Annotated in this window: 53 protein-coding genes (2 of these 53 running past the window's edge); 24 read left to right on the top strand and 29 right to left on the bottom strand. The window is 54.2% G+C overall.

Going from position 1 to position 56868, the window contains the following annotated elements:
* Together rnhA and dnaQ are read left to right on the top strand one after the other, a co-directional pair.
* On the top strand, positions 1–413 hold the 3' portion of the coding sequence (gene rnhA / locus OUO13_RS09510; protein ID WP_428982330.1) for a ribonuclease HI. The gene continues 22 nt to the left of window position 1, outside the view; only the last 413 of its 435 coding nucleotides appear in the window; the start codon falls outside the window, past its left edge; its stop codon occupies positions 411–413.
* Positions 410–1132, top strand: coding sequence for a DNA polymerase III subunit epsilon (dnaQ, locus tag OUO13_RS09515; RefSeq protein ID WP_283173642.1), 723 nt, complete (start codon positions 410–412; stop codon positions 1130–1132). The genes rnhA and dnaQ overlap by 4 nt, the downstream gene beginning before the upstream one ends.
* A gap of 32 nt (positions 1133–1164) precedes the next feature.
* Here dnaQ and nhaB read toward each other — a convergent pair whose 3' ends face one another.
* Positions 1165–2676, bottom strand: a complete 1512-nt coding sequence (gene nhaB / locus OUO13_RS09520) for a sodium/proton antiporter NhaB (RefSeq protein ID WP_283173643.1) — start codon at positions 2674–2676, stop codon at positions 1165–1167.
* Between the two features lie 249 nt (positions 2677–2925).
* On the opposite strand from nhaB, the gene OUO13_RS09525 reads away from it, so the two are divergent.
* Together OUO13_RS09525 and OUO13_RS09530 are read left to right on the top strand one after the other, a co-directional pair.
* The gene (locus tag OUO13_RS09525) at positions 2926–4569 is read left to right on the top strand and encodes a FimL-related protein (RefSeq protein WP_283173644.1); all 1644 of its coding nucleotides are present in this window, start codon (positions 2926–2928) and stop codon (positions 4567–4569) included.
* 3 nt (positions 4570–4572) lie between these two features.
* Positions 4573–5217 (top strand): hypothetical protein, encoded by a 645-nt coding sequence (locus tag OUO13_RS09530; RefSeq protein WP_283173645.1) that lies wholly within the window; start codon positions 4573–4575, stop codon positions 5215–5217.
* Between the two features lie 71 nt (positions 5218–5288).
* On the opposite strand, the gene OUO13_RS09535 is transcribed toward OUO13_RS09530, so the two are convergent.
* Positions 5289–5603: an SCP2 sterol-binding domain-containing protein gene (locus tag OUO13_RS09535; RefSeq protein WP_283173646.1), complete on the bottom strand. Its 315-nt coding sequence runs from the start codon at positions 5601–5603 to the stop codon at positions 5289–5291.
* Between the two features lie 222 nt (positions 5604–5825).
* Here OUO13_RS09535 and sohB point away from each other — a divergent pair, with 222 nt between their 5' ends.
* The gene (gene sohB / locus OUO13_RS09540; RefSeq protein ID WP_283173647.1) at positions 5826–6893 is read left to right on the top strand and encodes a protease SohB; all 1068 of its coding nucleotides are present in this window, start codon (positions 5826–5828) and stop codon (positions 6891–6893) included.
* Positions 6894–6971: 78 nt separating this feature from the next.
* Here the strand turns inward: sohB and OUO13_RS09545 are convergent, their stop codons facing one another.
* From OUO13_RS09545 to metH, 6 genes are all read right to left on the bottom strand, one after another.
* A complete protein-coding gene (locus OUO13_RS09545) occupies positions 6972–8132 on the bottom strand; it encodes a cation:proton antiporter (RefSeq protein ID WP_283173648.1) in 1161 nt (386 codons plus the stop codon).
* A gap of 186 nt (positions 8133–8318) precedes the next feature.
* Complete coding sequence (locus OUO13_RS09550) at positions 8319–8816, bottom strand: DUF934 domain-containing protein (RefSeq protein ID WP_283173649.1); 498 nt, start codon at positions 8814–8816, stop codon at positions 8319–8321.
* Positions 8800–10461 carry a nitrite/sulfite reductase gene (locus tag OUO13_RS09555; RefSeq protein ID WP_283173650.1) on the bottom strand — a complete coding sequence of 554 codons (1662 nt, stop codon included), beginning with the start codon at positions 10459–10461 and terminating at the stop codon, positions 8800–8802. Before OUO13_RS09555 ends, OUO13_RS09550 begins: the two co-directional genes overlap by 17 nt.
* 140 nt (positions 10462–10601) lie before the next feature.
* On the bottom strand, positions 10602–11381 hold the full coding sequence (locus OUO13_RS09560) for a glycerophosphoryl diester phosphodiesterase (RefSeq protein ID WP_283173651.1): 780 nt from the start codon (positions 11379–11381) through the stop codon (positions 10602–10604).
* Positions 11382–11427: 46 nt separating this feature from the next.
* Positions 11428–12783 (bottom strand): MATE family efflux transporter, encoded by a 1356-nt coding sequence (locus tag OUO13_RS09565; RefSeq protein ID WP_283173652.1) that lies wholly within the window; start codon positions 12781–12783, stop codon positions 11428–11430.
* 3 nt (positions 12784–12786) lie between these two features.
* Complete coding sequence (gene metH / locus OUO13_RS09570; protein WP_283173653.1) at positions 12787–16512, bottom strand: methionine synthase; 3726 nt, start codon at positions 16510–16512, stop codon at positions 12787–12789.
* 144 nt (positions 16513–16656) lie between these two features.
* Here metH and nfuA point away from each other — a divergent pair, with 144 nt between their 5' ends.
* Complete coding sequence (nfuA, locus tag OUO13_RS09575) at positions 16657–17250, top strand: Fe-S biogenesis protein NfuA (protein ID WP_283173654.1); 594 nt, start codon at positions 16657–16659, stop codon at positions 17248–17250.
* Positions 17251–17297: 47 nt separating this feature from the next.
* On the opposite strand, the gene OUO13_RS09580 is transcribed toward nfuA, so the two are convergent.
* Positions 17298–17597, bottom strand: coding sequence for a PilZ domain-containing protein (locus OUO13_RS09580; protein WP_283173655.1), 300 nt, complete (start codon positions 17595–17597; stop codon positions 17298–17300).
* 193 nt (positions 17598–17790) lie between these two features.
* Between OUO13_RS09580 and OUO13_RS09585 the strand changes: the two genes are divergently transcribed.
* The 7 genes from OUO13_RS09585 (at position 17791) to OUO13_RS09615 (ending at position 22931) form a co-directional block, all read left to right on the top strand.
* Positions 17791–18963 (top strand): PP2C family protein-serine/threonine phosphatase, encoded by a 1173-nt coding sequence (locus tag OUO13_RS09585; RefSeq protein WP_283173656.1) that lies wholly within the window; start codon positions 17791–17793, stop codon positions 18961–18963.
* Positions 18963–19448 carry an STAS domain-containing protein gene (locus OUO13_RS09590; protein WP_283173657.1) on the top strand — a complete coding sequence of 162 codons (486 nt, stop codon included), beginning with the start codon at positions 18963–18965 and terminating at the stop codon, positions 19446–19448. Before OUO13_RS09585 ends, OUO13_RS09590 begins: the two co-directional genes overlap by 1 nt.
* Positions 19449–19484: 36 nt before the next feature.
* Positions 19485–20510, top strand: coding sequence for an NAD(P)H-dependent glycerol-3-phosphate dehydrogenase (locus OUO13_RS09595; RefSeq protein WP_283173658.1), 1026 nt, complete (start codon positions 19485–19487; stop codon positions 20508–20510).
* A gap of 9 nt (positions 20511–20519) precedes the next feature.
* Positions 20520–20831, top strand: coding sequence for a DUF4389 domain-containing protein (locus OUO13_RS09600; protein ID WP_283173659.1), 312 nt, complete (start codon positions 20520–20522; stop codon positions 20829–20831).
* A complete protein-coding gene (sixA, locus tag OUO13_RS09605; RefSeq protein WP_283173660.1) occupies positions 20828–21292 on the top strand; it encodes a phosphohistidine phosphatase SixA in 465 nt (154 codons plus the stop codon). The genes OUO13_RS09600 and sixA overlap by 4 nt, the downstream gene beginning before the upstream one ends.
* 75 nt (positions 21293–21367) lie before the next feature.
* Positions 21368–22228, top strand: coding sequence for an alpha/beta fold hydrolase (locus OUO13_RS09610; protein ID WP_283173661.1), 861 nt, complete (start codon positions 21368–21370; stop codon positions 22226–22228).
* A 40-nt stretch (positions 22229–22268) separates the two neighbouring features.
* Positions 22269–22931 (top strand): lipoprotein intramolecular transacylase Lit, encoded by a 663-nt coding sequence (locus OUO13_RS09615; protein ID WP_283173662.1) that lies wholly within the window; start codon positions 22269–22271, stop codon positions 22929–22931.
* Positions 22932–22942: 11 nt separating this feature from the next.
* Here OUO13_RS09615 and OUO13_RS09620 read toward each other — a convergent pair whose 3' ends face one another.
* The 5 genes from OUO13_RS09620 to OUO13_RS09640 form a co-directional block, all read right to left on the bottom strand.
* Positions 22943–23563 carry an RluA family pseudouridine synthase gene (locus OUO13_RS09620; RefSeq protein WP_283173663.1) on the bottom strand — a complete coding sequence of 207 codons (621 nt, stop codon included), beginning with the start codon at positions 23561–23563 and terminating at the stop codon, positions 22943–22945.
* A 52-nt stretch (positions 23564–23615) separates the two neighbouring features.
* On the bottom strand, positions 23616–24977 hold the full coding sequence (trhP, locus tag OUO13_RS09625; RefSeq protein ID WP_283173664.1) for a prephenate-dependent tRNA uridine(34) hydroxylase TrhP: 1362 nt from the start codon (positions 24975–24977) through the stop codon (positions 23616–23618).
* Positions 24978–25100: 123 nt separating this feature from the next.
* Positions 25101–25622: a hypothetical protein gene (locus OUO13_RS09630; RefSeq protein WP_283173665.1), complete on the bottom strand. Its 522-nt coding sequence runs from the start codon at positions 25620–25622 to the stop codon at positions 25101–25103.
* A 17-nt stretch (positions 25623–25639) separates the two neighbouring features.
* Positions 25640–26752, bottom strand: coding sequence for a class I SAM-dependent methyltransferase (locus OUO13_RS09635; protein WP_283173666.1), 1113 nt, complete (start codon positions 26750–26752; stop codon positions 25640–25642).
* Entirely contained in the window at positions 26752–27087 is a 336-nt protein-coding gene (locus OUO13_RS09640) for a hypothetical protein (protein WP_283173667.1), read from the bottom strand. The genes OUO13_RS09635 and OUO13_RS09640 overlap by 1 nt, the downstream gene beginning before the upstream one ends.
* A gap of 117 nt (positions 27088–27204) precedes the next feature.
* On the opposite strand from OUO13_RS09640, the gene OUO13_RS09645 reads away from it, so the two are divergent.
* Positions 27205–28143 (top strand): AEC family transporter, encoded by a 939-nt coding sequence (locus tag OUO13_RS09645; RefSeq protein ID WP_283173668.1) that lies wholly within the window; start codon positions 27205–27207, stop codon positions 28141–28143.
* A 46-nt stretch (positions 28144–28189) separates the two neighbouring features.
* A complete protein-coding gene (locus OUO13_RS09650) occupies positions 28190–29215 on the top strand; it encodes a DUF4062 domain-containing protein (protein WP_283173669.1) in 1026 nt (341 codons plus the stop codon).
* A 77-nt stretch (positions 29216–29292) separates the two neighbouring features.
* Here the strand turns inward: OUO13_RS09650 and OUO13_RS09655 are convergent, their stop codons facing one another.
* Positions 29293–29619, bottom strand: coding sequence for an ArsR/SmtB family transcription factor (locus OUO13_RS09655; protein WP_283173670.1), 327 nt, complete (start codon positions 29617–29619; stop codon positions 29293–29295).
* A 322-nt stretch (positions 29620–29941) separates the two neighbouring features.
* On the opposite strand from OUO13_RS09655, the gene OUO13_RS09660 reads away from it, so the two are divergent.
* The 3 genes from OUO13_RS09660 to sthA all read left to right on the top strand — a co-directional run bounded on the left by OUO13_RS09660 (position 29942) and on the right by sthA (position 32763).
* Positions 29942–31018, top strand: coding sequence for an FAD:protein FMN transferase (locus OUO13_RS09660; RefSeq protein WP_283173671.1), 1077 nt, complete (start codon positions 29942–29944; stop codon positions 31016–31018).
* Positions 31019–31033: 15 nt separating this feature from the next.
* Complete coding sequence (nqrM, locus tag OUO13_RS09665) at positions 31034–31273, top strand: (Na+)-NQR maturation NqrM (RefSeq protein ID WP_283173672.1); 240 nt, start codon at positions 31034–31036, stop codon at positions 31271–31273.
* Positions 31274–31371: 98 nt separating this feature from the next.
* Entirely contained in the window at positions 31372–32763 is a 1392-nt protein-coding gene (gene sthA / locus OUO13_RS09670; protein WP_283173673.1) for a Si-specific NAD(P)(+) transhydrogenase, read from the top strand.
* 103 nt (positions 32764–32866) lie between these two features.
* Here sthA and thiI read toward each other — a convergent pair whose 3' ends face one another.
* Positions 32867–34414, bottom strand: a complete 1548-nt coding sequence (gene thiI, locus OUO13_RS09675; protein ID WP_283173674.1) for a tRNA uracil 4-sulfurtransferase ThiI — start codon at positions 34412–34414, stop codon at positions 32867–32869.
* Between the two features lie 229 nt (positions 34415–34643).
* On the opposite strand from thiI, the gene phbB reads away from it, so the two are divergent.
* Complete coding sequence (gene phbB / locus OUO13_RS09680; protein WP_283173675.1) at positions 34644–35390, top strand: acetoacetyl-CoA reductase; 747 nt, start codon at positions 34644–34646, stop codon at positions 35388–35390.
* 16 nt (positions 35391–35406) lie between these two features.
* Here the strand turns inward: phbB and OUO13_RS09685 are convergent, their stop codons facing one another.
* The 8 genes from OUO13_RS09685 to OUO13_RS09720 all read right to left on the bottom strand — a co-directional run bounded on the left by OUO13_RS09685 (position 35407) and on the right by OUO13_RS09720 (position 42998).
* Positions 35407–36639, bottom strand: a complete 1233-nt coding sequence (locus OUO13_RS09685) for a tyrosine-type recombinase/integrase (protein WP_283173676.1) — start codon at positions 36637–36639, stop codon at positions 35407–35409.
* Positions 36640–36871: 232 nt separating this feature from the next.
* On the bottom strand, positions 36872–38134 hold the full coding sequence (locus tag OUO13_RS09690) for an MSMEG_0569 family flavin-dependent oxidoreductase (RefSeq protein WP_283173677.1): 1263 nt from the start codon (positions 38132–38134) through the stop codon (positions 36872–36874).
* 62 nt (positions 38135–38196) lie between these two features.
* The gene (locus tag OUO13_RS09695; protein ID WP_283173678.1) at positions 38197–38490 is read right to left on the bottom strand and encodes an MSMEG_0570 family nitrogen starvation response protein; all 294 of its coding nucleotides are present in this window, start codon (positions 38488–38490) and stop codon (positions 38197–38199) included.
* A gap of 69 nt (positions 38491–38559) precedes the next feature.
* On the bottom strand, positions 38560–39570 hold the full coding sequence (locus OUO13_RS09700) for a sll0787 family AIR synthase-like protein (protein WP_283173679.1): 1011 nt from the start codon (positions 39568–39570) through the stop codon (positions 38560–38562).
* Positions 39571–39626: 56 nt separating this feature from the next.
* Positions 39627–40274 carry an MSMEG_0567/Sll0786 family nitrogen starvation N-acetyltransferase gene (locus OUO13_RS09705; protein ID WP_283173680.1) on the bottom strand — a complete coding sequence of 216 codons (648 nt, stop codon included), beginning with the start codon at positions 40272–40274 and terminating at the stop codon, positions 39627–39629.
* A 51-nt stretch (positions 40275–40325) separates the two neighbouring features.
* Positions 40326–41510: an MSMEG_0568 family radical SAM protein gene (locus OUO13_RS09710; protein ID WP_283173681.1), complete on the bottom strand. Its 1185-nt coding sequence runs from the start codon at positions 41508–41510 to the stop codon at positions 40326–40328.
* Entirely contained in the window at positions 41470–42501 is a 1032-nt protein-coding gene (locus OUO13_RS09715; RefSeq protein ID WP_283173682.1) for a Nit6803 family nitrilase, read from the bottom strand. The genes OUO13_RS09710 and OUO13_RS09715 overlap by 41 nt, the downstream gene beginning before the upstream one ends.
* Positions 42502–42515: 14 nt before the next feature.
* Positions 42516–42998 carry an MSMEG_0572/Sll0783 family nitrogen starvation response protein gene (locus OUO13_RS09720; RefSeq protein ID WP_283173683.1) on the bottom strand — a complete coding sequence of 161 codons (483 nt, stop codon included), beginning with the start codon at positions 42996–42998 and terminating at the stop codon, positions 42516–42518.
* Between the two features lie 425 nt (positions 42999–43423).
* Here OUO13_RS09720 and OUO13_RS09725 point away from each other — a divergent pair, with 425 nt between their 5' ends.
* Positions 43424–44824 (top strand): aminotransferase-like domain-containing protein, encoded by a 1401-nt coding sequence (locus tag OUO13_RS09725; RefSeq protein WP_283173684.1) that lies wholly within the window; start codon positions 43424–43426, stop codon positions 44822–44824.
* Between the two features lie 278 nt (positions 44825–45102).
* On the opposite strand, the gene OUO13_RS09730 is transcribed toward OUO13_RS09725, so the two are convergent.
* From OUO13_RS09730 to OUO13_RS09745, 4 genes are all read right to left on the bottom strand, one after another.
* Complete coding sequence (locus OUO13_RS09730; protein WP_283173685.1) at positions 45103–45795, bottom strand: hypothetical protein; 693 nt, start codon at positions 45793–45795, stop codon at positions 45103–45105.
* Entirely contained in the window at positions 45795–46361 is a 567-nt protein-coding gene (locus tag OUO13_RS09735) for a hypothetical protein (RefSeq protein ID WP_283173686.1), read from the bottom strand. The genes OUO13_RS09730 and OUO13_RS09735 overlap by 1 nt, the downstream gene beginning before the upstream one ends.
* Before the next feature lie 354 nt (positions 46362–46715).
* On the bottom strand, positions 46716–47933 hold the full coding sequence (locus OUO13_RS09740; protein ID WP_283173687.1) for a multidrug effflux MFS transporter: 1218 nt from the start codon (positions 47931–47933) through the stop codon (positions 46716–46718).
* A 743-nt stretch (positions 47934–48676) separates the two neighbouring features.
* Positions 48677–49594 (bottom strand): homocysteine S-methyltransferase family protein, encoded by a 918-nt coding sequence (locus tag OUO13_RS09745; protein ID WP_283173688.1) that lies wholly within the window; start codon positions 49592–49594, stop codon positions 48677–48679.
* A 292-nt stretch (positions 49595–49886) separates the two neighbouring features.
* On the opposite strand from OUO13_RS09745, the gene OUO13_RS09750 reads away from it, so the two are divergent.
* From OUO13_RS09750 to OUO13_RS09765, 4 genes are all read left to right on the top strand, one after another.
* Positions 49887–50702 (top strand): transporter substrate-binding domain-containing protein, encoded by an 816-nt coding sequence (locus OUO13_RS09750; RefSeq protein WP_283173689.1) that lies wholly within the window; start codon positions 49887–49889, stop codon positions 50700–50702.
* Positions 50703–50792: 90 nt separating this feature from the next.
* Positions 50793–51764: an amino acid ABC transporter permease gene (locus OUO13_RS09755; RefSeq protein WP_283173690.1), complete on the top strand. Its 972-nt coding sequence runs from the start codon at positions 50793–50795 to the stop codon at positions 51762–51764.
* Positions 51757–52578: an amino acid ABC transporter ATP-binding protein gene (locus tag OUO13_RS09760; RefSeq protein WP_283173691.1), complete on the top strand. Its 822-nt coding sequence runs from the start codon at positions 51757–51759 to the stop codon at positions 52576–52578. The genes OUO13_RS09755 and OUO13_RS09760 overlap by 8 nt, the downstream gene beginning before the upstream one ends.
* Before the next feature lie 32 nt (positions 52579–52610).
* On the top strand, positions 52611–53549 hold the full coding sequence (locus tag OUO13_RS09765) for a LysR substrate-binding domain-containing protein (protein WP_283173692.1): 939 nt from the start codon (positions 52611–52613) through the stop codon (positions 53547–53549).
* Between the two features lie 369 nt (positions 53550–53918).
* Here the strand turns inward: OUO13_RS09765 and OUO13_RS09770 are convergent, their stop codons facing one another.
* Positions 53919–56868: the 3' portion of a PilC/PilY family type IV pilus protein gene (locus OUO13_RS09770; protein WP_283173693.1), read on the bottom strand. It continues 434 nt past the right edge of the window; the window shows 2950 of its 3384 coding nt (coding positions 435–3384); its start codon lies beyond the right edge, outside the window — the gene reads right to left on this strand; its stop codon occupies positions 53919–53921.

Genomic DNA, 56868 nt, shown 5'->3' on the forward strand with positions numbered 1-56868 from the left:
ATGGCGCCTGCAAGGGCAATCCGGGAGCCGGTGGCTGGGGAGCGTTGTTGCGCTTTGGCTCGGCTGAGAAAGAGTTGTACGGCGGCGAGGCCAATACCACCAATAACCGTATGGAGCTGATGGCCGCTATTCAGGCGTTGAACTGCCTGACTCGTCCATGTGAAGTGGTTCTGACAACCGACTCCCAGTACGTCAAGCAAGGCATTAATCAGTGGTTGGCAGGCTGGAAGCGAAATGGCTGGAAAACCGCTGCACGCGAACCCGTCAAGAATCAGGATCTGTGGCAGTCTCTGGATGCAGCCTGTTCCCGTCATAATATCGAATGGCGCTGGGTGAAAGGGCATGCTGGCCATGCTGAGAACGAGCGCGCGGATCAGCTCGCCAATCGTGGTGTGCAAGAGGTGAAAGTATGAGGCAGGTTGTACTGGATACTGAAACCACCGGTATTGGTGAGGGGCACCGGATTCTTGAAATCGGTTGTGTGGAAGTAATTGAGCGAAAACTGACCGGGCGTCATTTTCACAAGTACATTGATCCCGAGCGCGATATTGATGTCGAGGCGGCTGAAGTCCACGGCATTACCAATGAATGGCTGAAATCCCAGGGGGCACCAAACTTCGCCCGTATCGTGGATGAGTTTCGCGAATTCATTGATGGCGCTCAGCTGGTGATTCATAACGCAGCGTTCGACGTCGGCATGATGGATGCTGAGTTTGCCCGTCTTGGGTTGCCCAAAACGCTGACCTTTTGCACAGTTCTTGACACGTTAAAGCTGGCCAGGGAAATGCATCCGGGCGCGCGTGCCAGTCTGGACGCGCTCTGTAAACGATACGACATCGACAATAGCCATCGTGAGCTGCACGGCGCTTTGCTTGACGCTGAGATTCTGGCTGATGTTTATCTGGCAATGACGGGTGGCCAGACGGCATTGCTGCTGGCAGATGAAGATGAAGATGATGAGCAGGAAGAGATCGATCTCGATCTTTTGCTGGAGCCGGCGGATGCGGGCGAACTGTTGGTGGTGTGTGCCACTGGGCAGGAGCTTGAGGCGCATGAAAAAATGCTGAATTTGCTGGATAAAAAGAGCGGTGGGTGTGTCTGGCGTCGCAGTAATGAAGGTGAAGCATCCTGACGTTGGCCAGGATGCTGTAACCGATACTCTGATCAGAGAAACAGGGTGACGGTGAGGTAGCCGATGCCAGTCATCACAATCGTGTACGGCAGCGCCATGATTACCATGCGTCCATAGGACAGACGAATTAGCGGAGCCAGTGCCGAAGTCAGCAGGAACAGGAAGGCGGCCTGGCCATTAGGGGTAGCAACGCTTGGCAGGTTGGTGCCGGTATTGATAGCCACTGCCAGATGGTTGAACTGTTCCTGGGTGATATGGCCGTGTGTCAGTGCATTTTTCACTTCGGTAATGTAGACAGTCGCAACAAAAACATTGTCACTGATCATCGACAACAGGCCGTTGGCCAGGAAAAACACTCCGGGCTGGGCATGAGGCGGAACGTTCTCGGTGTTGAGAATCCAGTCGATAATAGGAGTGAACAGGTGTTGTGCATGAATAACAGCAACCACGCTGAAAAACACCACCAGCAGTGCTGTAAATGGCAGGGCCTCTTCGAACGATTTGCCCAGTTGATGTTCGTCGGTGATGCCATTAAATGCGGTCAATAAAATAATGACAGTCAGGCCGATCAGGCCAACTTCAGCCAGATGCATTGCTAATCCGATTACCAAAAATATAGCGGTAACCGCCTGAACCATCAGCTGAGCTTTGTGTTTTGTGGTCATTTGAGAGGATTGGCGGGCATCAAACTCTTCCAGAATGGTTCGTACATCTGCCGGTAATGCGGCGCCATATCCAAACCATTTGGTGCGCTCAAGAATGATGCAGGTCAATAATCCACCAAATAACACAGGCATTGAAACTGGCGCCATTCGTACGAAAAACTCACCGAATTCCCATCCCGCTACTTTTGCAATCAGCAGGTTCTGCGGTTCGCCGACCAGTGTGCAAACGCCACCGAGCGCGGTTCCGACTGCGCCATGCATCATCAGTGAACGCAAAAAGGCTCGGAACTCTTCCAGATCCAGGCGATGATGCTCTTTAAGCTCATGATCGGAGCCGTGATCGTGCTGACTATTGAAGTTCTTGCCACTGGCAACGCGGTGGTAAACGCTGTAAAAACCCACTGAAACAGCGATCAGAACGGCGGTAACGGTGAGTGCATCGAGAAATGCTGACAGCAGGGCGGCAACGATCGAGAATAGTAGTGACAGAACTGTCTTTGAATGTACGCCAATCAATATCTTGGTGAAGCTGAAAAGCAGCAAGTCTTTCATGAAATGAATGCCTGCGACCATAAAGATCAGCAACAGCACAACAGGAAAGTTGGCGAGAGCTTCTTCATAGACCATTTCAGCGGGAGTCATTCCCAACAGAACGGCCTCAATTGCTAATAAACCACCGGGTTGTAATGGATAACATTTCAACGCCATGGCCAGGGTGAATATGAATTCGATAATCAGTAACCAGCCGGTGATGTAAGCACCCGCGGTATAAAGGCTGACAATGTTGATCAGCAGAAAAGCAAGGATGGTTTGCTTGTACCAAACCGGTGCACTCCCCAAAAAATTATTGGCAAATGCATGTTTTAGTGTCGCTTGCATGGATTTTTCCTTAATCAAATCCCTTCTGGGGCGCGGCGCAATTTAAATGGTTTCACATATTTTGCAACCAAGGTGGTCCACGTACGTTGAACTACTGACGTTATCGGGCAACATCTTGTGCGACCGGTCGGGCCATTTTCGTTGTTATTCTGTGAACAACTGAACTTCAGGCCTTCTAAAACGTTTAGCGCATAAGTGCGAATGTCGCTAGAATACGAGCCCAAAGATACCTTAACGCGACCTACATTCATGGCAGAATTAATGATCCGTAGCGAAGAGTCCCAGTTTGCTTCCTCCCTGAATCTGGTAAAAGCCGAAGTGGCCAATGCCTTGGATCAGGCCGCCAATCATCTTTCCGTCTACTGCGAAACCGGTTCGCAGGAAAGTCTAAAAGCCTTCATGGCTGAAGTTCAGCAGGTTCGTGGAACCTTTAAGCTGCTCGATTTTCGTGCGGGTGAGCGAGTGTGTGAAGAGTTCGCCGAAACAGGCCGTATGGCACGTGGCGAGCCGTTGTCAGTTGGCACATTGACAACTTTTACCCAATCGATTCTGTTTTTGAAGCGTTTCGTCGATATGCTTGGTGCCGGTGTACCGTTGCCTCCCGGCCTCCTGGTTCCGACCATTAACATGATTCGTCGTGAACGCAACGACGCAGCACTGCCGGATGCCTATTTCTTCCTGGTTAATCTGCGTCCAAGCGTCCAGTCTCCGCGTCCGGAGCAGGGGGCTGTGCGCTTCCCGTATCGTCGTGTTCGTCAGATGTTTCAGCTCGGTCTGATTGGTCTGATGCGGAATCAGGGCCGTCGCGGTCCGATCATGGTGATGATGCGTGCCATTCAGCGTTATGAAAAAGCCAGTCGTGGCGGGGCGTCCTGGTTGTTCTGGCATGTTGTGCTGGCAGCTCTTGACGCCATTTCCCAGCCGGAATTTGAACTGACACCATCACGAATGGCGCTACTCAGTCAGGTTGACCGTCTGGCACGTCGGATTCAGGAAACGGATGGAAAGGCCTTTGCTGAAAAACAGGCAGACTGGCTGCTGAAGGAGTTTGTTTATCTTGTAGCATTGGCGGATCCGGTTTCTGATCGCGTGTGTGAAGTCCAGAATGAGTTTCAGTTGTCAGCGAATGTCCGAGAGAAGGATCTGGCATCGTTTCGAGCCCAGCTACATGGCCCTGATTATGCTGCACTTGAATCACTGACCACGGCGCTACGTGAAGAGTTGCAAGTGATCAAGGATCAGATCGACGTGATCGAGCGCGTTGAGCTGAGCGAAGAAGACTTCGTTGAGTTGCTGGCATCGCTAGGGCGGATTGGCGATACACTTGTGATTACCAATCTGTTGGATCAGGCAGAGCGTGCTCATGGGTTGGCTCGTCGTCTCAAAGCTCGTGGCGCTGCCAGTCTGAGAGATGAAGTATCGTCAATCGCTGATGAAATCATTCAACTGGAGCAGGGGTTGCTTGCTGTGTCCCAGCAGGGACTGGATAGGGACGCCAGTGTTGATCCGGTGAGTCTGAAAGAGGCGCGTATTTCCGTGCTGCAGGAGTCCATGACCGCGCTTGCCATGATCAAGCGCGCTATTGGCAGCTATCTGGAGTCCGAAGGTGACAAGATGCACGTGAATAACGTCGGCAAGAGCCTGATGGACGTGGCCGGTGCCATGCTGTTTCTTGATAAAAAGCCGGTATACGACATTCTGATCGCACTTGAGAAGTTCATTACCACCCAGGTGTTGACGGCTCAGAGCCCTGTGCCTGATCACAAGATGGAAGCGTTTGCTGACGCGATCACGGCGGTTGAATATTTTATCGACTCCCTCAACGGCCAGGCGACCGGTGCTGACGATGCGATTCGTCTGGCCGAAGAAAGCCTGACCCATCTGCAGAGGTAAGCCATGATTCAAAGCGTACTGGTTGTTTCGCTGTCTGCCGTTGCGCTGGTGTTGCTGCTGATTGTCGCCAAAATGTGGGTTGGCAAGGAATGGTTCGTTCAGTGGCTGAAAGGTAACCTCGGGATTGTGATGATTGTGGTCAGTGTCCTGTTGGTGTTTTCGGCAATTGATGCGGCATCCTATCGGCAAGCACACTCTGGTGAAGTGCTTTATACCGTTACCACCTATCAACTTGAACCTCAAGTTTATGAGGTAGAAATGGTGAGTGCCACTAATGGCCATTCTGCTCGCTATGAGATTCAGGGAGAGCAATGGCAGCTGGAACTGCAGACTCTTGCGTGGCGGGGTCCTGGCTCGTCAGTATCGGATTTGCCGGCGTATCGTCCGGCTTCTCTGGAAGGTCGATATCTCTCGCTGGAGCAAGAGCGCACGTCCCACAAACAACAAGTGAGTTTGTCTGAGTCTCGCTGGGTGAATTTGTGGAGTATATTTCGCGATGCCAATCTGTGGTTGGATGGTGATGTGTGGCGTTTGCAGTTCATGCCGTTGGTAAACGGCGCCAACTACACGATTCTGATTGGGCAGAACGGTCTTGAAACCTCGCCTCTGAATGACGTGGCAACGCAGGCTCTGAAGGGGAACTGGTAAGAGCGGTATTGGGGCAAGCCAATAAAAAGCCCGGTATTTAACCGGGCTTTTGGTTTTTTGGCATCTGGTGATCAGGATGGGAACAGGTCGCTGATACGGGTGGCCAGCATCATGTCGCCTTCGACACGCAGCTGACCGGCCATAAAGGCTTGCATACCGCTGGTTTCACCGCTGGCGATGCCTGCGAGGGTTTCTGTGTTCATGACCAGAGTGACATCCGGATCATCATGTTCTCCTTCCACAACGGCACAGGCGCCTTCTTTTACGATGATGTGGTAGGTATCGCCATCTTCGATTTCAAACTGGAAAACCGAGTCCATGTCGGCAGCGGCTTCGCTGTTGAATCGGGCGTTAAGGATATTGATGATGTCGGCGACAGAGGTCATGGCTGTTCCTTATTGTTAGTGTGTCATTCGCTGCTGGCGGCTGGTTGGCAGAACCTGCCAGCGACAAGACGAGCTGTGTTTTCACTCTAGGGGTTGGCTTTGGTCCTGTCAATTGGATTCAAACGATCGTATGAATCTGATCTGGCTGCAGACTGCCCTTGTTGCCCGGCTGGAATCCGGTATGCTTGCGCTTTTCCAGCCGCAATAACCAAGGATTTCTGAGTGGATTTTATCGCCGATTACGGAGCATTTTTGCTCAAGACCGTAACGATTGTAGGGGCCCTGTTAATACTGGTTGGCGTGATCGCCAATATGAGTTCTCGTCACAAATCCCGTCAGGACGGCGAACTGACGCTGCGGAGCTTCAATGACGAGCTCGAAGACTACAAAGACGCAATTGAAGTTTCCATCTACGATGAAGAACAACTGAAAGCGCTGCATAAAGAACGCGAAAAAGAAGAGAAGGCCAAAGCCAAGGCTGAAAAAAAGCGCAACAAGGAGGTTCAGGAAGAACCAGAAGAAGAATCCCGCAAGCGCGTATACGTTCTCGACTTTAACGGCGACGTGCAGGCCAGCGACGTCGATTTTCTGCGTCACGAAATCACGGCGGTTCTGACTCAGGCGCGCCCTGAGGATGAAGTGGTGCTGCGTCTGGAAAGTCCGGGTGGTATGGTTCACACCTATGGTCTGGCGGCATCCCAACTCAAGCGTATTCGTGATCGTGGCATTCATCTCACCATCTGTGTTGATGAAGTGGCAGCCAGTGGTGGTTATATGATGGCCTGTCTGGCTGATCGTATTATTGCCGCGCCGTTTGCCCTGGTGGGTTCCATTGGTGTGATGGCACAGCTGCCTAACTTCAGCAAAGTGCTTAAAAAGTACGATGTTGATTACGAGCTGTACACGGCTGGTGAATACAAGCGCACTGTCACTATGTTTGGTGAGAATACGCCGAAGGCACGTGAAAAATTCCAGTCTGATCTCGATCAGACTCACGTGTTGTTCAAGGATCATATCCGTCGATTCCGTCCGGCTCTGGATGTGGATGCGGTTGCCAACGGTGAAGTCTGGTACGGCCAGCAGGCGCTGGACCTCAAGCTGATTGATGATCTGGGTACCAGTGATGATTATCTGGTAGCGGCTTGTGACAACTCGGATGTGTTTGTTGTGCGTTACGAGTACAAGAAGTCTCTGCAGGAGAAGTTTGGTCTGGCGTTACAGGCTGGTTTTGAGTCGGCGCTGACCAAGGTGCTGACGGCAGTGCAAAAACAGACGGTCAGCAAAAGCTGATATTGGTCTGCAATAAAAAACCCGGCATTGCCGGGTTTTTTATTGCCTGTCGGCAGGGCCGTGTATGGGAAGTACGGGTCAGTCGCGGCGTAATTTGTCGCTCACTGCAATCGGGTTCGGGTAGTTGAACACCACGATATAACTCGACAACACAAAGGTGATGATGGCCGTGGCCTGAATCAGTAATGATGCCTTGTCACTCATCAGCTGGCTCTCAACCGCTACAAACGCTATCAGTAGCGAAAATTCGCTGATCTGCCCAAGGCGAAAGCCAACATCCCATGCCAGCTCCGGTCGTTCACTGGAGTTTTGCAGCAGCACCCTGAACGTGACGGGTTTTAATGCCAATACCATCAGCGCCAGACAGATCGCGGCGATGGCGACATCCGACAGCATAGCGAGGTTGACGCCTGCGCCCAGGGCAAAGAAGAACATGACCAGGAAGAAGTCGCGCAGGGGCTTCAGGCTAATGGCCATAAACTGGGCGATCGGACTGGTTGCCAAGGATACGCCCGCAATAAAGGCGCCGATTTCATACGTAAGGCCGATCAGGTTGGCGGCTTCCGCACAGGCCAGGCACCAGCCAATCGCAAGGATGAACAGGTATTCCTGATAGCGATCAAACAGCATGATCAGGGGGAGTAATACAAAACGGACAATGAGGTAGCAGCTGGCGGCCAGAATAGGGACTGCTACGAATGGCTGCCAGACTGGCATATCACCTTCGCCTTTGAGTACGCCTAGCAGGATCAGGGTGAAAATCGCCAGCATGTCCTGAATCAGCAGCAGGCCGACCATCAGGTCACCCATGTGTTTATGGTGCAGAACGGTTGTTGGCAGAAGTTTGAGGCCAATAATGGTGCTGGAAAACATCATGGCAAGGCCGATGATGATGGCGTCCATCTGACTATAACCAAACAGCAGGGTCAGGCCGAAGCCGCCGGCAAAAAATACCAACGAGCTGAGCAGAGCAACGGTAGATGCCTGTTTCAGAACGGCCAGTAGCGCGCGCGGCTGCATATCGAGCCCCAGCAGGAAGAGCAGGAAAATAATTCCGATGTGGGACATCTCTTCCATCTGTTCCGGATGTTCAATCCAGCCGATGCCATAAGGGCCGACAATCGCTCCCAACGCTATGTAGGCGATGAGTACTGGCTGGCGTGTAAACAGTGCAAAGGTGGCCAGCACGGTCGCCCCGGCAAAAACCAGAAAGATTGAGAAAACAATGTCTTGCTGCATGGTCATACCCCTGTTCTGCAATAACAGAGTACGTTTTTTGATGGCAGGGGGCCAGCGCTGGAACGGATGGTCAGGAATGTTTTGTGCTGGGTGGGAAAGTGGGGCTGAAGCAATAAAGCAGAGGTATAAAAACAACACTGGCAGCCGAAGCTGCCAGTGAAGTGGTGCTGTTGTCTGATCGAATGATCAGCCGCGAGCCTGACGGCGGAACAGCGGACGCTGGTCGGCAACGTCACCCTGGTAGGGGTTGCTGAAGGTGGTGAAAGCCTTCAGTGCTTCGGCTTCGTCCTGATCGTCACGCAGCTCAAACGCATCAAAACCAACGCGCTGCATAAAGAACAGCTGGTCGATCAATACGTCACCGGTGGCGCGGATTTCGCCAGAGTATTCCAGACGTTCACGCAGCAGGCGAGCGGCAGAGTAGCCACGGCCATCGGTGAATTTCGGAAAGTCGATGGCGATAACACCGAAGTTACGGAATACACCTTCGAACTGCTCGATGGTCTGTTCGCTGCTCAGCCACAGGCCCAGTTTGCCAGCAGAGGCAAAACGTTGCAGGTCGTGGTGTTCAGTATTCCAGCGTTCGAGCGTGATGATGCTGTATTCGTTTACAGGCTGGTCATCGGCAACGCGGTGCCATTTGTCGTTTTCGACAAATGCGCGGTTCTTAATCAGCTTTGCCATATACGGCCTCCTTGAACGGGTCGTGACCAATGCGACGGTAGGCTTCCAGGAAGGTTTCGCCGTCAATGCGCTTGGCTACGTAGAAATCGAGAATCTTGGCGATAACGTTTGGCATCTGCTCGCGAGCGAAAGATGGACCCAGGATTTTGCCCAAGGATGCATCGCTGCCAGAGCTGCCGCCCAGGGAAACCTGGTAGAACTCTTCGCCTTTCTTATCAACACCCAGTACGCCGATGTTGCCAACGTGGTGGTGACCACAGGCGTTCATGCAGCCAGAGATGTTGAGGTCGATTTCACCCAGATCGTGCAGATAGTCGAGGTCGTCAAAACGAACCTGAATATCCTGGGCAACCGGAATGGATTTGGCATTGGCCAGGGAGCAGAAGTCGCCACCCGGGCAGCAGATCATGTCGGTCAGCAGGCCCAGGGTTGGGGTGGCCAGACCCAGTGCCTTGGCTTGTTGCCACAGTGCAAACAGTTGACGCTGTTCCACGTCAGCGAGAACCAGGTTCTGCTGGTGAGTCGAGCGAATCAGGCCGAAGCTGTATTCGTCAGCCAGAGTCGCGATGCTGTCCATCTGCTCGGCAGTCACGTCACCTGGAGGGGTGCCTTTCTGCTTCAGGGTCAGGGTAACAACGGCGTAACCGGCTTTTTTGTGTTTGCGCACGTTGCGCTGCAGCCAGCGTGCGAACGCAGCATTCTCGGTGCGGGCAGCAACCAGCTCGGCTGGTTCGTCGGCCAGATCGGCATAAGCCGGGTCAACAAAATGCTGTTTTACGCGATCCAGCTCGGCTGCGGTCAGCTTGCCTTCGCTGTTACGAATGCGATCCCATTCTGCTTCAACCAGCTCGGCCATACGTTCGATGCCCAGTGCTTTTACCAGGATCTTGATACGGGCCTTGTACTTGTTGTCGCGACGTCCGAACTGGTTGTATACGCGGATGATGGCATCCAGGTAGGTCAGCAGGTCTTCTTCTGGCAGGAATTCACGAATAACTTCGCCGATGATTGGAGTACGGCCCAGGCCGCCACCCACAATCACGCGGTAGCCAACATCGCCAGCTTCGTTACGCACGATGTGAATACCGATGTCGTGCACCATGGTAGCGGCACGGTCAGCATCCGGAACGGCGTTCACGGCAATCTTGAACTTGCGTGGCAGGAAGGCGAATTCAGGGTGGAAAGTCGACCACTGACGAATGATTTCGCAGTAAGGACGTGGATCCACGATTTCTTCTGCAATCACACCGGCGTATTCGTCGGTGGTGGTGTTACGGATACAGGCACCACTGGTCTGAACGGCGTGCATTTGCACGGCAGCCAGTTCAGCCAGGATTTCCGGACACTCTTCCAGTTGTGGCCAGTTGAACTGGATGTTCTGACGGGTACTGAAGTGAGCGTAACCTTTGTCGTAATCGCGGGAAATGCGGGCCAGAGTACGCATCTGGGTAGCATTCAGGGCGCCGTAAGGAATAGCCACACGCAGCATTGGCGCGTAACGCTGGATGTAAATGCCGTTCTGCAGGCGCAGTGGCAGGAACTCCTCGTTGGAGATCTTGCCATCCAGGAAACGTTGCATCTGACCGCGGAACTGGGCCACACGCTCGTTCAGGATCTGCTGATCGTACTCGTCGTATTGGTACATAGTGTCTCGGTTACAAGAGGGTTTTATGCGATGGTCGCGAACCTTAACAAAGGTTCTTTATTCTTAAAACGACTATTTATCTATATGGTAATTTCAATCCAGCATAAAAAGCCGTTTATCTGATCGTTTTTTTCACCAGGCTAGTGGTGTCGATCCGGAATCGTCGCGGATTTTAGCAGACGTTGCGGGAAGTCGGTAAATACTGCGTTGACTCCGGCGTCGTACAGGCGCAATGCCTGGTCGGGATTGTTGACCGTGTAGGCCAGTGCACGGTAGCCCGCCGTCCGGATTTGTTCGACAGCCGCAGGTTCGATCAGGTCGGCGCAGAAGTGCAAGCCCGAGCATTCAAGGTCTTGCAGGCGTTGTTGCCAGTCGCGGGGAATCGCTTCGGTCAGCAGCGCACGGGTCAGGTGTGGCAGGTGGGTGCGTGCACATTTCAGCGCAGTGGTGTTGAAGCTGCTCAATAACACCGGCTGATGGAGCGGGTGGCGAATCAGCTCCTGACGCATGGCCCAGACGGTTTCCGCTTCGCGACCGATCACCGGTTTGATTTCCAGATTGAGGCCGAGGTCGTGCTCTTCGGCAAAATCCAGCAGCTCGGCCAGCGTCGGAATGCGGGTATTGCGGAACTGCTTGCCGAACCACAGGCCGGCATCCAGATGCTGGAGGTCTTCCAGGTTCTGGTTCAGCAGCCAGCCTTTGCCATCGGTGCAGCGCTCGAGGCGTTCGTCATGGAAAATTACTGCCTGGCCGTCGGCGCTGATGGCAACATCGACTTCCAGCCAGCGTGCCCCCTGGCTGGCGGCCAGTTCAAAGGCCGGCAGGGTGTTTTCAGGGGCTTCGCCGCTGGCGCCGCGATGGGCGATTACGGTTGGCAACTGTTCGTAAGCAGTATCGGAATATCCAAGGCGAACGGGCATGGTGACTCCTGTCGGTTGCAAACCGAGCGGCGAGTAATAATAAAAATTACAAAACCAGTTGTGACCAGTGGCGCTGGCGCCAGATAACACTGTAAATGATCGACAGGCTGATGCGTTGCATGCCTTGCAATAACCAGATGCCGAACAGTCCAAAGCCCAGCACCGGGCCAGTCAGATACGCCAGTGGTAGCAGCATGCCCCACTGCATCGCCAGATTGATGCGCATGACCTTGCGGCTGGCGCCTGCGCCAAGCAGGGCCTGTGTAAGGACCATGGCCGTCACTTCCAGCACGATTACCAGTCCGGTCAGTCGTAAGGGTGCGGTTCCAAGCTGAATCAGCTGCTGCTCGTGCGTGAACAGGTTCAGGATCAGGTCGGGAGCCAGCCATAATGGCAAGCCCAGAATGGCCAGTGAAAACATGGCCACCCGAACCACTTCCCAGCCCCAGCGATAAGCGTCTTCACAATTGCCCGCACCCAGTGCGTGGCTGACCAGGCTGGTAGCGGCAATGCCCATTCCGACGGCCGGTAAAATCAGCATCAGCTGCAGGCTGATCAGGATGTGAGCGATAGCCTGCTCGGCAGTGCCGATCTGGCCGATGATCCAGAACATCACGCTGATACCCAGTGCAAACAGGGTTTGCTGGGCGCAGTTTGGCCAGGCCAGACGACCGAGTTGAAGGAGTGTGGCTCGTGTGGGCATACGGATCAGGCCCAGGCGTTGGCGTTGCCAGGTGAATGTCAGCCAGCTGTAGAGCGCTGTGCCAAATACCAGCGCCAGAGCGGTGCCAATACCAGAGCCGACAGCACCAATACCTTCCCAGTCACCAACGCCAAATACCAGCACATAACTGACGATGATATTGATGCTGTGCATGAAGAGCAGGGTGTGCAGGTAACGACGGGTTTCGCCAATACCACTCCAGAAACCGCGGAAAACGAAGTTCATGGCAACCGCGATAGTAGCGGCGGCACGCCACTGAAAATAGGGAACTGCGATGGCAGCCACTTCCGGATTGGAGGTCAGATAACCAAACATCCAGGGAGCGAGCCATATAAAGAGGGCGGATAGGGGGATTGAGAGCAGAACCGCCAATAGCAGTCCTGCCATGAGTGGTTCGTGCACTCGTTGATGGTCGCCAGCACCGTGGCGGCGGGCCACCAGCGCCTGAACACCGGCAGACAATCCCATAATCATGGAAACCATCACAAACGAGGCGTAACCGCCAATGCCGACGGCTGCCAGGGCGGTGTCACCCAGGCGACCGACCATGGCGGCGTCGACCAGATTGATCAGGCTCTGCGACAGCATGCCCCCAATGATCGGTATACCGATCCCGAGGATGCGTTGCAGGCGCTGCGGCTCAATGCGTAGCAGCGCTGCCAGGAAAGTGGTTGTCATGTATCAGGCGTCGTACCCCAGGTTTGGCGACAGCCAGCGTTCCATGATGCGCAGTTCCATGTCCTTACGTTTGGCGATGTCTTCGACCTGATCCTTTTCGATCTTGCCGAGGCCAAAGTACCTGGAGTCCGGATGAGCGAAGTACCAGCCGCTGACGGACGCAGCCGGAGTCATGGCGAAGCTTTCGGTCAGGCTGACACCGGTGTTGGCCTCTGCATCCAGCAAGCGGAACAGGGTTTCTTTTTCGGTGTGATCCGGACAGGCCGGGTAACCTGGCGCCGGACGAATGCCGCGATACTTCTCACGAATCAGGGATTCGTTATCCAGCGTTTCATCGGCGGCGTAGCCCCAGAACTCTTTACGAACACGTTCGTGCAGACGTTCGGCGAAGGCTTCGGCCAGGCGGTCTGCCAGTGCTTTCATCAGAATGCTGTTGTAGTCGTCGTTGGCCTTGTCGTAGGCATGCGCCAGGGTTTCCGCTTCGATACCGGCGGTTACCACAAATGCGCCCACGTAGTCCTGCTTGTCGGCAGTACGGTTGGCTTCCGGCATGATGAAGTCGGCCAGAGAGTAGTTCGGCTGCTCGTCCGGTTTGGCGGTTTGCTGGCGCAGGTGGTGCAGCACGGCCAGCTCCTGATCAGGCTGGTTGGCATCGAACACCACAACGTCATCCGCACCACGACGGGCAGCTGGCCACAGGCCGATTACGGCGCGGGCGCGGAACAGCTTCTCGTCGATGATGCGTTGCAGCATGACCTTGGCGTCTGCAAACAATGCTGTTGCCGCTTCACCAACCACCTCGTCGGTCAGGATGGCCGGGAATTTGCCCGCCAGCTCCCATGACATAAAGAACGGTGTCCAGTCGATGTATTCGGCCAGCTCGGCAACGTCGTAATGATCAAACACCTGCACACCGGTTTGGACCGGTACGGCTGGCTGGTATTTGTCCCAGTCGCAGCTGTAAGCGTTTTTGATGGCATCCTGGTAGCTGAGCAGGGCGCGGGAGCGGCGGTTGGCGTTACGTTCACGTACGGTCACGTATTCGGCACGACGCTCAGCAATAAACTCGGCTTTGGCTTCTGGTGTTACCAGTTTCTGGGCCACGCCCACCGCACGGGAAGCATCCGCTACGTATACGGCGATGTCGTTCTGGTACTGAGGTTCGATCTTCACCGCAGTGTGCGCCTTGGATGTGGTCGCACCACCAATCATCAGTGGCAGATGGAAATCCAGACGCTGCATTTCCTTGGCAACGTGCACCATTTCGTCCAGAGATGGCGTAATCAGGCCGGACAGGCCAATGATGTCGACGTTCTCTTCTTTCGCCACTTTCAGGATCTTTTCCGCAGGCACCATTACGCCGAGGTCAATTACCTCGAAGTTGTTGCACTGCAGTACCACGCCAACGATGTTTTTGCCGATGTCATGAACGTCACCTTTTACGGTGGCCATCAGGATCTTGCCCTGTGACTCGGACTTGCCGTCTTTTTCGGCTTCGATAAATGGCAACAGGTAAGCAACTGCCTGCTTCATTACACGGGCGCTTTTTACGACTTGTGGCAGGAACATCTTGCCAGAGCCGAACAGGTCACCAACGACGTTCATGCCGTCCATCAGCGGGCCTTCGATCACTTCGATCGGGCGCGCGAACATCTGGCGAGCTTCTTCGGTGTCCTGCTCAACGTGGGCGTTGATACCTTTTACCAGTGCATGAGTCAGACGCTCGGCCACTGGCAGGGAACGCCATTCTTCGCTTTCTTTTTCGGCGGTAGAGCCATCGCCGCGGTAGTTGTCTGCAACTGCCAGCAGGCGGTCGGTGGCATCGGCGCGACGGTTGAGGATTACGTCTTCTACCAGCTCGCGCAGCTCGGCTGGCAGGTCGTCGTATACCGCCAGCTGACCGGCGTTGACGATACCCATGCTCATGCCGTTTTTAATGGCGTGGTAGAGGAATACGGAGTGGATGGCTTCGCGCACCGGGTTGTTACCACGGAACGAGAAGGACACGTTGGAAACACCGCCGGAAATCTTGGCATATGGCAACTTGCTGGTGATGAATTCACAGCTGTTGATGAAGTCCACCGCGTAGTTGTTGTGTTCTTCAATACCGGTTGCTACCGCAAAGATGTTCGGGTCGAAGATGATGTCTTCCGGCGGGAAGCCGACTTCGTCAACCAGAATGCGGTAGGACTTTTCGCAGATTTCGTTCTTGCGGGCTTCGGTGTCGGCTTGACCCGCTTCGTCGAAGGCCATCACCACCACCGCAGCGCCAAAACGCATGCAGGATTTGGCCTTGGCAACAAACTCTTCCTTGCCTTCTTTCAGGGAGATGGAGTTCACCACTGCCTTGCCCTGAATACATTTCAGGCCGGCTTCGATGATGTCCCACTTGGAAGAGTCGACCATGATTGGCACACGGGCGATATCCGGCTCGGAGGCGATCAGGTTCAGGAAGCGTACCATCGCACCTTTGGAGTCGAGCATGCCCTCGTCCATGTTGATGTCGATGATCTGGGCGCCGTTTTCAACCTGTTCACGGGCAACCTGCAGCGCCTTGTCGTAGTTCTCTTCAACGATCAGGCGTTTGAAAATGGCTGAACCGGTAACGTTGGCACGTTCGCCGACGTTTACGAACAGGCTGGTTTCGTCAAAGTTGAATGGCTCCAGACCGGACAGGCGACAGGCCGGTTTGATTTCCGGAATCACGCGTGGGGCGTGTTTGCTGACGGCTTCGGCTACGGCACGAATGTGGGCCGGAGTTGTACCACAGCAGCCGCCGACAATATTCAGGAAACCACTGGCAGCAAACTCTTCAACGATGACGGCCATTTCTGCCGCCGTCTGGTCGTATTCACCGAATTCGTTTGGCAGGCCAGCGTTCGGGTGTGCGGAAACAAAGCAGTTGGCCTTGTTCGACAGTTCTTCAACGTGTGGGCGCAGCTCTTCGGCACCCAGCGCGCAGTTCAGACCAATCGACAACGGACGGGCGTGAGCGATGGAATTGTAGAAGGCTTCGGCAGTCTGGCCGGACAGGGTGCGGCCGGAGGCGTCAGTGATGGTGCCGGAAATCATGATCGGCAGTTCTTCGCCGCGCGCCTCAAAAACGCCTTGCACAGCATAAATAGCCGCCTTGGCGTTGAGGGTGTCGAAGATGGTTTCGATCAGAATGATGTCGGCGCCGCCATCCATCAGAGCTTCAGTGGCTTCGGTGTATTCTTCCACCAGCTTGTCGAAGGTGATGGCACGGAAACCTGGGTCGTTAACATCCGGAGAAATCGACAAAGTCTTGCTGGTAGGGCCGAGTACACCTGCTACGTAGCGTGGAATGCCGGTTTTCTGTTCGATCTCGTCACACACACGACGAGCCAGTGCGGCGGCCTCGCGGTTCAGTTCAACCACCAGATGTTCCATCTCGTAGTCGGCCTGGGAAACGCGGGTGCTGTTGAAACTGTTTGTTTCAATGATGTCGGCACCGGCTTCGAGGTACTGGCGGTGAATGCCCGCAATGATGTCAGGCTGGGTCAGCACCAGCAGGTCGTTGTTGCCTTTCACTTCACGGTGGAAGTTGGCAAAACGTTCGCCGCGGTAGTCCTGTTCTTCCAGTTTGTGAGACTGGATCAGGGTTCCCATACCGCCGTCGAGGATATGGATGCGCTGCTTGAGATTGTCATGCAGTGCTGTAATGCGTTGCTGACGCTGGTTGACGAGGGTATTGGTGGACTGGCTCATAACAAGTGTTCGCAATTCATCGGAAAAATGGCGCAGGATTGTATCAGAGGAGAATCAGCTTGTCTTATCCAACTATTTTGCTTGGGTATTTCTCATAGCCCCATGGTTTCGTTACAATGGCCACCAGTTTTCGAGGATTGATTCATGAGCGAGTACATCAATATCACGCCAGATGCGGAAAGTTATCTGGCAGAACTGTTGTCCAAACAGAACATTGCCGGTATGGCTGTTCGGGTATTCATCACCCAGCCAGGCACCAAGTACGCCGAGACCTGCCTCGCTTATTGCCGTCCTGAGGAGGTCAATGAGTCCGACAAGCTTCAGCAGATGGAAAAACTGACCGTATACGTTGAAGCCATGAGCATTCCGTATCTGGAAGAAGCCATTATCGATTTCGCCAAGGATCGTATGGGCGGCCAGCTGACCATCAAGGCGCCAAACGCCAAGATGCCAAAAGTGACCTCTGACAGCCCGGTAGAAGAGCGCATCAACTACCTGCTTTACACCGAAGTGAATCCAGGTCTGGCATCACATGGTGGTGAAGTAAGTCTGGTTGAGTTTCTGCCTGAAGAAGGCGCAGCCATTCTGAAGTTTGGCGGTGGCTGTCAGGGTTGCAGCGCAGTTGATATGACTCTGAAGGATGGCGTTGAAGCCAGCCTGATCGCCAAGATCCCGGAAGTCAAAAGCGTTCGCGACGTTACTGACCATACTCAGACCGATAACGCCTACTTCAAGTAAGTGGCTGGTTTTGCCGGTCTGTCGCTTTGGAAACTCTGGCCAGCGTCCTAGCGGACGTTGGTCAGTTCCACGCCAATTTCTTCAAAATCGCCCATCGGCTGAATTCGGCAAATCCTGACACTGGCCGTCAAAGGGGCAGTGGTGCCGCCGGCGCTGTTGATTTCGATAAATCCCAGATCACCCGTCACCAGACCGCTGACACCCTTGTATTGCAATTTTGCGCCGCTGGCGCTGATATCCAGACATTTCATGGGCAGTTCCTTGATGCCCATGGTCAGAACCGCCGTGGTGTCGACCTTGATTCGTACGTGATCGCGCTTTTCGGTGAAATGCTGTCGCCAGTTCATGTTTGCCTCCAATGTTTGCAGCAAGCAGAACAGGCGCATTTGCCCGCTCTGCTATCAGTATAGAAGCAGCTATACTGTTTCGCCCGGATGTCAGGGATTGCAAGGCAAGGCGGATGGCGTTAGTGTTCGCACCATTGTCTGGGCTGTAAACCGTGAAATTCCGGAGCAACCCGATTTGTCTTAGGAGATGCGAATGGCCGCTACTGTGCTGGTCATTGACGACGACCCAAGCGTACGTGACAGTCTGGCTGCGTTCCTGGTGGATTATGACTACCGGGTTCTGACTGCGCCGAGCGCCGATGCTGCCTGGCCTGAGCTGGAAAACAACCATATCGATGCAGTGATCTGCGATCTGCGTATGCCGGGTACCAGTGGTATCGAATGGCTTGAGCAGGTGAAGGAGCGCGAGCCAGGTTTGCCCGTAATCGTGGTATCCGGTGCCGGTGTAATGGACGACGTTGTGCGTGCACTGCGCCTTGGGGCGGATGATTTTCTGATCAAGCCAATTCTCGACCTGGAAGTCCTGCATCATGCTCTGCGCCGGGCCATAGAGCGTGCCCGTCTTGAAGCTGAAAACAACTCCTATCGTGAATACCTGGAAAAGACCAATCTTGAGCTGAAACGCGGCCTTGATGAGCTGCGATCGGATCAGCTTGCGGGTCGCCAGGTGCAGATTCGGATGTTACCTGAGCCGCTGGGCTTCAAGGGCATCGAATGTGAACACCGTATTATTCCTTCCTTGCTGCTGAGCGGCGATTTCCTGGATTATTTTGAACTCGGTGAGCACCGATTGGTGTTTTATATCGCCGACGTTTCCGGACACGGTGCGTCCTCTGCGTTTGTCACCGTGCTGCTGAAAAACCTGACCTATCGTCTGCGCCGTAACTTCCGTCGCGGCTCCAGTGATGACTTGTTGCATCCTGCCCAGGTCTTGCAGCGGGTCAATGCCGAGGTTCTGGCGACGGGGCTCGACAAGTTCCTGACCATGATTTACTGCATTATTGATACGAGCGATAACAGTATGCAGTACAGCGTTGGCGGGCATTTGCCGATGCCAGCATTGTTGACGAGTGATGGCGTGCGGTTTCTGGAGGGGCGGGGGCGTCCAGTCGGGTTGTTCCCGGAGGCAGAATATCCAACCTATACTGTTCAGCTACCAGAGGATTTTCGTCTTATGCTGTTCTCTGATGGCGTTCTTGAAATTCTTGAAGCGGACAATCTACCTGGGCGCGAAGCGCAGCTCCTGCAGCAGGTCGCAGATTCCGCCGGTAATCTTGATGTCTTCCGTGAAAGTCTCGGGCTGGAACAACGTCCGGAAGTGCCGGATGACATTGCAATGATGGTAATTGGTCGAGGTAGTTTATGATGGCTGGCCATATTCAGGTGGCTCGCCAGGATGGCGTCCAGATTATTCGGTTGATAGGTGACGTGCGTCTTAACCTTTGTATGGCATTCGATAGCTATATTCGTGATGTGCTGGGTAAGGCTGAGTTTGATAATGTCCTGATTGACCTCTCTGAAGCAGAAGGCATTGACAGCACAACGCTAGGTCAGCTTGCGAAGATCTCTATACTTTGTAAGGATCGCTTCCGGATTGTTCCAACCGTTTATTCACCCAGCGCCAGTATTACTCGTATCCTGATGAGTATGGGCTTTGACGCTGTGTTCCATATCCTTGAAGAGCCATTCAGCAACGAGACCGAGTTTCAGGACTGGGTTGTTGACTCGATGGATGAAGAGCGTGCTCGCCTCGAAGTGATCGCCGCTCACAAGGTTCTGATGAGTCTTAATGACGCCAACAAAAGCAAGTTCAGCGAACTGGTCGAAACGCTCGAGTGCGGGCGCTTCTGATCTTTCTCCGCAAATCTGATCGCCTGGAGGGGCAACGTGGGAATCCGGACTGCAACTGTCATCGGAGGGGGTAGCTTTGGTACTGTTATCGCCAACATTCTGGCCGATAACAATATTCAGGCTATTCAATGGTTACGTAATCCTGATATTGCGGACGCCATTAACCAGCAACATCTGAACCCTCAATACCTGCCGGGTATCGCCCTCAATCCAGCATTGCGTGCCACCAATGACCTCGAAGAGGCAGTGACCGATGCTGATGTGATCTTTGTATCGGTGCCAAGCAAGTCCGTGCGGGAGGTGGTAACCGCATTTGCGCCGTTTATCACGGAACGTCAGGCTCTGGTCAGCACCACCAAGGGCATTGAGCCGGATGGTTTTCATCTGATGAGTGAGGTTATACGGGAAATATTTCCGAATAACCCGATTGGTGTTCTGAGCGGCCCTAACCTGGCCAAGGAAATTGCCAAGAAAGAGCTCGCTGCAACAGTGATTGCAAGTGAAAATAGTGAGTTACGTCGTGATGTTCAGGAATCGCTCAGCTGTGCCTATTTCCGTGTGTACGCCTCCAACGACCTCTACGGCGTTGAGCTGGGCGGCGCGCTGAAAAATATCTATGCCATCGTGTCCGGCTTTGTTGCCGCGCTGGGCATGGGTGAAAACACCAAAAGTATGATCATTACCCGTTCGCTGGCTGAGATGAGCCGGTTTGCGGTAGCTATGGGTGCTAACCCGCTGACCTTTTTGGGGTTGTCGGGAGTCGGTGATCTGGTAGTGACTTGCATGTCACCACTGAGCCGTAACTTTCGTGTTGGTTACGCTATTGGAGCCGGCAAAACCCTCGATGAAGCCGTTAATGAACTGGGGGAGGTTGCTGAAGGTGTTAATACCTTGCGTTATGTCAGGGCAAAGGCTGCGGAATCCGGTATCTATATGCCGCTGGTGATGGGTGCCTACGAAGTTCTGTTTCGGGGGGCCGATCCGCGCGCCGTTGCTCAGGGTCTGATGAAAGGTGAACATGCGTCCGATGTGGACTTTGCGTTACCTAAACATGAAATCTGAGGAGTAAACATGCGAGATTCTGAATTCAAGTCCAATCTGACGTCAGATCGCTTTTGGCTGCGGACCATTTATACCGTTATCTTCGTGATCGTTGTTCGCGTCCTTGATCTGATGTTGCTGTTACTGACTCTGGTTCAATGGGTTTATCAGCTGTTGAGTGGCCGTGGCCATGACAGGCTGAACGGCTTTTGCCATGCGTTGGGTGAATACTACCGTCAGGTGGTACATTATCTGACCGGCTGTACCGATGAAAAACCTTACCCATTCAGTGACTGGCCAAAACAGCAGGGCGCCCCTGCAAAAGAGGTTAGATCTGAGTGAAAATCTGTATTGTTCGGCATGGTGCCGCCGTTATTGGCAGTCTGGATGACGCGCATCGTCCACTGACCGAAAAAGGCGTGGTTCAGGCTCAGGCTGCGGGGCGCTGGTTGGCAACGCAGGAATGGAATGACCCCGTTATACTGGTCAGTCCCTATTTTCGGGCTAAGCAGACAGCTGAAGCCATTCATCACTCATTACCATTGTGCTTGTTGGAGTCTGCCGCGCTTACACCAGATGCAGACGTCAATGCGCTCGTGGAAAGTTTTGGCGAAGCTGAGCGCGATCTGATTATTGTGTCGCACTTGCCACTGGTTGGTCATCTTGCGGCTTTGCTTGTTGATGGGCAGGTATTTGATCAACCATGGTCTCCAGCGGAGTGCTGGGTGCTATCCGGGGATGTCGCAGGACCGGCGTGTATGTCGGTGTCCGCTGTCTGGTATCCTGCTCTCGAAAATATCTGATCGGTAGTCAGCTGTGTAAAGCTGACGGGCTTCTTGCCATAATGCGACCCTCCAGACCAGGAGGGGAGTATTTTGATGCAAACTCTGGAATTACCCAGTCGTTACGGCATGTTGCCAGCATTAAGCTGGGGGCAGCCATCCGCCCAACCGGTGTTAGCCATTCATGGCTGGCTCGACAACTCACTCAGTTTTGAACAGCTTGCGCCGCGTCTGGTTGAGCAATTCCCTCACTTCCGTTTTATTGCGGTTGATCTCCCCGGTCATGGCCTTGCTCCACATTTGCCTGCGGGTGTCTCTTATCCATTCTGGACCTGGTCTGAGGTTCTGGTCGACCTGTTGACCTTCTTTGGTCGGCCCATTCACGTGATGGGTCACTCCATGGGGGCGGCTGCAGCCTTATTGGTGGCTGGCAGCTGTCCGGAGCTGATGCGCTCACTGGTTTGTATTGATGCGCTTGGCCCTGCGACCGGAACCCAGCAAAGCGCTGTGGAGCTGTTTCGCCGAGCCATGCTGGAACCAACAGGGCGTGCCTCGCCGGGTTTTCGTGAGCTGCAAGAGGCGATTGAACTACGCCGACGAGCAACCCCGTGGCTGACAGCAGAACAATTGCAAGCGATGGTCGCGCGCAATCTCGAGCATAGGGCAGGCCGTTGGCATTGGCGCACTGATCCGCGATTGCGCAATCATTCGAGGATTCGTTTTACCGAGGATATGCTGGCCGGTTTTCTGGCGGGAGCGGACTTGCCGGTGCTGGTTGTTCGGGCATCTAAAGGAATTCTTCCGGAAGAGATTATACAGCAACGCATGGCTTGTCTGCCTCGCGGCGAATTGGTTTCCCTTGTCGGGCATCACCACTGCCATATGGATCCCGGCAGCTTGCCAGAGCTGGTCGTGGCGATCAGCCATTTTCTGAGGGAATGTGATTGTGCTGAATAAGGTCTGGCAGCAGCAGTATGGCTGGTTCCTGGTGCTGTTAATGGCATTAATTGCCTGTCTGGGTTGGTCATGGCTGGTGTTGGCGCAGTTCGATTACGCGTATCCACTGTGGTACGACTGGCTGGATATCGGTGAGCACATCAAACGCTTTGGACGCCAGAATCGGTTTATTCATGGTCTGGAGACGCTGCCCGTCTCAGAGCATGTTCGCTTATTTGCCGATATCTGCACGGCCGTGCATAACGGTGGTGCGGGGCTCGCTGACATTCAGTTTGTATGGAAGGGGAATGGACAAGGGTTGTTACGCATGCCTGAGATTGAACACCTGCAGGATGTCGCCAATCTGATCGATCTGATGCGCAATGTCGTTCTGGTGGCGTCGGTCGTCGCTGTTGCAGGTTTGTTGTGGCTACGGCGGTCTTCTCGCCCGCGACTGGGGCTGCAAGCGGCTTTGCTGATAGGGCTGGTTTTAGTGCTGGGAACGATTGTGCTGATCGTTGGCCCAAAAGCGGTGTTCTACCAGTTTCATGTCTGGATTTTTCCAGAGAATCATCAGTGGTTTTTTTATTATCAAGAGTCGCTGATGAGCACCCTGATGAAAGCGCCAGACCTGTTCGGTGCTATTGCCGTGGCGATTGTAGTGCCGGGCTTGATGCTGTTTGCGGCCTTGCTGGTATGGCTCGGCCGCACACAATCCAGATGATCAGAGACTGATCAGAAAGGCGGCTTGCACACGAAGGCGAGTCGCTCACCACTGGTTGGATGGGTGAAGTCCAGTTCGCGCGCGTGCAGACACATGATCGGCGTTTTTTGCTCGTCATAGTCTTTGCTGTAGAACGGATCACCGACCATTGGGTGGCCAATTTGCTGCATGTGCAGACGCAGCTGGTGTGATCGACCGGTCTTCGGATACAGCTCGACCCGGGTATTGCCGTTTTCAACACCGAGTTTGCGCCAGCGCGTCAGTGCATAACGGCCCTCGGTATGACTGATCTTTTGCAGCGGGCGATTAGGCCAATCCACAATAATCGGCATGTTGATGCAGCCGAGATTGCCTTTTACCACGCCGTTTACGAGGCTTTCATAGACCTTGCGGGTGGTCTGTTTTTCAAACTGCTGCTGAATAAACGTCAGCGCGGCCTTGTTGCGGGCGTAAACGATGATGCCCGACGTGTCGCGATCCAGACGATGCACAATGTGCAGCTCACCCAGTTCGGCCGACAGCCGACCAAACGCAGAATCCTTGTTGTGCAGGCCGGGAACACTGAGCAGGCCGCTCGGCTTGTTCAGCACCACAATCTGGTCGTCGAGAAACAATACGTGATCAAGAATCATGGGGTCTTTTCAAATCAGGACTGCGGCAGACTGATCTGCCGCAGTACGAGGATTACTCGGCGTCTGGCAGGTTGCGAATCAGCATAACCTTGTCAGCGGTGTCGAGGTGAATATGGCCTGGCAGATCAATGTCGACCACAAAGCCTGAGCCTGGAGCGTCATCACGCACTTTGCCGTGGCGATCGGCGATGCCGTCCAGCTTGAAGGTGTGATTGCCAGTCGGGGTCATCAACTCCAGAGAGTCGCCGACCTGGAAGCGGTTGCGAACGTCCACACGTAGGCGACCGTTTTCCAGCGACATGGCCTCACCAACAAATTGCTGGCGAGTGCTGACGGAATTGCCGCGCTCGTAGTTCTGGTACTCGTCATGAACGTGGCGACGGAAGAAACCTTCGGTGTAACCACGGTTGGACATGTTTTCCAGAGTGTCCATCAGGCCCTTGTCAAAACCACGACCAGAAACCGCATCGTCAATCGCCTTGCGATAAGCCTGCGCAGTACGGGCAACGTAGTAGTGGGACTTGGTGCGACCTTCGATCTTCAGTGAGTGTACGCCCAGTTTCACCAGCTGTTCGATGTGCTGGATGGCGCGCAGGTCACGAGAGTTCATGATGTAGGTGCCGTGTTCGTCTTCAAACGCTGGCATGTACTCGTTCGGGCGAGTCGCTTCCTGCAACAGGAAAATCTGGTTGGTGGTGTCGCCGTCGCCAAGAGTTGGCGCGTGCGGATTAAACTGCGGCTGGCTTGGATCGAACTCCTGAACGCCGGCCGGAATCACGTCGCCAGAATCAGTTTCCTGAGCTTCGTGAGCATCGTATTTCCAGCGACAGGCGTTTGTGCAAGTGCCCTGGTTCGGATCGCGGTGGTTCATGTAACCAGACAGTAGGCAACGGCCAGAGTAGGCGATGCAGAGTGCGCCGTGAACAAACACCTCGATTTCCATTTCCGGAGAGCGTTCGCGGATTTCAGCAATTTCATCCAGCGACAGTTCGCGGGACAGAATGATGCGGCTTACGCCCTGGCGACGCCAGAACTCCACGGAAGCGTAGTTCACCACGTTGGCTTGTACAGACAGGTGTACCACCTGATCTGGCCAGCGATCTTTTACCATCATGATCAGGCCCGGGTCGGACATGATCAGCGCGTCCGGCTTCATTTCGATAACCGGCTGAATGTCACGCATGTAGGTGTCGATTTTGCTGTTGTGCGGCGCAATGTTGCTGGCAACGTAGAATTGTTTGCCCAGCTCATGAGCACGACTGATGCCCTGGGCGAGGTTATCCAGGCTGAATTCGTTGTTGCGAACACGCAGGCTATAACGTGGCTGACCGGCGTAAACGGCATCCGCTCCATAAGCGAAAGCGTATTCCATACTTTTGAGGGTACCGGCCGGGGAAAGGAGTTCTGGTTTCATATCAGCTACAGGTGAAAGTGCGTTGAAGGCATTAAAAGGCGCGCAGTATATCAGGTCTTTATCTGTGCTCTAGCCAGGATGGGGTGGATCTGGTGAAAAAATCACCAGTTCCATGTTCGAATGTCAGTCGTTGCTGACGCCGAACAGGCTGACGTCCATTTCGGACAGCCATTGGAAGTAGCGCTTGGCCAGCGGCAGCTGGCGGACTTCGGCGAATTCGGCTTCAAATTCCTGGCAGATGTCAGCCCAGTAGCCGCGCAGACCGCTGGTATCGGCACCGAGTGCGTCCATTTCATCGTAGAGGTCGCCGATGTTGTTCAGAATCAGTGCCGTATCGTCACATTCTTCGTCAAACAGGCTTTCAATCGATGCGTACAGTGCCGCACAGCTCAGTTCGCTGATGCGCCAGGCCAGGCTGTCATCTTCCGGACGAGCGTCGCGCCAGGCTTCAAAGGCTTCATAGAAGCGCGCAAGATTGTCGCGTGATTTAAGCTCGCCGCGCAGAAAAGCCGTTTGCTTGCTCAGAAGCTTTTCAAAGGCTTCGGTATCCAGGCCGTCGGCTTTTTCCATCTGGATGTGGGGCAGGTTGATCCGCGCCACTGCCAGACAAAATGCACTGCGAGCCACTGCGGTGGTCAGGTTCATTCAGGATTCCTCGTGAATCAGAGTGGTCGGCGGCAGCGATACAGCATGAACTTCGGATTCTCGGCAATCACATCGGCCTTGCGGAAGAAACGCTTGAGTACCGGACGGTACGGCAGATGGCGGTTGGCGATCACCAGCAATTCGCCTTGTGGCTGCAAGCGGGCGGCGGACTGCTCGAACATCAACTCGGCAATGTCGGACATCTGCTTGTGACCATCGTGGAATGGCGGATTGCAGACGATGAAGTCAAACGTACCTGTCACATCTTCCAGCAGATCGCTATGCACTACCGTTGTCTGCAGGCCATTACGCTCAGCGTTGGCCGCAGCGCTTTCAACGGCCAGCAAGGAGTCGTCAGCCAGGGTCAGGTCGATGTCCGCGAAGCGTTTGGCCAGAGCGATGCCGAGCAGGCCGTTGCCACAGCCGAGATCGCAGACCTTGCCTGACAGTGGCAATTGCAATGCCTGATGCTGTTCCAGCAGGAAGCGGGAGCCAATATCCTGACTGTTACGGCTGAATACACCTGGCAGGCCTTTTAATTCGACCTCTTGTTCAGGCTCATCCAGACGGTAGCCTTGCCAGAGGATTAACTGCTTGTCGGCTTGCGGCTGACTGATTTCCATCAGGCGCGCCTTGCGCTCGATTGGGTACTGACGGTATTCGCCGCTATTGGCTTCCAGCCAGTTCAGCCAACTGACTGGAATATGCTTGGCCATGCCAGCCAGGAAATAACGGGTGTCGGCTGGTAAGTGCTGTCGACAAATCTCAATCCAGTAGCGTAACTGGTCAAGATTTTTCGGGATTCTCAGGATAACCTGATGGGGCATGTCCTCGGCAGTAACGTCCACCAGCGCTTGCGGGTGTGAAACCCAACGCAGTGGCTGCTGCAGATGATTGCGCTCCATGTTGGCCAGAGTGGCGCGACGGGCGCAGGCGCTCTCGAGCCAGATCACTGGTCTGGCCAGTGAGCAGACGAGGGCGCCGTAGCGGTCGTTGATAACGAGGGTTGGTTTCTGTGCATCCAGTTGACGCAAAACGTATTCGTCAGCGCTGTCCCAAGGGCGGGCGATATGCTCTGCAACCGGGGGCAGGCATTCGAGAGACAGTGCCTGCTGTTCCCAATATGGCATCAGTAAATATCTTTAAAGTCTTTGGTTTCGAGCTGCTCAAGCAGGGTTTTTTCGCGCTCTTTGGTGCGCACTGCGGCAACTTCTTCCGGAGCATTAACCGGCGTTGCGACTGCAGCTTCTTCTTGCTTGCGTTGACGTGCTGTTTCACGGGCAACTTCCTGATCGCGTACTTCAGGATTTTCTGCCAGGAATTTTTCGTACACGGATGGCACGCGGTTTTTAACGCGTTTGCCGGTCTGGCGGTCAAAGTTGGCTTCACGTTTCATTTTGGAACGGCTGCCGGTCTTGACGCTGTGAATTCGCTTCAGCGAGCGGGTCTTTTTCTGTCGGGTCATGATGTTTGGCCAGATATATCAAGGCGCGAATGATACCACGAAGGCGGCGTTTTACATCGAGGCAAATCCCGGTATTGTTGCGCCCCTGTTCTGACCACCTGATGGGAAACAAACCGAATGTATTGGCAGTCGTTTGTGTTTACGATCCAGATTATCTTGCCAGTGTGCCTGCTGGTTGTGCTGGGTTACTACCTGCGTCATCGCAACATTGTTGATGAGCACTTTATTCAGGTCGGCTCGCGTCTGGTGTTCACCCTGACACTGCCGGTGCTGATGTTTATGGCGATTTCGAAGGTGCGATTTGAGAGTTCGTCGCATTTTGGATTAATGCTGTTTGTAGCAATCATCATTCTGCTGTCATGCTTGATCTCAGTGATCTGGGCGCGGGCAAGTGGCGTCAAGCGCGAAGATCAAAGCGCCTTTGTGCAGGCGGCCTTCAGAAGTAATCTCGGCATTATTGGTATCTCCATGGTGGTCTATGCTTTTGGAGATGAAGGCACGCGTATTGGTGCGTTGGTGCTGGCGGTTGGTGTACCTATGTATAACCTGCTGTCGGTCATGGTGTTGGCGCATGGCCAGTCGGTAAACTGGAGCAAGCAGCTACTGCTGATTGCCAAGAACCCTCTGATCATTTCGATTGCGCTGGCGCTGCCATTCAGCATCTGGCAGATCCATATTCCGGGTTCAGTTGAAAGTGCACTGAAAAGCATCGGCAATATGACGCTGCCATTGGCGCTGATTGGTGTTGGTGGAACTCTGGATTTGTCGGCCTTGCGTGCAGCGAACAAAACGACTATCCAGATTTCATTGCTCAAGCTGATCGTTCTACCTGCTTTGTCCGTGGTCGTAGCTCTTTTGGTGGGAATTCGAGGGGTTGAGCTGGGCGTTGTTGCTCTGATGCTTGGTAGTCCTACCGCGGCTGCTGCATTTGTGATGGCTAGCAGCATGGGAGCTAATCGGGTTTTGACTGCGAATGCGGTCGCCGTCACGACTTTGGGCTCATTGGTGACGATGGGTGGAATTTTCTATGTTTTAAGGGTTACTGCGCTGGTATAGTGACAAACTTGCGCTCAATGTGACATTTTTTGGATCGGTGACGAAAATGCCAGAAGGAAAGCGCCAGCTGGTGTATTTGGCATCCAACGCAGAAGGCCTTGAGCTGGAGCGTTATGAGATGGAACGCCAGTTGGCTCGAATGAATATGACCAATGTGGCGTTTCCGTGTCGGGATGACGCGGATGGATATGACTGGATGCTGGCTCGCAAACAGATCGAGCTGGCTGATTTCTTCATCTTGCTGCTCGGTGATACCTACGGCCCGATGGCGCCCACCGGTATCAGTTTCCTGCATCGTGAATTTGTTCACGCTCGTACCCTCAACCGACCGATTCTGGCGTTTATCAAGAATACTGGTGAGCCTGGTACCAGCCCTGAACAGAGTCGGCTGAAAGGTTTTCAACAATTGGTTATGCAGCAGGTTCAGACCAAACGCTGGCATTTCCGGGACGAACTCCTGGCTCATTTGCGTGGTCAGGTTGCAAGCCTGGAAGGGCGCCTGAACGGCACCTGGGTTCGGGTGGATCACACCAGTCCGGCCGAGGGAACGATTCCAGCTGCTGCCGCGCGAGTTGCGGCCATGCAAACTCCGCTGACGGCAGCCGCTGTCGCACACGTTCAGTCGATTGCCGTTTCTGAAGCCACTGCCGCATCGGCTACACCAGCAACTCCGCAGCTGAGCTCTCGCGAACGCCTGGAGAAAAGCCGCCAGACTGTACACTTGCAGATTTCCGCCAAGGTTTATCAGGGTGGCAATCTGTCGCGCGAAGAATTACTCCTGCCTGCGCGTATTGATCAATTGTATCGCGCATTGTCCGGACCGATGGCAAATAGCATCAGTGAAGATCGCCTGCGTTCGCAACTGGAAGCCGCCATTGCCGACACGGTTAAAAACCAGTTGTTGAAACGTCGTCCGCAAGCTCATGCAGTGGATGATATTCGCATCAGCAAAAGTCAGTTTCGAAGCATTCTGGATGTCTGGCAGGAACTTGGTATGGCCAGCACCAGCAGTGATGGCACTCGACATTACTGGACTGCCATTTCTGAAACCGCGGTTGCTCGCTCGGGTTAAGTTTCGCTGCTTGTTCGAAGCATAAAAAAGCGCCTGTTGGCGCTTTTTTATTTTCTGGCAATGGAACAGGGGCAGGGTCAGGTGCCAAGCAGGCTCTGACGTTGTTCCCACTCGACTTTCATGTTGCTGCAGACAGAACTGCAAAGATCAAACACAAACGGTGAGCCAATACTGAAATAGGCCATGTTGCCATCCTGACGACGACGAACCAGTCCGTGGGTTTTCAGGGTTGAAAGGTGTTTTGACACGTTAGGCTGGGAAGCCCCGGTTGCCTGAACCAGCTGGCCGACGGATTTCTCACCCGACTGCAGATGATGAAGAATTCGCAGGCGCATGGGGTCGGACAAGATACGAAAGCGCTGGGCAATCAGCTCCAGCATTTCTTCTGACATATTTTCTTGCATGATTGTACATCTCCGGCAATCTCAGCAGTTTACGTGAAACTGCAATATGCAAATATAGGCATAAAGCGATAATTAAGATTGTTTTGCTATTCGCTTATTCCTTTTTGTTATCAAAAGAGCGCCGAACCTCCACAAACGTACCGGTTTCCACCCGTCCAGGGCGCTATATCACCAAACAACGAACAAGACTTTGCCAAACAGGCCTAAAATTGGGCAAAGATCCGTCAAAATACGGATTGCCATTGGTTTTGTGAACCTTTCACGCGAGTGAAACCACATAAAACAGCCTGTATACTGGCGCCGCCTTAGCACTGGGGGTGCCATGTTTAAATCCTTTTCCAAATCTGTATCCGCTTTTTCCCTTGTTCTGGTCGCTGTCGCCACACTGTTATCGGCCTGTTCCGAAGACAAGGCCCCAGCCGGCACTGTAGAGCGCATTGAAGGCTCTACCATGGGCACTACGTATCACGTCAGCTGGGTTGGTGAAGACCAGCAGAACGACAAGATCAAAGGCCTGGTCGATCAGCGCCTGTTTGAAATCAACAAGATCATGTCGACCTACGATCCTGAATCCGAGCTTTCCCGTATCAACAAAGGCATGTACGACACCGATGATGATGGCTGGATTCGTCTGTCTTCTGAGCTGTTCAGCGTCCTGAATATGTCCCGCACCATTTACGAAGGCAGCCAGCACCGCTTTGACATCACGGTTGGCCCACTGGTAAACGCTTGGGGTTTCGGTCCGGGAGAGCATCACGACGAACCATTGAGCCAGGATGAAATCAACAACCTGATGGCTCAGGTAGGTTCGGACAAGTTTGAATTGGACACCACCGGCCAGCGTATCCGCCTGCATAGCCGTCTTTACCTTGATCTGTCAGCGATCGCCAAAGGCTGGGGCGTGGATCAGGTTGCCAGCTTGCTCGATCAGCAAGGTATCCACAGTTACCTGGTGGAAATTGGTGGCGAGCTGGTCATTCGTGGCAAAAAGCCGGATGGCAGCAACTGGCGTATCGCCGTAGAACGCCCAACCGACGGCATCAATGACCGCTCTGTGCAATTGGCGCTGGAGCCGGGTGATAGCGGCGTAGCAACATCCGGCGATTACCGGAATTATTTCGAAAAGAACGGTGTGCGCTATTCTCATACCATTGACCCTATGACAGGTCGTCCGATTTCCCATGGGTTGGCCTCGGTTACGGTTATTGCTGACAACTGTGCAATGGCGGATGGCTGGGCAACTGCACTCAACGTTGCAGGGCCTGAGCTGGCGATGACCATCGCCGAACAACAGAAGCTGGCGGTTTACCTGATCGTTCGTGACGGTGACACCTTCAAGGAGCTGGCTTCATCAGAATTCAAGGCGCTGTTTCCGAACGCGCTCGAAAACAGTCACTGATTCAGGAGAAAACTCATGACCGTATTCCTGGCTGTATTTGGCATCATGCTGGTTATTGTGGCTGCTATGGCCGTAGGCGTGATTTTTGGCCGCAAACCGATCGCCGGTTCCTGTGGCGGTATGGCGGCACTGGGTATGGAATCTGCATGCGATATTTGCGGCGGTGACAAACGCAAGTGTGAAAAGGAAAGCAAGGAAGCCGCCAGCAAGTCAGACGGCGCACAGTTTTACGACGCAACAAAGAGCCAGAAATAAGCCCGTGCCCGGGGTGTCTGGACAATATGACTGGCCGGCGATGGACTCGCAGCTCCGGGACCGGCCAGCACTATAATTAACTGATTGGAGTGAAGCAGATGGCAGATTATCGCTACGACGTAGTCATTATCGGAGCAGGCCCGGCCGGCGAAGGCGCCGCCATAAACGCCGCCAAACATGGCAAAAAAGTAGCTGTTATTGAAGACAAGAACCTGGTTGGTGGTAACTGTACCCACCTCGGGACAATCCCTTCCAAAGCCTTGCGTCACGCCGTCAAGCAGATCATCCAGTTCAATACCAATCCGATGTTCCGCGCCGTTGGTGAACCGCGTTGGTTCTCCTTTCCGCAAGTGCTGAAAAGCGCTGAAAAGGTCATCGGCAAGCAGGTCAAACTGCGTACTGAATTCTATGCCCGCAACCGTATCAACGTTTACACCGGCAAAGCCCGCTTTGCGGATGCGCACACCGTAGACGTGTATCAGGGCAACATGACTAACACCCGCCTGCATGCAGAACAGGTGATTATCGCGACCGGCTCCAGCCCGTGGCGTCCAAAGTCAATCGACTTCACCCACCCACGTATTTACGATTCAGACACCATCCTGCATCTGGAACACACCCCACGCACCATCATCATTTACGGCGCGGGTGTTATCGGTTGCGAATATGCATCGATCTTCTCCGGTCTGGGCGTAAAAGTGGACCTGATTCACCCGGGTGATCGTCTGCTGAACTTCCTCGACGACGAAATCTCCGACGCGCTGAGTTACCACCTGCGTGACAAGGGCGCTCTGATTCGTCACAACGAACAGTTCGACTCCGTAGAAGCTAACGAACGCTTTGTGACCATGACCATGGCGTCCGGCAAAAAAGTCAAAGCCGACTGCTTCCTGTGGGCCGCTGGCCGCAGTGGCAACACGGCCGATCTGGGTCTGGAAAACATTGGCCTGGAAACCAACTCCCGCGGTCAGGTTGAAGTGGATCGCGAGTACCGTACAGCCGTTCAGAACGTATACGGCATCGGCGACGTGGTTGGCTGGCCAGCACTGGCTTCTGCTGCCTACGACCAGGGTCGCGCAGCAGCTTCTGTGATTGCCAGCCCAACTGACTTCCACTATGTGGACTCAGTACCGACCGGTATTTACACCATTCCTGAGATCAGCTCGCTGGGCAAAACCGAGCGTCAGCTGACCGAAGAAAAAGTGCCGTACGAAGTAGGGCAGGCATTCTTCAAAAACATCGCTCGTGCTCAGATCACCGGCGAAGGCGTGGGGATGCTGAAGCTGCTGTTCCACCGTCAAACTCTGGAAATCCTCGGCATTCACTGCTTTGGTGACCAGGCTGCCGAAATTGTGCACATCGGTCAGGCGATCATGAACCAGAAAGGCGAGGGCAACACCCTGCGTTATTTCGTGAACAACACCTTCAACTACCCAACCATGGCAGAAGCCTACCGGGTAGCGGCGTTGAATGGTCTGAACCGTCTGTAAGCGTTTTTTAGCCGCGACGCACAATAAAAAAGGCCATCCCCAGGGATGGCCTTTTTGTCTTTACACGCCAGTCTCAGGTTGATGATGACCTTCAGAGGACGGCTTATTCTTCTTCGCCGTTATCAGCATCAGCCGCTTCAGCTGCGGCGCGAATTTCCTGACGACTCGGAATTGGCGCTGCCTTCTTCTCAACAAACACACCAAATTGCCCCAAGCCTTTCTGGTTCAGGTGGTGTGCGTGAATCTTGCTCATGGTGCCTTTCTGGCAGTACAGCAAGTGACGCTTGCCTGTTTCCAGTTCCGCCAGACGGCTTTCCAATTCGTAGAAAGGAATCGCTTTGACGGCATTGTTCGGCAGGAACAGCGGGGTGTCGGCGGTTTCGCCCGGATGGCGAATATCAACCACCACATCATCCAGCTGCGGCATGGCCACCAGCGCCAGGTCTTCGAGGCCGCTGTCGGCATCGGCCAGCACTTCGTTGATACGCTGATAGGTGGCACGTTCCAGAGCACGCTCCAGCACCGCCATGTCGAACGCCTGTTCAACCTGTTCGGTTTTGCTGCGATCACCCTGAGTCAGCGGATTTACAGAGATCACACCACAGTATTCTGGCATACGCGCCGCGAAGGTCTCGGTGCCGATACGACGAGCCAGCAGAATAATATCGTGCTTGTCCATGGTCGCCAGTGGACGCAGCACCATGTGATCACTCACACGATCGATCACCGCGAGATTGGAGATGGTCTGACTGGCCACCTGAGCTACGGCTTCGCCAGTGGCAATAGCAGGCAGATTCATACGCTCGGCAACCCGGGAGGCTGCGCGCATCATCATACGCTTCAATACCACGCCCATATGGCCGTTATCGATTTTGGTGAGAATCTCGGTGACGACTTCATCAAACGGAACCGTAATGAACTTGACGCGATGACTTTCGCTGTAGGTTTGCCACAGATAGTGAGCAACCTGCTTGACGCCAATTTCGTGGGCGCTACCACCAAGATTGAAGAAGCAGAAATGGGTTTTCAGGCCACGACGAGTCAGCAAGTAACTGGCAACGGTGGAGTCGAAACCGCCCGAAATCAGTGATAACACTTCACCCTGACTGCCGAGAGGGAAACCGCCAAGACCGGCAATGCGGTTACGCACAACGTGCACTTTGTCGTTACGCAACTCAACGTTAACCACCACATCCGGATTCTTCAGAGATACACCGATGGCACCGGTTTCTTTCAGCAGACCGCCACCCATGTAGATCTCGGCTTGATGAGAAGTGAAGTCGTGCTTGCCAGCGCGTTTGACGCGAACCACAAAGGTTTTGCCTTCCAGTGACGGCGCGGCAGCGTCACGCACCAGCTGATAAGCCTGATCGAGCGTTTCGAACGGGTGTTCATCAATTTCGAGACTGTAACCGATGCCTGGGGTGTGCGACAGAATCTGGATGCAATGACGTCGGACCAGATCTGCCTCAATCTCCTGGTCGTCGTTAACTGCGATCATCAGACAATCCCAACGATCTTGCACATCAGCCGAAATTCCCTGCTTTTTCAGCAAAGTGCGCAGATTGGCGCGCAGGATTTTGGTCAGCTGCTTGCGCACCGACTTGGATTTGATGGTAATTTCAGGGAACAGTTTGACGACGAACTTCATGGCACGGGCACGGTCTGGAAAAAGGAGCGGGAGTATAACCCAGCTCAAGGTATCGAGCACCAGAACAGGTGTAAGGTACCACCAAACGTGCCACTCAGTACCAAAGTACCGCCAGGGCTGGGACAGGAGTACAGAACTCGCATACTCTGGTCACCGAAGTGTCACATGTTCGTAAGATGCTTATTTGTACGTGTTACAGCGAACCGCAAACAACAAAAGGAGTGGGTGTATGTCTAAACGTGTTGCATTGGTTACCGGCGGGACTGGCGGTATCGGGACTGCAATCTGCAAGCAACTGCATGACGACGGTTATCAGGTTGTTGCGGGTTATTATGCCGGTGGCAAGCACGAGAAGGCGTTGGCATGGCAAGCCGAGCTGGCCAAAGAGGGTTACGATATTGCGCTGGGTTTCGGCAATATCACTGATTGGGATTCCTGCAACGCCTGTATTGAAAACATCAAGAAGGATTTTGGCAGCGTCGACGTACTCGTCAACAACGGCGGTATCACCCGTGATACCACCCTGCGCAAAATGACCCCGGAAATGTGGCACGAAGTTATCGCCACCAACCTGACTTCCGTGTTCTACATGACCCGTCTGGTCATCAACGACATGCTGGAGAAAAAGTGGGGCCGTATCGTTAATATTTCCTCAATTAACGGTGAGAAAGGCCAGTTTGGTCAGGCTAACTACTCTGCTGCCAAAGCAGGTATGTACGGCTTCGCCAAAGCAGTCGCTCAGGAAGTTGCCTCCAAAGGCATCACTGTCAACACTGTATCCCCTGGCTATATCGCTACCAGCATGATCATGGAAGTGCCGGAAGAGATCCGTAACCAGATCAAATCCAGCATCCCGGTTGGTCGTTTTGGTGAGCCACAAGAAATCGCCCGCGTGGTGTCTTTCCTGGCTGGTGAAAACGCTGGCTTCATCACTGGTGCAAACATCTCCGCCAACGGCGGTCAGTACATGCACTAAGTCTGCCGAGCCGGAGCTACAGCTCCGGCTTCAGACGTTTGTTGCGAGCGCTGGCATGGCGCTCGCGCAACTCGGTATCCACATAACGATCCGTTGTTGCCATGCTGGCGTGACCAGCATCCTCTTTAACGTGTTCCTTCGGTCGAAACTTCACATCCTCGGAAATTCCGGTGTGACGCAGCCAGTGAACCGTTGCCACCTCCAGCTCCCGCGCTTCATCTTCAAGACCCTGCAACTTCATACGTTCGAACGTGCGATCGAAACAAAACTGCACCAGATAACGAATCTGCCGCGTGCTGGTCACCGGGCCACGACCACGAATTTTTGGCACCAGCGGCGTTTGCTCTCCAGCATGTGGCAATCGGCTCAGCCCCAAATGTAGGCGATAACGGGCTAACGACTGCAACATGTCATCCGACACCGTTACCAGTCGCACCTTGTTACCCTTGCCGGTAACTCGCAGCCACCAATGCCCATCGGAATCACACTGAAAGTCGCCCATAACCGGCACTGAACGCTCGTCTGCCACCAGCTCCGAAATCCGCAGGTACATACCCAGCAGGCAATTCATCACAAACAGCGAGCGCTCGTGTTCGCCCGGATTCTCCTGCGCCATCTGCTCAACCGTTTCCAGCACGTAATCCCACTGCAAATTGGAAATCCGGCGAATAGGGGCCTGATAGGCGTGTTTCTGCAGGAATTTGCTTTTCTGACGGATCAGGCTGATCGGATTAACCTTCAGATAGTCTTCCTGCAGCAAATAGTTGAAGTAGGTGGATAACACCGAAAACAGCGATTGCAGGCTCTTCTGCGACAACTCGGCATTCAGGCTGCTGCCCGTCGACTCGCCGATAAAAGGACGCCACTGCGGGTTGCTGAGGCGCTCGCCATTTTTGCTGAGAAAACGTGGCGACTGTTGCAGGGCAATCCATGCGGTTGGCGGAGCCTGGCAAAAGCGCACAAACTCCTCCAGCTCTTGCCGGTGCAGCTCCTGCAAACTGGTCTGTTTGATCACAAACGCCCACTGCAACAGGCGTTCGATTTCACGACGATAGCTGTTAAAGGTCGCCGTCGAGCCGTTGTAACTCTGCAGAAATGCAAAGGTATGCAGCAGGTCATCTTCGGCACCGGCGATTGCCTTGAGCCAGGGATAACGACTGAGCGCCAGACGAGTTTCGGCCAACGGATTGCCAAGCTCGTTAATGTTGTCAATCAGTGGTGAAGGGCTGGCGATAGTGGCTGGATTCATGCGATCCCTGCAAAGTGGCTTGGAGATTGATTATCGGAAATAGCAGGGGAATTGTAGGCGCTGAATGCAGCGTGTAGTAGAGGTTTGTTACTGACAAAGATATTCATCTTGAACAGCAATATTGCTGTGTGGATTTTGCGGGAGGGAATTTATTCCCGATATGGATTCTCGGGAATAACGCGTCGCGCCTCGATTCTCTCCCACAAAGTTGAGCCCGGATGAATTCCGGCCGTCAGGCAACGGCGGTGGTATGACGGCGTTGGCTGTAGATTTTTATGGCTTTGCAGAGGTAATCGGCATCCTGTTTCACCGCTCCAAAGCGGCCGGACCCCCATGTGTGCAGCCACGGCAGGCCTAGGAAGTAGAGGCCCGACTGTTGGGTGATGCCGCGGTCGTGTTTCGGATGGCCCTGACCATTGAATACTGGCGCGTCGAGCCAGCTGAAGTCCGGACGGAAGCCGATGCACCAGAGGATGCTGGTGATGCCGGATTCGGCCAGATTCAGGGTGGTGCGTTCTTCTGGTACTTGCCACACCGGCTCGTAGCGGGATGGTCCTTCGGCGGTTTCGATACCTTGCTGTTCGATCCAGGCATCAATGCGGGCATTGATGTTGTTATAGGTATCGTCGGCTTTTTGCAGGTTAGCCGCGAGGTCCGGACGGAAGATCAGATTTTCACCGTCGAAGTCGGTCATCAGGCCGTACAGCTCCATGCCTTCGGTGGCGAACTTGCGCAGGTCGATATCACGGCCGCCATCACGACCGGTGACATAGTGGTTGGTCTTGGCGGCGACGTTTTTGCCCAGCGGATGTTCTTTTACCGAGATGTCGTAATAACCCATGTCGTACAGCCATTCGACCACGTCCTTGCCACGGTAGAAGCGAGCGACACGGGGTGCGTCGCCGGTGGCCAGAAATACCTTGCGGCCTTCGAGGTGCAGGTCTTCGGCGATCTGGGCGCCGGACTGGCCGGAGCCGACCACCAGCACTGCGCCTTCCGGCAGCTGGGCGGCGTTTTTGTACTGGGCGGAGTGAATCTGGTGCACGCTGTCGGGGATGCGTTCGGCCATGCGCGGAATCACCGGCTGGTGATAACCGCCGGAGGTGACGACGACCTGATCGGCGGTAAAGTCACCGTCGGTTGTGGACACCTGATAGAGGCCGTCGTCGTCACATTCTACCCGTTTCACCGCCACCCCTTCGCGTACCGGAGCATTCACTTTGGCGGCGAAGCGCTCCAGCCATGCAACGGTCTGCTGGCCGGTCATAAAGCCTTTCGGATCGTCGCCGTCGTAAGGCAGGCCGGGCAGGTCGCACTGCCAGTTCGGCGTTACCAGGGTGAAAGAATCCCAACGCTCGTGTTTCCAGCCGTGCAGGATGCTGTTCTTCTCGAACACAACATGGCTCATGCCCGCTTGTTGCAGGAAGTAGCTCATGGTCAGGCCGGACTGGCCGCCGCCGACGATGATGACGTCGTAGTGATTGTTATTGCTCATGATAAAAGTCTCTTTGTATTTGGGGTTTGGATGGATTGGCCGAGCCGGTTCAGCTGGCGCTATCACTCACCGATATCACTCATGGACAACACCGTGATCTCGCGGCTCTGGTCCTCGTAAGTCGCAGCACGTTGCTGCAGCAGGCGGAACTGGTCGGCTGCGCTGGAGCAGTAGTAGCCATAACTGGCCTTGACGCGCTCACTGGCGGAGTTCAGGGCGCTTTCGGCTTTTTGCATGAATTCGCCGAGAGGCATGACGTCGCCAGGCCGAAAGGTCTGGTAAATCACGGTGGACGGTGAATAACAGCGTTCTTCCTGGCCATCGGGCCAGCGGATGTAAAAGTGAACTGCAGGCATGGGGTCTCCCTGACGGTCGCTGCCGCCATTAAAAAGTCGAGTTAAATCAGACGATTGGAAAGTTCAGGGTCAGCTGAAACCGGTCAGACTGTTGTCCCTGAGGTTGTAGAAACAGCGGCTCTGGCCTTGCCAGCTGACCTCCAGTCGTTGGCTGTCATTGAGTGTGCCAATGGCCTCGGCGCAAATGTCGCGCTGGCGGAAACAGGCCAGTAGTGCGGGCAGGCGCTCAGCGTCGGTGGTGAGCAAATAGCCGAAGCTTGGGAAGGCGCAGAGCCAGTCACTGAGGCTGGCCAGAGCCGGAACCGTGAGCCGATCCAGATCCAGTTCGGCACCGCAACCGGAGCTTTCCAGCAGCATCACCGTTGTACCCAACAGCCCGGCCTGACTGATGTCCTTGCAGGCATCGGCCAGCCCTTGTTCCGCAATGGTCGGCAGTAGCGCCAGATCGCCATGCAGCCGTGCAGCGGGGGCTGTGGTGGCGGCGTTCCAGTTGAGGCTGCCGTTCTGAAAGCGGCCTCTGTGATCGATGGCCGCCACCAGGATGTGTCCGGGTTTGGCCGCAAAAGCACTGAGCAGCCGGTTTGCATGTCCCATGATGGCTACCGCCAGGTTGGTTTGGGTGGCGCGGACATTGGTATGACCGCCGACGATGGGTACGCCCAGATGCGACGCTGCATCGCGCATACCTCTGAGCAGTTCGGCCAGCCAGACGTCATGCTGACTGTCCTGATGATTGCTCCAGAGCGCATTGACGACCGCCGTTGGTCGTCCGCCCATGGCGGCAATATCGCTGCAATTGACCATGATGCTGCACCAGCCTGCGAACCAGGGCTGTTCTGTCACCAGTTTTCCCTGCATGCCTTCGATGGCTAACAGGTGGTAGCCGCGATCACCGTCTGATCCTGAAGAGCAGGCGATAGGAATGGCCGCCGTATCGTCGCCGTTCGGGTGCCAGCCCGGTGGCAGGGCTGGCAGGTGCTGGCTGACGGCGGCAATATCCCGCTTGCTGTCGATACCACAGCGTTGTGATACCTGCTCCAGCAGTTGGGCGAGGCTGGATGTCGGTAGGGTCATCATCATGTTCATCCCGGTTCACGTCCCCTTGTTCGGTGCAGCGGTCGTATCTTGGCGGTGACTTAAACCGCTGTTTTCAGTTCGCCCGGCACCCGTGCCAGGTTCAGATTGGCGGATTGCGCCAGCGGCTGGGCTTGTTCTGCGTCGAGCAGACCGGGCCAGAAGTGCTCGTGGATATGCTGTTTGCGAGCCTTCAGCACAAAGCCGCTGGTCGGCGTAAAACAGGGCGGATAAGCCGCCAGGTCGGCCTGCATCACCGCGTGTTTGAGGCCCTGAATGTCGCGGTAGTCGTGGGTGCGCCAGTTCAGTCGTTTGAACAGGGGTTCGTTCTGGATCTGTACCGTGGCCATAAAGGTCTGGCAGCCCAGTGCGTGGGCGCTGCTCACCGCCAGCTTGATCAGGGTCGAGCCAAGCTGGCCCTGAGTGCGGAACGCCGGATCCACCGCCAGCCGTGAGCCGTACCAGAGGTTCTCGTCCGCTGGGCCTTCGCGGTGAATACGCACCGTGCCAACCACCTGCTGATGCCAGCCGCCATGATTGCCCAGCGCCACCAGGGTGCGGGCGTGGCCGTCGGTGGCGTCTGCATCATCGCCTGCAAACAGCCCTTGTTCGTCGCAGAACACCCGACGGCGCAGGGCGTGCGCCTGTTCGACTTCCCACGGCAGGGTCGCCCACTTGATGGTGTAGTCGGAGTAATCCGGATATTGCATGGTCAGAGTCCTCTCATGAATGAACCTGGATAAATCGTTGGCTTGGCCCTGTTAACCGCACGCACCCGAGAGCGTCAGGGGGCCGGTTTCAAAACGGCCAGTGCCTGATGCTGACTCAGTGGCAGCGGCTTTTTCGTATTCCGACAGGGTCGAACAGGCACCGCATTTGCTGCACCCGGCCTTGCCGGTGTCGGCGGTCATGCCAGTCTCAAACAGGCGCTTGCCGAGCGGCTTGAGGATGCCTTCCATAAATTCCGGGGTTGGCGACGGGTGATCTTCCAGCGGTGTGCCGCGAATCGGTACGAACGGCACCACGAAGGGGTACACGCCGATCTCGATCAGGCGCTCGCTGACTTCCAGGATCAGCTCCCGGGAGTCGCCCAGTCCGGCCAGAATGTAGGTACTGACCTGACCCCGACCGAATACCGCAACCGCCTGTTTGAAGGCCTCGATATAGTCTTCCAGGGTGTCTTCGGCCTTGCCGGGCAGAATCTCCTCGCGCAGCGCCTGGCTCAGTACTTCGATGTGCATGCCCAGGCTGTCGATACCAGCGTCTTTCATCACCTGATACCAGCCCGGATCTTTGGGGGGCTCGCACTGGCCCTGAATCGGGATATCCACCGCTGCCTTGATGGCGCGGGCACTGTCGGCCAGCACCCTGGCTCCACGGTCCGGCGTCGCCGGGGTGCCGGTGGTCATGATCATCTGGGTCACGCCATCCAGTTCAACCGCCGCTTTGGCGACCTCGGCCAGCTGCGCCGGGGTTTTCTCGGCGATGGTGCGACCGGCTCGCAGCGACTGGCCGATTGAGCAGAACTTGCAGGCCTTCTTGCGGCTCTCGTAACGAATGCAGGTTTGGAGCACCGTGGTCGCCAGCACGTCCTTGCTGTGCAGGGTGGCGATGTGCGAGTAGGGCACACCGTCGGTGGTCTGGCCCGAATAGAACGCAGGCTCGCGGGCGAAGCTGACGTTGTGCAGCGGGATCCGCTGGTCTCCGGATTTCCAGACAATCTGTTCGCCATCGCTCAACGACGCCACTTCAAACGGCGACTGCCAGGCGGCTTCGGTGTAGATGGGCACCATCACCGTGGTGCCATCGATGGTCACCGCCTGATGATCCGACGGCCCGGCACCACCGCGTCGGGCAACGTGGCGCTGGTCTGGCCGGGTCAGGCGCAAGCCGCGGGTCTGTAACTCAGTGATCAAACGCCGGGGTGATTCGATAGCCGGATTCATGGGCTTCTCCTGCAACGTTTTGAGGTTGGGTGGTGTCCTGATGGTCAGCCAGCATGGGCTGTTTGTACGCTGTCGGTTGATCGTTAATGGCCAGACGCAGCAGTTCCGGGCGGGCGTAATGGCCGACCGAATCCATCATGCGCTTGCGCTTGGTGATGAGTTTGAAGTCGAGATCGGCCACCACCATGCCTTCACCCGAAGTCAGCGCCGGGGCCAGGTGTTTGCCTTCCGGCGAGATGATGGCGGTATTGCAGCCATCGCGCAGGGCCTGTTGCAGCTTCTCGTCCGGGGTGATGGATTCGATCTGCGCGTCGGTGAGCCAGCCAGTGGCGTTGACCACAAAACAGCCGGATTCCAGCGCGTGATGGCGAATGGTGGCTTCGATCTGATCGCCGAAAATCGGACCGACCAGAGAGCCGGGGAACTGGCTGCAATGAATCTGCTCGTGCTGGGTCATCAGCGCGTAACGGGCCAGCGGGTTGTAGTGCTCCCAGCACGCCAGTGCGCCAACGCGACCGACAGCGGTATCAGCCACCTTGAGTCCGGCGGCGTCGCCCTGACCCCAGATCATGCGTTCGTGATAGGTCGGGGTGATCTTGCGACGCTTCAGCAGCAGCTGGCCGTCGGCATCAAAAATCAGCTGGGTGTTATAAAGACTGCCGTGGTCGCGTTCGTTGACGCCCAGTACCACCACCATGCGGTGTTTGCGGGCACGCGCGGCCACCGCATCGGTGATCGGGCCGGGCACCACCACGGCTTCATCATAGAGGCGCAGATGTTCGGCACCGCACTGCACGGCGGGCAGAACGAAGGAAAAATACGGATACCAGGGCACGAAGGTTTCCGGAAACACGATCAGCTCGACGCCCCTGGCAGCAGCGTCATCCATCGCATTGAGTACATTGGCCAGCGTACCGTTGGCGCTCCGGAGATCCGGAGCGATCTGAACGGCCGCGGCCCGCACTGTCTTGTGATTGTCACGGTAAGACATGGGCCGCAAGCTCCTTACAGAGTCCAGGTGTCGATGATCACCGCACCGTCACGCATGTGCAGCAGTTTCAGATCCATCACATCGAGTGGATTGATGGGGCGGATGCCTTCGATCAGGGAAGGTTCGCCGTGACCGTACAGGGCCTGCAGGGCAAAACGGCAGCAGTAGACCTTGCCACCTTCGGCCATGAACTTTTTCAGCTGGTTGGCGTAGTTCTGGTGGCCAGGGAAAGCTTCGTCACCCAGCGTCGGGAAGCCACGCTGCAGACCCAGGGTCACGCCAGGGCCGTACAGCAGAATGGAGGTTTCATAGCCTTTGCGCTGCAGACGGGTGGCTTGCAGCATGTTGACCAGACCAATCGAGCCTTCAAAAGCGACGGTGTGGAAGGTCACCAGGGCTTTTTCGCCTTCGCGGGCTTTGACGTCTTCAAATACTTTCTCTTCGTAATCAACGAAGAAATCACCGGCTTGATGTTTTGGCTGAGTTACTTGTGGCATCTGCATGCTCCTTGTTGATGGTTAGCCAGATCGCAGGTTTTGGAATTGGTATGCGATCAATTAATGCAATCAAGTTAGAGCAATCAAAGGGCCAATATTGATTTAATTGATTGCAATCAAGAGGCAATCAAACAGGGGGCAAAACACCTGTGGAGACGAAAAAAATTTTTCGGATGGCCAAAATGCCATCAATACCCGATCAATAAAATCGGGATTTTTGCACCCTGAACGTGCGGTTTTAACAAGGTTCGCACCGTAAAAATGCCACCTGTATGATCGCGTGATTATTTGCGTTTGTGGTGATAAACAGATGTCGATCAATGGATGCAATCAATTCAAGATTGATCGCATCCATTGTTTTGTGTCAGCCTTGGGAGCGGTTTCAGGATCGAATAACAGGTCTGATGCATCAGGATGGGAGTGATATGAAAAATACCGAACTGGCCCGTTGGGCACGGCGACTGAAAAACAGCCAGGGGATTCCGGCCTATCGGCTGATCGCCGACCTGATTGGCGAAGACCTGGATAGCGGCCGCCTGCAACCCCGCGATCGTTTACCGCCCCTGCGCGATCTGGCCGAAGCCACCGGCATTAACTACACCACGGCGGCGCGGGCCTATCAGGAGGCCAAAACCCGGGGGCTGATCGACTCCCATCCGGGCTCCGGCACCTTTGTCAAAGGCCGCACGGCCACTGTGCGCCCGAGTCTGGGCAGCTATGAAATGACCATGAACCTGCTGGTGGAACCGGCGATTCCGACCCTGATCGAACAGGTGAGAGACAGCGCCATCGGCGTGCTGGCCCAGCGTGACCTTTACGACATGCTGCGTTATCAGGCCTTTGGCGGCAGCCGCGAAAACAAGGAAGCGGCGCTGATCTGGCTCGATCAGCGTCTGCCCAACCCACAACTGGAGCAGGTGCTGGTGTGTCCGGGCATTCATTCGGTACTGGTAGGCCTGATGAGTACTCTGATTGAAAAGCATCAGGTGTTGTGTGTGGAAAGCCTGGCCTATCCCGGCATCAAGGCCATTGCTGCCCACCTCGGAATTTCGCTGCACTCACTGGAGCGCGACCACGACGGCCCGCTGGTACGACCGTTCGAGGAGTTCTGCAAACTCGGCAACGTGGGTGCCCTGTACCTGAACCCGACGATCCAGAACCCCACCACCGACACCATGAGCAAAAGTCGTCGCGAAGCCATTGCTGACGTCTGTCTGCGCTACAGCATTCCCATTATTGAAGACGAGGCCTACAGCATGCTCGCTGAGCAGGCACCGGTGAGTTTTGCCGAACTGGTGCCGGAACTGAGCTGGTACATCACCGGCACCTCCAAATGCTTTGGCCCGGGAGTGCGCTCGGCCTTTCTTTACACGCCGGGTAAGCGCCAGAGCCAACGCCTGTCGGCCGCCATGCGCGCCCTGCATGTGATGTCGAGCCCACTCACGGATGCGCTGGTGAGCCAATGGATTCTTGATGGCACCGCCGAACAGATGGTCAAAAGCGTGCGCCGCGAAGCCATCGCCCGCCTGAGGATCGCGGAACAGGAACTCGGCACCCGCAATATCCGCAGCGCCGAAGGCGCGTTTCATCTGTGGCTGCAAATCCCCAAAAGCTCCGACTGGAACCCGTCAGAACTGGCGGTGCAACTGCGCCAGCTCGGCGTCAGCGCCGTCTCCAGCGCCGCATTCGCCACCGACAACAACCCGCCCAACGCCGTGCGCCTGTGCTTCGGAGGCCCCATTACCCGCGACCAATGGCAAGAAAACCTGCATCAGGTCGCAGATTTGATTGAACAACCGAGTTACCTCAGCACCGGGATGCATTGAGGGCAGGGGCGTGTGTTTTGTAGGTCGGATAAGCCGAAGGCGTCATCCGACAAGCTGTGTGCTTGGCATGCGCCGGTGCTGGATTAATCGGCCCGGTGTCAGATGACGCTGGCTTAGCTCGACTATCCAGCCTACGGCTTTAAGGTTTTTCAAAGTAACCATGACGCCTATCTGTAGGTGCAATCTGGATTTAATTGTTATGCCTTTTCTATCAAATAGCCGTCTATATCTCTGAATCTCTTAGACTTAAAAGTCAGCTTTCCACCGACAGCTTTTGGTCACTTGTTTTTAACGTTTTCATCTGCAAGTATTTCATTTTTACCGCCTGAAAGTTTCGTGGCCCTGAAGATGCATTCACCAAATGCTTTCGGGTGTTTTTCACCTTCGAGGCCCACCAAGGTGACGAGCGTTTTGCTATGAGCCAATCCAACACCAATGTCTATATCTGGCAATAGGTACCTTTCGCGAAGAATTTCATTCACGATATTTCTGGTGTCGCCAATCACATTGATTGCAGCGTCGTGTGCAGCATAAATAGACTCACTTGGATTGTTTGGATTAAATCGAAATAACGCTAGAATGCCATCACCAAGATATTCTGTAACATTTCCACCTTCAAAATTAACCGTTTTTGCAATGGCCGGAAGTAGCGCTGATGTTTCATAGTAAACTCTTTGCAATCGTGACGCCTTCGCTCTTTTGCTGCTAAGCTCACACATTAGGTGTTGTGTCGAGTTTCTCATATCTGCTACAAAAGCGACAAACTCATCTATAACGGTTTCTTCGTCTTGCACAATTGAGTGGCCAGGTATTTTTGATGGTTCGGAATCCAAAGATTTATTAAAACTCTCCATGCTGATCCCTTCACTTTTAGCTAGCAGGATGCCACCATTGCTCCAGTGTCGCTCGGCCTTGTTTAGCGAATTATTGACAATAAGCCTTATCTCTTTGTCTTGTTCTTTCGTGAGCATTAAAATCCTACCTTGAGTAAATATAAAATCCATAGCGCAAAACCAAGGCAGATCCAAGAGAATATCAGTCTGCCGCATAGTGATGATCGTCTTATTTTGATTTCTCTTATATAAGAAATTTTAATTTTTTCAAAAGACAGCTCTTTGATTATCTCGGCCTCATTCTCGGGTAAGTCTTGTGAAAACTGATCGACTTCCTGGTTGGATTTTACTGGAAAATTAAAGAAATTGTCGATTGCGTTTAAAGTAAAAATATTTCCGCCATAGAAAATCCCTTTCGGCAATTGACCTGATACGTGTCTGCTTGGATTGGATATGGAAATGGTAGACTTGAATAGTGTGTATATTGATGCAAGCCATAAGAATCCAAACAGAAGCATGGAGTAAAAATATAAATTCGAAGCCGCCTTAAGCGTTTCGTAAAGCGAGATTATTTTTTCCAAACCAGCCACTGGCAAAAAAGCGACCACAAACAAGAATCCTAACTTGACATCAATGGCTCTAATAGTTGACTGTGTATCCGCTATAGATTGATATAGGAAATCAATTTTCTGATTGTTGCTCAAGGTTTTCCCCATAGATATAACAGCTTACTCATTCGCATGCCCGTTCTTCTGGCAGCACGATTCGTTTCGAGAGGATTATAGGTATTTGAATTGATTGATTATTTCCATCTTCATCAAGCCTTCCTCCCTGAAAAACACGATCTGACGGTTGGTTTTCTGCTTCAACATGCGCATTGCGTCTGCGCCCAAAGCGTAAAACCAGATTTACGCTAACAGCAGCCAGTAAAACACGCAACGGCTCTGAAAACAGGAACCCGGATTCTCTCCCTCTGGCTTGATCCAATCCGTTATTTCGGAGCGAGAGCCCAAGCAAATTGCTCGGGTCATTGCTCGCAATCTCCCATAACTGGTTTTTTACACCTTCGCAGCGTGCGCCTTTTTCGTGTGTTTTGGCGTACCCAGCAGTATCAGTGTGAGGGATGTGCTGGCGGTTAATCCAAAGCCCAGTAACAGGGGTACGATGGTGCCGTTAAAGCTCATGCCGATGGCGCCGCCGACCAGTACGCCGATCAGCATGGTCATGGCGCCGATAACGCCGGATGCAGTGCCCGCCATATGGCCAAAGGATTCCATGGCGAGGGCGTTGATGTTGCCGAACAGCAAGCCCAGGCAGAAGGTGCTGGCTGTCATCATCAGGATAAACCCGGTCAGCGATACGGTGATTATGCCGGAGGCGACCAGTGCAGCTTCAATTAATGACAGAGCGCCCAGCGTCATCAGAACCCGGGTGACCAGCATTCGAATATCAAAGCGGTAAACCAGACGGCTGTTCAGAAACGACGAGAAGCCGACGCCGAGGGCTATCAGGGCAAAATACAGCGGGAACATGTCGCCGACGTCGTAGATGCCTTGCAGGATTCCTTGCACGGAGGTCAGGAAGGCAATGATGGATGAGTGGGAGAGTCCGGCTACGAGGATATAAATCAATGCCACGGGATGGGCGATCACTTCTTTCATGCCGCGCATGACCGGAATTAAAGACAAGCCGCGTTTGTTTTCCGGTTTGTGGGTTTCTGGCTGACGCAGTGCAAACCAGGCCAGCAGCGCCAGACAGATCACCCCGAGCACGCCAAAAATGGCCCGCCATCCGGCAAACAGCAGCACCAACTGACCAATCACCGGCGCAACCACCGGGCTGAACACAAAGATGGTCATCACCAGTGACATCATGCGCGCCATCTCCGGTCCTGAATGCTGATCCCGAATAATGGTCACGACCATAACGCGCGGCCCGGCCGCGCCAAAACCCTGAAGTACACGGCCGAACAGCATCCACTCGAAGCTCTGCGCCAGCAGGCTGATGGCGGTGCCGACCAGCATCAGGGCCAGTCCCAGGTACACCGTCGGTTTTCGGCCAAAGGCATCGGCAATCGGCCCATAAAACAGCTGGCCAACCCCCAGACCAATCATAAGTGAGGTCAGCACCAGCTGATAGCGGTTGTTGTCCAGCGCATCCAGATCCTGACCAATCTGTTGCAAGGCGGGCAACATGGAATCCACAAACAGGGCTGTCAGGCACATCATGCTGGCCATCATGAGTAAAAACTCGATGCGAACGCGCGACTGGGTCATAGAAGGCCTTTGGATGATGGTTTTAGTAGGTTCTTATAATTGTTTAGATCATAACAATATTCCTGTGAATGTCTCTGAGAATCCTGACTTGTCGTTAGTCTTGAACATGGCCCGAAGCGGATGTGATCCAGAAGCCTGAAAAGTTGCTGGAAAGCCATACGGGCGATTACTGCAGGCCGCGGCGCGGTTAGCCAAAACACGGCTGGCAAACGGTTTTTAGTGGATTCGCTAACGGCGAGTACCAATCGGTACACAGGTGGCGGCAGTTGAATTAACTGCGAGGTGTGCGGTTTATGAAAATGCCGAAACGGGGGTGCCGAAGCAGAGAGACGTTGGATAGTGCGCAGCGCAGCCGAACAGCAATGTGAACTGAGCGGTGTTCAGCAGAGGAAAACGTTTTCAGGAATCGGAGGGAATGCGCCCATGAATGCCCCGGATGGGCTGGCAGTTCAGGCTGAGTCGGGATTGAGAAAAGCGGCGATCAGCTAATGGCTAAAACAAAGCGCTGGCGATGCGATGTCAGAGTGCAGAAGTTGCAGATAGGCAGTTATCGATAAAAACAGACGGTAAGCCGCAGACAGGAATTAACCGTTAAAAAGCCGACGAACCTGAAGATGAGCTTGGACGAGAAAATAGAGATTCTGGGGCCAGGTCAGACTAAAACCCGGCCCAAAACCGGATAATACGCTATTTCCGATAATATCAATTATCGGAAATAGTGAAGGCTTATCCAGCCTTCCGACTTACAGGTTCAGCGCCTTGATTGCTGCAATGTGTTCAACACCAATGCCGCAGCAGCCGCCAATCATGTCGGCGCCCAGTGTTTTCCACTCTTTCACCCAGCCTGTATAAGTATCTGGCGTCAGATCCGGGCGCACTTCATCCAGGCCGTCGTTGGCAGTTGCGTCTTTCGGTTGTGGCGCGAAGGCATTGGCGTACGCGCCAACCTTGATGTTCTGGATGCGGGTATCGCTGTTGCTGGCCAGCACTTCTTTGGTCACGCGAATGGCGTCCGAAATGGTTTCCGGCTGGCTGCAGTTAAACATGATGGCATCCACACCGGCCTCCGCCATGGCCTGTACCGCTTCTCGAACGGTCTCGCCTGAGCGCAGTTTTGGTGTGTCGGATGGCTCAAAATCTTCCAATGTGAATGACACCCAGTATGGTCTGTGGTCGGTATCAATGCTGTCGATCAGTGCTTTCATGGCCAGGGTTTCAGCCAACAGACTCTGGGTTTCGTTGAGCCAGACGTCCGGCTTGCCCGCTTGCAGTGCCGTTACCAAAGGACGAGCAATCTCGTCAAAACGGTCGGCTTCATACAGGTCCGCTCGGTAAGAACCAAACAGCGGCGGCACCGATGCCGCTACCAGAACGTTTTCGCCGCTTTCAGCGACTGCCGCATGGGCAACGGCTACCGAGTTGGTCGCCAGTTCAGCAACGCGGTCCTTGAATACCTGCTCACCGATGTGGAACGGCACCAGCGCATAGCTGTTGGTGGTCACCACGCGCGAGCCAGCCTGAATAAATTCCTTGTGAGCCTGTTTGACGATGTCAGGAGTTTCCATCATGGCCAGTGCTGACCATTCAGGCTGCCGGAACGGTGCGCCCAGGCGTTGCAGTTCACGGCTCATGCCGCCATCCAGAATCGTGAGAGAAGTCATAAGGAAACATCCGTTGGTTGATCAGCGCGGCAGTGTATCCGAAGCAACCGCCACAACCCATCATTTCATTAATCAAAAATGGTCTGGAGTAGGCTTTGCTCGGATTTTTTGTGGAAATTTTGTACGGAAATCCCCTATTCTATGCTGATCAGGCTTTAAGGCATTAATAAAACATGGCCTAAGGTCTTGATATCGTCGCTACTCAGACGGCTGTTGGTTATTTATAGTGTCGCCCTTTGAATGGCCCGGCTGTCGCGGGTCTACGCCGACCAATACCAACACCGGACCCGTTATGATCACCGCACTCAAACGCCTGTTAACCACTTCCTTGCTGGGCGCAGCCCTGCTGAGCGCCTCCACTGTTTCTGTTGCCGCCGAAAAATCGGCGATTGATGGCATTTTGGCCAGCGGCGAACTGCGCGGCTGTTTTGAGGCGGGTTACCTGCCGTTCTACATGAAAGCCAAAAACGGCCAGTTCATCGGTTTTGATATCGACGTTGCCAAACATATGGCCAACAGCATGGGTGTGAAGTTTGTGCCCGTGAACACGGCGTGGGATGGCATCATCCCGGCGCTGCAAACCGGCAAGTGCGACATCATTATTGGTGGCATGGGCATTACCCCTGAGCGCAACCTGCAGGTGCTGTTTGCGGATACCTATCTGGAAATTGGTCAGACCGTGCTGATTCGCCCGGACCTGGCAAAAACCGTCAAGAGCTATCAGGATCTGAACGACGCCAAATACACCGTTGCCAGCCAGATCGGCACTACCGGTGCCATGGCAGCTCAAAAGTATCTGCCAAAAGCCAAGCTGAACCTGTTCGAAACTTCCGCCGATGGCGTTCTGCAAGTAGCTAACGGTCAGGCCGACGCGTTTGTGTACGATCTGCCATACAACGCCCTGTATGCCTCCCAGCATAAAGACAAGGTTGTGCATCTGAGCAAAAGCTTCACCTATGAGCCGCTGGGTTGGGCCATTCGTCGCGGTGACGCTGACTTCATCAACTTCCTCAATAACTACCTGAAAATGATCAAGAACGACGGCACCTACGATCGCTTGTACGCCAAGTGGTTTGAGTCCGACGCTTGGGTAAATCAGGTTCAATAACCCGGTAGCGGCACTGAAGCCGCTACACTGGCAAACATCAGCCGCCACCTGTTGGGCGGCTGTTGAATTTTCGGCGACTGTATTGCGGATATGACTTCAAACACCCCCACCCCAAATCGCTGGCACCAGAACCGCTGGATTGGCCATGGCCTGTATCTGCTGATCATGGCCGTGCTGATCGGCGGCATTTATATGTCGGGTCAGCGCATCAATTACAGCTGGCATTGGGAACGTCTGTATCCCTTTATCATCGACACCACGCCGGTGGATATTCTGGCCGACGCCGATGGCACGGCGGTGCTGAGCGCGACCGGTGAACTGTCGATTGTTCCGGATAATGGTGATGAGCCGCAGTTGGTTCCGCACTACGACACCGCGCTGGTGATGGATGGTGATCTGGTATTCCAGGGCAATACGGTAGCGCAGCTGGAACACTGGCGTTTTGGACCAATTGCCGAAGGCCTGTGGGTGACCATCAAGATTTCGGTGGTGTCGCTGGTATTTGCGATTGTGCTGGGGGTGGTTTTTGGTTTGATGCGGATTTCCGAGGTTGTGGTTCTGCGCGACCTTGCCATTACCTACATCGAACTGATCCGTGGCACACCGCTGCTGGTACAGATTTTTATCGTGTATTTCTTTATCGGCACCGTTTTTCAACTCGACCAGTTCACCGCTGCAGTGGCTGCTCTGGCTATTTTTACCGGTGCCTATGTGGCAGAAATCGTTCGTGCTGGTATTCAGTCGATTCCGGTCGGACAGATGGAAGCCGCGCGTTCGCTGGGTATGAATTATGTGCAGGCTATGTACTACGTGATTATGCCGCAGGCAATTCAGCGTACCTTGCCGCCGCTGGCGGGTCAGTTTATCAACCTGATCAAGGATTCATCGCTGGTGTCGGTTATTTCGATCACCGATCTCAGCAAGGCTGGGCGGGAAGTTATCAGCGGCAGTTTTGCACCGTTTGAAGTCTGGTTTACGGTCGCCCTGCTCTATTTGCTGATTACCGGGCTGTTGTCGCTATTGACTCAGCGTCTGGAAAAAAGGATGGCTGCCAATGTCTGACTCTATCAAGCATTCTGGAAATTTTTCTGGCGATCTTTCTGGCAGCTCCACCGTCAGTCCGGCGTTTGCCGCTAATGACGTGATCATCAAGGCGCGAGCGGTCGACAAGATTTATCCAAACGGCTGCCATGCCCTGAAACAGGTATCACTCGACATTCATCGTGGTGAGGTGGTGGTGATTATCGGGCCCAGCGGCTCCGGCAAATCAACCTTTTTGCGTACGCTGAACCAGCTTGAAACCATCTCATCCGGCAGTATTGTGATTGACGGCATCGACATTAATCACAAGCACACCAACATCAACAAGGTGCGCGAAGAAGTTGGCATGGTGTTCCAGCAGTTCAATCTGTTTCCGCACAAGACGGCACTGCAGAACGTGATGTTGTCGCCGATGAAAGTGCTGAAACAAAGCCGCCAGCAAGCGCAGCAAAGCGCAGAGAGCCTGCTCACTCGGGTTGGTCTGGCGGAGCGTATGCATAACTACCCTGCACGCCTGTCGGGTGGTCAGCAACAAAGGGTTGCCATCGCCCGCGCACTGGCAATGAAACCTGACATCCTGCTGTTTGATGAGCCAACCAGCGCGCTTGATCCGGAAATGGTGGGCGAAGTGCTCGATGTGATGCAAAGCCTGGCCCGTGATGGCATGACCATGGTGGTGGTCACCCATGAGATGGGCTTTGCCAAGGAAGTGGCGGATCGTGTGGTGTTTATGGAAGACGGCGAACTGGTACTTGAAGAGTCGCCAGATACGTTTTTTACGTCACAACATCCGCGCTTGCAGCAGTTCCTCGGGCAAGTGTTACACCATATCTGACGTACAGGCAGCGCCTGCCGAGGCGCTACAGCATGAGCACAATCCAGTATACTCGGGACCGGATTTCTTCTGACCCCAACGAGATGATGCAAAAAACCCTGCCACCGCTGAACTGGATTCGTACCTTTGAGGCCTCTGCCCGTCATCTGAATTTCACCAAGGCGGCGCAGGAGCTGCACCTGACTCAAGGTGCTGTCAGCCAACAAATCCGCCTGCTTGAACGCCATCTGGGGGTTGCCCTGTTTGCTCGTCTGGCACGAGGTATTGCGCTGACCGATGAAGGCCAGTCTTACCTGCCGGTGGTGCAGGATTCCATTTCCCGTCTGGCGGCCGCCACCAGTGAGTTGTTTGGCCAGAGCCAGAGAGTGCCGGTAAAAATCCGCGGTAGCCTGTCGTTTTTTATGAGCTGGCTGGCGCCGCGCATTCGTGACTTCAACGCGCTCTACCCCAATATTGATATCCGCTACACCAGCACCTTGTGGGTGAAAGACGTGGAAGCCGATGACGATTTTGAAATCCGCTGGGGCAGCGGTGAATGGGCGGGGCATCTATCGCAACGACTGAGCTGGGATTCGTTATTTCCGGTGTGTTCGCCAGAGCTGCTGGAACGCCACCCGATCAACTGCATTGAAGACCTGCGCGGCCTGACACTGATCCACGTAATGGGTTATGAAGAAGGCTGGGGCTACTGGTTGTCATTGATGAACGAAGACCAGATCGACCCCGCCCACGGCATTCAGCTGGACAACGTTGCGTCGGCGCTGAAAATGGCCGAACTCGGCGCGGGCATCGCTCTGGCTCGAACCTCGATGGCCGAAGATGCGCTTAAAAACGGTCGCCTGATCGCCCCGCTTGAACACCAAATCCCCGCCAGCGAATCCTTTTATCTGGTGCGCAAGTCGGGCCTCAAACTGGCGCCCGACGCGGCATTGTTTCTGGATTGGCTGGAGCGCGAGCTGCGCGAAGGCTGATTTATCCAGATTCCCTTCCCGCCCCAGATTGCCTCCAGTTTTTTCAAGGGCTCTCTGAATAACTCAGTGCCTACCTGGTTAATCCGGATGGTGATGAATCACGAAGCCGGTTTGATGCCCCTGCTGTGGGGGGCGTGTCAAAAACGGCGAAGAGTAATCACCATCCCGAAAGGCCCGAAGAGCGCGGGTTGCAGCATTCGCGCACGACTACATGGATGCAGGAGCTAGGGCGAAGCAGGAGTCAGAGCCAAGAGCTGTTCAGGGTTGTTCGGAGTATCAAGCCAGTATGGTAGTTCGCGTCATTCCAATAAGCCTGGGTGGACGCCACTTCCCGAGGAGACCTGGTTGGTGGCGCCAGTTGTGAGTTCCTTATTGTTCTTCTCGCCAGTAATTACGGTAAAGAGTCGCATTACCATCCTCGGTGCAAATAGTTTCAGCACCAATTGTTATAACCTGGCCATTCGGACATGTTCTGCCGGTACCGCCACCTGACTCCGAGCCAACGTCAGTAATTGCACCCTCAATAATCAGCACCGGGCTTGGAGGTATGCCAGGCTGTTGCAGATTTACAGACTGCAATGTGGGGGGTACTTTTTTGATCTCTCCGCTATCGCTGCTTTCGTAATATCCCCCTTTCAGAACATATGTCCGAGCGTTGCCAATGTCAGGCTCGCAGCCTGTTTGCTTTTCATCCGGATCTGATGGCCGATAAGTGCTGAAATAACTGTAGCCACTGACTGTAATCGAGTCGGATAGCGCTTTTTCCCCTTCATCAGGTAGCGTGTAAAACAATCCATTGCGAATCTGACTGGCAGATGCACTGGAGAAACTGCTGTAGTTGGCCAGACTTGAACGCGTCAGGGTTTTGTAGCTGGTCGGGGCGTTAAGTGTATCGAAGTCATTGATGAGATACAGACGATCCGTTGCGTGATTGTTCAGAGGGTGAGCTCGATATCCAGATCCGATAGCAATCTGGTAGCGCTCTTGTTCATACAGCTTTCCGGTGGTTGTGTTGTAGTACAGCCCGGCTTTAGTCCAGCTGACATCAGGAGCTGTGAAGAAGCGTACGTTTTCACTTGAGGAGTTGTTTGCCCCCAAATCGGCGATAATGCCGCCTTGTGCATAATTATTGGCATTGGAGCCGCCAATAAAATCGATACGCCATATGCGGCCGCCAACATCTGATGCATATAGCATGTCAACAAGACCATCGCCATCCTTATCCACTGGCGCAACGTTTGCCGGAATAGCGCTGGTCATTCCGGTCAGGCGCAGGTTGGCATCGGCATTTGGTGAAGCCTTCCACAATAGTGCGCCGGATGAAGGATCAATCATATAAATGGCATTGCCCATGCTTGACGCTGTGCGTACATCGTTGTTGTCCTCTGCTGCATCGTACCCACCACCAAACACGATGACCTCTTTTGCGGCCCCCCCCCACTCAACGGTGATGAGCTGCATTTTTGACCAGGTTTGCCCCAGCTCTGAGAATGAGCCGGTTCCGCCATTGATTTGCCACAGGTATTTGGGATTGTTTCGATCGCTGACGTCGAGTGCATAATAGTTCCGGCCGCCTCTGCGCATACCGCTGTAGAGGTAGGCTTTTTCACCATTATCTACGATTGAGTTGCCGTTGGAGTCCTGATGCCAGGCACTGATCTGACCATCCATGCCATATACCTTGCTGCTAGTGCCGCTGTAATACTCCGCCAGATTTGGTAAAAGTTCCTTGGGAATAAATGCAAAATGTTCATATGGGCTGTCAATATCGGTATTGAATGCGTGTAAGTAACCGCTATTGGTACCAACAAAAAGCACGCTGTCGGGGATTTTTTCGCCGCTTGAACTGGTGGTGTAGCCGTAAGTCAATAATACCGGGCGACTATGCAGGGGATCTTCCATTTCACGTCGAGCGCTGGTGGTTGATCCCGACAGAACGTCGTAGCCAGCAGACCACTGCAGTAATTTCGTAAATTCAGCCGTTGTCAGGCTGGTGCCGAACAAGCTCTGGGTGAGATTGCTGTTGCTGGTACTGATGCGATTGACGCTGGCACTCAGCGAGGAGTTGCTTCCTAGCCAGGTTGCAATCATGCGGGAAGCAGGTGCAGTCAGGCGACGAGCAATACCTCCGCTGGCAACGGTTGAACCATCAGGTGCATCTTCTGCCAGAGTCCAGAAGCTGGTGGCGTTATCACCAAAAAAGCCGGTGGTGTCGTCAACTGCAAATGCATCGTTGACATCAAGAATTGTGCTGTTTTCTATGCGGTAGCGTTTGATATTGCCTTGCCAACGTGCCCCGTTGCTTGGACGAAATACCGAGAAATACAGCTGATCGAGGTGCTCCATGCTGTTGAATGCGTTCACGGCTACCGCGGGAGCCGAGAAGGTGCCGGTAGTGCTGGAAATGTTGGCAAAGACTTTGGTAAGTGCTTCTTTTAATGTTTGAGCATCACTGCCATTGCCGGAAATTCCCCCGCCATACGTTGCCATGGCATCCAGGCGATTCTGTGCACTTCCCGAAATAAAGCCACCAATCGTATGAATGTAAATCGGCTGTGTGTTCTCCAATGATGTGGAGTTATCTGCATGGTAGTAGTACCACGCAAGTTCTTCCGCACAACCTCCGTCGCCACTGCATTTGGTAGAAAAGTTCGATGCGACCGGATAGGTGCTGGACGGCAGTGTTTTTACCAATGACTGAGTGATGCTATTAACGTCAGTATCGTAGTTCGGGTCTCCGTCTGTGAACAACACGATATGGTTGGTTTGGCACTCATCAACCATAGGGGAAATATATTTCCCGGAACCATCGTGAGTGTCGTCAAGATTAAGATATTCAGTACAAACAGTTTGTACCTGATACTCAATTGTGTCGGCCGTTCCGGGAATAGGTACTGCAGTGTCGGCTGCAACATTGGCTGTATAAGTGCTTTCGGTCAGTCCATAGTAATAATTGAGCATGTAGCGGATGTTGTAAGACAAGGAAGACCAGGTCGTAAACTCTCCTGTCGTGGAATTTCGAACATAAGGATGAAACCACGAATCCAGTATAAACCACCAAGGAACACTGCCAGTGCCATAGTTGGATGAGGTGATACCATATGTCTGGGTCAGAGTTTTTCGAATGGATTTGTCCAGGCTTTTGTAGGAAATCCATTTCATGTTTCTGCTATTAAAAGTGTACGGAATGATCCACCAGTCATATTTCACAACTTCCCACCACCATGGATACTGAGTAGCGGTGCCGGGAATCACCACGGGCACCACCGTATCTGTGGATGTGACACAGAGGTTGCTGTTGTCAGTGGTAGTGCTGCCG

It is taken from the genome of Parathalassolituus penaei (genome assembly GCF_026626885.1).
Lineage (GTDB): Bacteria > Pseudomonadota > Gammaproteobacteria > Pseudomonadales > Oceanobacteraceae > Oceanobacter > Oceanobacter penaei.

Bases quoted from the DNA above. Each gene is read 5' to 3' on its own strand.
- dnaQ (WP_283173642.1), top strand. From the start codon at position 410: ATGAGGCAGGTTGTACTGGATACTGAAACCACCGGTATTGGTGAGGGG.
- nhaB (WP_283173643.1), bottom strand. From the start codon at position 2,676: ATGCAAGCGACACTAAAACATGCATTTGCCAATAATTTTTTGGGGAGT.
- OUO13_RS09525 (WP_283173644.1), top strand. From the start codon at position 2,926: ATGGCAGAATTAATGATCCGTAGCGAAGAGTCCCAGTTTGCTTCCTCC.
- OUO13_RS09530 (WP_283173645.1), top strand. From the start codon at position 4,573: ATGATTCAAAGCGTACTGGTTGTTTCGCTGTCTGCCGTTGCGCTGGTG.
- OUO13_RS09535 (WP_283173646.1), bottom strand. From the start codon at position 5,603: ATGACCTCTGTCGCCGACATCATCAATATCCTTAACGCCCGATTCAAC.
- OUO13_RS09545 (WP_283173648.1), bottom strand. From the start codon at position 8,132: ATGCAGCAAGACATTGTTTTCTCAATCTTTCTGGTTTTTGCCGGGGCG.
- OUO13_RS09550 (WP_283173649.1), bottom strand. From the start codon at position 8,816: ATGGCAAAGCTGATTAAGAACCGCGCATTTGTCGAAAACGACAAATGG.
- OUO13_RS09555 (WP_283173650.1), bottom strand. From the start codon at position 10,461: ATGTACCAATACGACGAGTACGATCAGCAGATCCTGAACGAGCGTGTG.
- OUO13_RS09560 (WP_283173651.1), bottom strand. From the start codon at position 11,381: ATGCCCGTTCGCCTTGGATATTCCGATACTGCTTACGAACAGTTGCCA.
- OUO13_RS09565 (WP_283173652.1), bottom strand. From the start codon at position 12,783: ATGACAACCACTTTCCTGGCAGCGCTGCTACGCATTGAGCCGCAGCGC.
- metH (WP_283173653.1), bottom strand. From the start codon at position 16,512: ATGAGCCAGTCCACCAATACCCTCGTCAACCAGCGTCAGCAACGCATT.
- nfuA (WP_283173654.1), top strand. From the start codon at position 16,657: ATGAGCGAGTACATCAATATCACGCCAGATGCGGAAAGTTATCTGGCA.
- OUO13_RS09580 (WP_283173655.1), bottom strand. From the start codon at position 17,597: ATGAACTGGCGACAGCATTTCACCGAAAAGCGCGATCACGTACGAATC.
- OUO13_RS09585 (WP_283173656.1), top strand. From the start codon at position 17,791: ATGGCCGCTACTGTGCTGGTCATTGACGACGACCCAAGCGTACGTGAC.
- OUO13_RS09590 (WP_283173657.1), top strand. From the start codon at position 18,963: ATGGCTGGCCATATTCAGGTGGCTCGCCAGGATGGCGTCCAGATTATT.
- OUO13_RS09600 (WP_283173659.1), top strand. From the start codon at position 20,520: ATGCGAGATTCTGAATTCAAGTCCAATCTGACGTCAGATCGCTTTTGG.
- OUO13_RS09610 (WP_283173661.1), top strand. From the start codon at position 21,368: ATGCAAACTCTGGAATTACCCAGTCGTTACGGCATGTTGCCAGCATTA.
- OUO13_RS09615 (WP_283173662.1), top strand. From the start codon at position 22,269: ATGGCATTAATTGCCTGTCTGGGTTGGTCATGGCTGGTGTTGGCGCAG.
- OUO13_RS09620 (WP_283173663.1), bottom strand. From the start codon at position 23,563: ATGATTCTTGATCACGTATTGTTTCTCGACGACCAGATTGTGGTGCTG.
- trhP (WP_283173664.1), bottom strand. From the start codon at position 24,977: ATGAAACCAGAACTCCTTTCCCCGGCCGGTACCCTCAAAAGTATGGAA.
- OUO13_RS09630 (WP_283173665.1), bottom strand. From the start codon at position 25,622: ATGAACCTGACCACCGCAGTGGCTCGCAGTGCATTTTGTCTGGCAGTG.
- OUO13_RS09635 (WP_283173666.1), bottom strand. From the start codon at position 26,752: ATGCCATATTGGGAACAGCAGGCACTGTCTCTCGAATGCCTGCCCCCG.
- OUO13_RS09640 (WP_283173667.1), bottom strand. From the start codon at position 27,087: ATGACCCGACAGAAAAAGACCCGCTCGCTGAAGCGAATTCACAGCGTC.
- OUO13_RS09645 (WP_283173668.1), top strand. From the start codon at position 27,205: ATGTATTGGCAGTCGTTTGTGTTTACGATCCAGATTATCTTGCCAGTG.
- OUO13_RS09650 (WP_283173669.1), top strand. From the start codon at position 28,190: ATGCCAGAAGGAAAGCGCCAGCTGGTGTATTTGGCATCCAACGCAGAA.
- OUO13_RS09655 (WP_283173670.1), bottom strand. From the start codon at position 29,619: ATGCAAGAAAATATGTCAGAAGAAATGCTGGAGCTGATTGCCCAGCGC.
- OUO13_RS09660 (WP_283173671.1), top strand. From the start codon at position 29,942: ATGTTTAAATCCTTTTCCAAATCTGTATCCGCTTTTTCCCTTGTTCTG.
- nqrM (WP_283173672.1), top strand. From the start codon at position 31,034: ATGACCGTATTCCTGGCTGTATTTGGCATCATGCTGGTTATTGTGGCT.
- sthA (WP_283173673.1), top strand. From the start codon at position 31,372: ATGGCAGATTATCGCTACGACGTAGTCATTATCGGAGCAGGCCCGGCC.
- thiI (WP_283173674.1), bottom strand. From the start codon at position 34,414: ATGAAGTTCGTCGTCAAACTGTTCCCTGAAATTACCATCAAATCCAAG.
- phbB (WP_283173675.1), top strand. From the start codon at position 34,644: ATGTCTAAACGTGTTGCATTGGTTACCGGCGGGACTGGCGGTATCGGG.
- OUO13_RS09685 (WP_283173676.1), bottom strand. From the start codon at position 36,639: ATGAATCCAGCCACTATCGCCAGCCCTTCACCACTGATTGACAACATT.
- OUO13_RS09690 (WP_283173677.1), bottom strand. From the start codon at position 38,134: ATGAGCAATAACAATCACTACGACGTCATCATCGTCGGCGGCGGCCAG.
- OUO13_RS09695 (WP_283173678.1), bottom strand. From the start codon at position 38,490: ATGCCTGCAGTTCACTTTTACATCCGCTGGCCCGATGGCCAGGAAGAA.
- OUO13_RS09700 (WP_283173679.1), bottom strand. From the start codon at position 39,570: ATGATGATGACCCTACCGACATCCAGCCTCGCCCAACTGCTGGAGCAG.
- OUO13_RS09705 (WP_283173680.1), bottom strand. From the start codon at position 40,274: ATGCAATATCCGGATTACTCCGACTACACCATCAAGTGGGCGACCCTG.
- OUO13_RS09710 (WP_283173681.1), bottom strand. From the start codon at position 41,510: ATGAATCCGGCTATCGAATCACCCCGGCGTTTGATCACTGAGTTACAG.
- OUO13_RS09715 (WP_283173682.1), bottom strand. From the start codon at position 42,501: ATGTCTTACCGTGACAATCACAAGACAGTGCGGGCCGCGGCCGTTCAG.
- OUO13_RS09720 (WP_283173683.1), bottom strand. From the start codon at position 42,998: ATGCCACAAGTAACTCAGCCAAAACATCAAGCCGGTGATTTCTTCGTT.
- OUO13_RS09725 (WP_283173684.1), top strand. From the start codon at position 43,424: ATGAAAAATACCGAACTGGCCCGTTGGGCACGGCGACTGAAAAACAGC.
- OUO13_RS09730 (WP_283173685.1), bottom strand. From the start codon at position 45,795: ATGCTCACGAAAGAACAAGACAAAGAGATAAGGCTTATTGTCAATAAT.
- OUO13_RS09740 (WP_283173687.1), bottom strand. From the start codon at position 47,933: ATGACCCAGTCGCGCGTTCGCATCGAGTTTTTACTCATGATGGCCAGC.
- OUO13_RS09745 (WP_283173688.1), bottom strand. From the start codon at position 49,594: ATGACTTCTCTCACGATTCTGGATGGCGGCATGAGCCGTGAACTGCAA.
- OUO13_RS09750 (WP_283173689.1), top strand. From the start codon at position 49,887: ATGATCACCGCACTCAAACGCCTGTTAACCACTTCCTTGCTGGGCGCA.
- OUO13_RS09755 (WP_283173690.1), top strand. From the start codon at position 50,793: ATGACTTCAAACACCCCCACCCCAAATCGCTGGCACCAGAACCGCTGG.
- OUO13_RS09760 (WP_283173691.1), top strand. From the start codon at position 51,757: ATGTCTGACTCTATCAAGCATTCTGGAAATTTTTCTGGCGATCTTTCT.
- OUO13_RS09765 (WP_283173692.1), top strand. From the start codon at position 52,611: ATGAGCACAATCCAGTATACTCGGGACCGGATTTCTTCTGACCCCAAC.